This is a genomic window from Mycobacterium leprae TN, from assembly GCF_000195855.1.
GTDB classification, from domain to species: Bacteria; Actinomycetota; Actinomycetes; order Mycobacteriales; family Mycobacteriaceae; genus Mycobacterium; species Mycobacterium leprae.
This window is the reverse complement of sequence record NC_002677.1, coordinates 2479876-2537546: the sequence shown is the minus strand read 5'-3', so window position 1 is coordinate 2537546 and position 57671 is coordinate 2479876. Positions and strand designations below refer to the sequence as shown.

General features: G+C 57.0%; 43 protein-coding genes, 1 tRNA gene and 18 pseudogenes (1 of these 62 running past the window's edge). 40 read left to right on the top strand and 22 right to left on the bottom strand.

All coding sequences use genetic code 11. The annotated features are described in order from the left end of the window. Together ML_RS10905 and ML_RS10900 are read left to right on the top strand one after the other, a co-directional pair. Positions 1 to 51, top strand: partial view of an AurF N-oxygenase family protein gene (locus ML_RS10905; protein WP_010908728.1) — the end only. 975 nt of this gene lie to the left of the window's left edge; only the last 51 of its 1026 coding nucleotides appear in the window; the start codon falls outside the window, past its left edge; it ends in the stop codon at positions 49 to 51. Between the two features lie 15 nt (positions 52 to 66). Beyond that, positions 67 to 1734, top strand: a complete 1668-nt coding sequence (locus ML_RS10900; protein ID WP_010908727.1) for an FAD-dependent oxidoreductase — start codon at positions 67 to 69, stop codon at positions 1732 to 1734. A 10-nt stretch (positions 1735 to 1744) separates the two neighbouring features. On the opposite strand, the pseudogene ML_RS10895 reads toward ML_RS10900, so the two are convergent. After that, positions 1745 to 2195 (bottom strand): annotated as a pseudogene (locus tag ML_RS10895) (VOC family protein). Positions 2196 to 2530: 335 nt separating this feature from the next. Next, a pseudogene (locus ML_RS17550) lies at positions 2531 to 3649 on the bottom strand (citrate synthase 2). Positions 3650 to 3762: 113 nt separating this feature from the next. On the opposite strand from ML_RS17550, the gene pdxH reads away from it, so the two are divergent. The 9 genes and pseudogenes from pdxH (at position 3763) to ML_RS19910 (ending at position 11313) form a co-directional block, all read left to right on the top strand. Then, on the top strand, positions 3763 to 4389 hold the full coding sequence (gene pdxH / locus ML_RS10885) for a pyridoxamine 5'-phosphate oxidase (RefSeq protein ID WP_010908726.1): 627 nt from the start codon (positions 3763 to 3765) through the stop codon (positions 4387 to 4389). Positions 4390 to 4637: 248 nt separating this feature from the next. Then, positions 4638 to 5933: a citrate synthase gene (locus ML_RS10880; protein WP_010908725.1), complete on the top strand. Its 1296-nt coding sequence runs from the start codon at positions 4638 to 4640 to the stop codon at positions 5931 to 5933. A gap of 765 nt (positions 5934 to 6698) precedes the next feature. Then, a pseudogene (locus ML_RS10875) lies at positions 6699 to 6917 on the top strand (PE domain-containing protein); the annotation flags it as partial. Between the two features lie 88 nt (positions 6918 to 7005). Further along, a complete protein-coding gene (locus ML_RS19495; RefSeq protein ID WP_064430334.1) occupies positions 7006 to 7215 on the top strand; it encodes a PPE domain-containing protein in 210 nt (69 codons plus the stop codon). Positions 7216 to 7226: 11 nt separating this feature from the next. Then, complete coding sequence (locus tag ML_RS19490) at positions 7227 to 7376, top strand: PPE domain-containing protein (protein ID WP_081439371.1); 150 nt, start codon at positions 7227 to 7229, stop codon at positions 7374 to 7376. A gap of 23 nt (positions 7377 to 7399) precedes the next feature. Then, positions 7400 to 7714, top strand: coding sequence for a hypothetical protein (locus ML_RS10860; RefSeq protein ID WP_111481072.1), 315 nt, complete (start codon positions 7400 to 7402; stop codon positions 7712 to 7714). 307 nt (positions 7715 to 8021) lie between these two features. Beyond that, a complete protein-coding gene (locus tag ML_RS19485) occupies positions 8022 to 8105 on the top strand; it encodes a hypothetical protein (protein ID WP_306455869.1) in 84 nt (27 codons plus the stop codon). A 1903-nt stretch (positions 8106 to 10008) separates the two neighbouring features. Then, a pseudogene (locus ML_RS19480) lies at positions 10009 to 10149 on the top strand (hypothetical protein); the annotation flags it as partial. 783 nt (positions 10150 to 10932) lie between these two features. After that, positions 10933 to 11313 (top strand): sunset domain-containing protein, encoded by a 381-nt coding sequence (locus ML_RS19910; protein ID WP_438501727.1) that lies wholly within the window; start codon positions 10933 to 10935, stop codon positions 11311 to 11313. 24 nt (positions 11314 to 11337) lie between these two features. On the opposite strand, the gene ML_RS10855 is transcribed toward ML_RS19910, so the two are convergent. The 6 genes and pseudogenes from ML_RS10855 to ML_RS10830 all read right to left on the bottom strand — a co-directional run bounded on the left by ML_RS10855 (position 11338) and on the right by ML_RS10830 (position 18007). Continuing rightward, the gene (locus ML_RS10855; protein ID WP_010908723.1) at positions 11338 to 12678 is read right to left on the bottom strand and encodes a sensor histidine kinase; all 1341 of its coding nucleotides are present in this window, start codon (positions 12676 to 12678) and stop codon (positions 11338 to 11340) included. Between the two features lie 17 nt (positions 12679 to 12695). Further along, complete coding sequence (gene prrA / locus ML_RS10850) at positions 12696 to 13406, bottom strand: two-component system response regulator PrrA (RefSeq protein ID WP_172591973.1); 711 nt, start codon at positions 13404 to 13406, stop codon at positions 12696 to 12698. A 931-nt stretch (positions 13407 to 14337) separates the two neighbouring features. Then, positions 14338 to 14646, bottom strand: a complete 309-nt coding sequence (locus ML_RS16570; RefSeq protein ID WP_064430332.1) for a hypothetical protein — start codon at positions 14644 to 14646, stop codon at positions 14338 to 14340. Positions 14647 to 15671: 1025 nt separating this feature from the next. Next, positions 15672 to 15854, bottom strand: coding sequence for a hypothetical protein (locus ML_RS14420; RefSeq protein ID WP_172591921.1), 183 nt, complete (start codon positions 15852 to 15854; stop codon positions 15672 to 15674). Between the two features lie 505 nt (positions 15855 to 16359). Next, a pseudogene (locus ML_RS10835) lies at positions 16360 to 16566 on the bottom strand (hypothetical protein); the annotation flags it as partial. Between the two features lie 119 nt (positions 16567 to 16685). Beyond that, positions 16686 to 18007: pseudogene (locus tag ML_RS10830) on the bottom strand (carboxyl transferase domain-containing protein). 26 nt (positions 18008 to 18033) lie between these two features. Between ML_RS10830 and ML_RS10825 the strand changes: the two are divergent. From ML_RS10825 to ML_RS10795, 10 genes and pseudogenes are all read left to right on the top strand, one after another. Next, positions 18034 to 18777 (top strand): enoyl-CoA hydratase, encoded by a 744-nt coding sequence (locus tag ML_RS10825; RefSeq protein ID WP_010908720.1) that lies wholly within the window; start codon positions 18034 to 18036, stop codon positions 18775 to 18777. Positions 18778 to 18937: 160 nt separating this feature from the next. Beyond that, entirely contained in the window at positions 18938 to 19558 is a 621-nt protein-coding gene (locus tag ML_RS17545) for an MBL fold metallo-hydrolase (RefSeq protein ID WP_269147022.1), read from the top strand. Further along, positions 19521 to 19673 (top strand): MBL fold metallo-hydrolase, encoded by a 153-nt coding sequence (locus tag ML_RS17540; protein ID WP_269147021.1) that lies wholly within the window; start codon positions 19521 to 19523, stop codon positions 19671 to 19673. The genes ML_RS17545 and ML_RS17540 overlap by 38 nt, the downstream gene beginning before the upstream one ends. A 425-nt stretch (positions 19674 to 20098) precedes the next feature. After that, positions 20099 to 20299, top strand: a complete 201-nt coding sequence (locus ML_RS16565; RefSeq protein WP_231846610.1) for a hypothetical protein — start codon at positions 20099 to 20101, stop codon at positions 20297 to 20299. A 73-nt stretch (positions 20300 to 20372) separates the two neighbouring features. After that, positions 20373 to 20648, top strand: coding sequence for a hypothetical protein (locus ML_RS16560; protein WP_041323163.1), 276 nt, complete (start codon positions 20373 to 20375; stop codon positions 20646 to 20648). A gap of 251 nt (positions 20649 to 20899) precedes the next feature. Then, positions 20900 to 22237, top strand: a pseudogene (locus ML_RS10810) (P-type ATPase); the annotation flags it as partial. Between the two features lie 36 nt (positions 22238 to 22273). Beyond that, positions 22274 to 22447 (top strand): hypothetical protein, encoded by a 174-nt coding sequence (locus ML_RS19475; protein ID WP_414085496.1) that lies wholly within the window; start codon positions 22274 to 22276, stop codon positions 22445 to 22447. A gap of 517 nt (positions 22448 to 22964) precedes the next feature. Then, positions 22965 to 23135 carry an antitoxin gene (locus ML_RS10805; RefSeq protein WP_010908719.1) on the top strand — a complete coding sequence of 57 codons (171 nt, stop codon included), beginning with the start codon at positions 22965 to 22967 and terminating at the stop codon, positions 23133 to 23135. Between the two features lie 17 nt (positions 23136 to 23152). Then, positions 23153 to 23677: a type II toxin-antitoxin system Rv0910 family toxin gene (locus tag ML_RS10800; protein ID WP_197492508.1), complete on the top strand. Its 525-nt coding sequence runs from the start codon at positions 23153 to 23155 to the stop codon at positions 23675 to 23677. An 896-nt stretch (positions 23678 to 24573) separates the two neighbouring features. Beyond that, entirely contained in the window at positions 24574 to 25008 is a 435-nt protein-coding gene (locus tag ML_RS10795) for a hypothetical protein (protein WP_010908717.1), read from the top strand. A 203-nt stretch (positions 25009 to 25211) separates the two neighbouring features. Here the strand turns inward: ML_RS10795 and ML_RS10790 are convergent. The 3 genes and pseudogenes from ML_RS10790 to ML_RS10780 all read right to left on the bottom strand — a co-directional run bounded on the left by ML_RS10790 (position 25212) and on the right by ML_RS10780 (position 29562). Further along, a pseudogene (locus tag ML_RS10790) lies at positions 25212 to 26685 on the bottom strand (carotenoid oxygenase family protein). Between the two features lie 4 nt (positions 26686 to 26689). Then, positions 26690 to 27541: pseudogene (locus ML_RS16555) on the bottom strand (thiolase C-terminal domain-containing protein); the annotation flags it as partial. Between the two features lie 1658 nt (positions 27542 to 29199). Beyond that, positions 29200 to 29562, bottom strand: coding sequence for a PE domain-containing protein (locus ML_RS10780; protein ID WP_041323160.1), 363 nt, complete (start codon positions 29560 to 29562; stop codon positions 29200 to 29202). 227 nt (positions 29563 to 29789) lie between these two features. Between ML_RS10780 and ML_RS19470 the strand changes: the two are divergent. Together ML_RS19470 and ML_RS19465 are read left to right on the top strand one after the other, a co-directional pair. Further along, positions 29790 to 30049 (top strand): annotated as a pseudogene (locus ML_RS19470) (type II toxin-antitoxin system TacA family antitoxin); the annotation flags it as partial. A gap of 2 nt (positions 30050 to 30051) precedes the next feature. Next, positions 30052 to 30570 (top strand): annotated as a pseudogene (locus ML_RS19465) (GNAT family N-acetyltransferase). Positions 30571 to 30873: 303 nt separating this feature from the next. Here the strand turns inward: ML_RS19465 and ML_RS10770 are convergent. Then, positions 30874 to 30946, bottom strand: a tRNA-Arg gene (locus ML_RS10770). Between the two features lie 608 nt (positions 30947 to 31554). Here ML_RS10770 and ML_RS16545 point away from each other — a divergent pair. Further along, positions 31555 to 31722, top strand: a complete 168-nt coding sequence (locus tag ML_RS16545; RefSeq protein WP_156511848.1) for a hypothetical protein — start codon at positions 31555 to 31557, stop codon at positions 31720 to 31722. Positions 31723 to 32353: 631 nt separating this feature from the next. Next, the gene (locus ML_RS10765; RefSeq protein WP_041323158.1) at positions 32354 to 32554 is read left to right on the top strand and encodes a helix-hairpin-helix domain-containing protein; all 201 of its coding nucleotides are present in this window, start codon (positions 32354 to 32356) and stop codon (positions 32552 to 32554) included. A gap of 357 nt (positions 32555 to 32911) precedes the next feature. Here the strand turns inward: ML_RS10765 and ML_RS19460 are convergent. After that, a pseudogene (locus tag ML_RS19460) lies at positions 32912 to 34179 on the bottom strand (phosphoribosyltransferase); the annotation flags it as partial. 585 nt (positions 34180 to 34764) lie between these two features. Between ML_RS19460 and ML_RS19455 the strand changes: the two are divergent. The 4 genes and pseudogenes from ML_RS19455 (at position 34765) to ML_RS10740 (ending at position 38411) form a co-directional block, all read left to right on the top strand. After that, positions 34765 to 34848: a CapA family protein gene (locus tag ML_RS19455; protein WP_111481069.1), complete on the top strand. Its 84-nt coding sequence runs from the start codon at positions 34765 to 34767 to the stop codon at positions 34846 to 34848. 915 nt (positions 34849 to 35763) lie between these two features. Beyond that, entirely contained in the window at positions 35764 to 36111 is a 348-nt protein-coding gene (locus ML_RS19450; protein WP_064430407.1) for a hypothetical protein, read from the top strand. After that, a pseudogene (locus tag ML_RS17530) lies at positions 36060 to 36173 on the top strand (RtcB family protein); the annotation flags it as partial. The gene ML_RS19450 and the pseudogene ML_RS17530, both read left to right, overlap by 52 nt. Before the next feature lie 2007 nt (positions 36174 to 38180). After that, entirely contained in the window at positions 38181 to 38411 is a 231-nt protein-coding gene (locus tag ML_RS10740; protein WP_041323155.1) for a hypothetical protein, read from the top strand. A 58-nt stretch (positions 38412 to 38469) separates the two neighbouring features. Here the strand turns inward: ML_RS10740 and ML_RS19445 are convergent, their stop codons facing one another. Beyond that, positions 38470 to 38829, bottom strand: coding sequence for a serine hydrolase (locus ML_RS19445; RefSeq protein ID WP_162618281.1), 360 nt, complete (start codon positions 38827 to 38829; stop codon positions 38470 to 38472). A gap of 890 nt (positions 38830 to 39719) precedes the next feature. On the opposite strand from ML_RS19445, the gene ML_RS10730 reads away from it, so the two are divergent. Together ML_RS10730 and ML_RS10725 are read left to right on the top strand one after the other, a co-directional pair. Next, on the top strand, positions 39720 to 39857 hold the full coding sequence (locus ML_RS10730) for a hypothetical protein (RefSeq protein WP_156511951.1): 138 nt from the start codon (positions 39720 to 39722) through the stop codon (positions 39855 to 39857). Between the two features lie 1252 nt (positions 39858 to 41109). Further along, the gene (locus ML_RS10725) at positions 41110 to 41292 is read left to right on the top strand and encodes a ribonucleotide reductase N-terminal alpha domain-containing protein (RefSeq protein WP_049769853.1); all 183 of its coding nucleotides are present in this window, start codon (positions 41110 to 41112) and stop codon (positions 41290 to 41292) included. A 472-nt stretch (positions 41293 to 41764) separates the two neighbouring features. On the opposite strand, the gene ML_RS10720 is transcribed toward ML_RS10725, so the two are convergent. From ML_RS10720 to ML_RS10710, 3 genes and pseudogenes are all read right to left on the bottom strand, one after another. Beyond that, positions 41765 to 42991, bottom strand: coding sequence for an Nramp family divalent metal transporter (locus tag ML_RS10720; protein WP_041323149.1), 1227 nt, complete (start codon positions 42989 to 42991; stop codon positions 41765 to 41767). Between the two features lie 135 nt (positions 42992 to 43126). Beyond that, a pseudogene (locus ML_RS10715) lies at positions 43127 to 44229 on the bottom strand (diacylglycerol kinase). Between the two features lie 27 nt (positions 44230 to 44256). After that, positions 44257 to 45031: pseudogene (locus ML_RS10710) on the bottom strand (SDR family oxidoreductase); the annotation flags it as partial. A gap of 341 nt (positions 45032 to 45372) precedes the next feature. Here ML_RS10710 and pstS point away from each other — a divergent pair. The 3 genes from pstS to pstA are packed head-to-tail and all read left to right on the top strand — an operon-like array spanning position 45373 to position 48416. Further along, positions 45373 to 46482 (top strand): phosphate ABC transporter substrate-binding protein PstS, encoded by a 1110-nt coding sequence (gene pstS / locus ML_RS10705; RefSeq protein ID WP_010908715.1) that lies wholly within the window; start codon positions 45373 to 45375, stop codon positions 46480 to 46482. Between the two features lie 42 nt (positions 46483 to 46524). After that, positions 46525 to 47484: a phosphate ABC transporter permease subunit PstC gene (gene pstC / locus ML_RS10700; protein WP_010908714.1), complete on the top strand. Its 960-nt coding sequence runs from the start codon at positions 46525 to 46527 to the stop codon at positions 47482 to 47484. 17 nt (positions 47485 to 47501) lie between these two features. Further along, positions 47502 to 48416: a phosphate ABC transporter permease PstA gene (pstA, locus tag ML_RS10695; protein ID WP_010908713.1), complete on the top strand. Its 915-nt coding sequence runs from the start codon at positions 47502 to 47504 to the stop codon at positions 48414 to 48416. On the opposite strand, the gene ML_RS10690 is transcribed toward pstA, so the two are convergent. The 3 genes and pseudogenes from ML_RS10690 to ML_RS10680 form a co-directional block, all read right to left on the bottom strand. Continuing rightward, positions 48388 to 48543, bottom strand: coding sequence for a hypothetical protein (locus ML_RS10690; protein ID WP_156511952.1), 156 nt, complete (start codon positions 48541 to 48543; stop codon positions 48388 to 48390). The genes pstA and ML_RS10690 overlap by 29 nt on opposite strands. A gap of 66 nt (positions 48544 to 48609) precedes the next feature. Beyond that, positions 48610 to 49363 (bottom strand): annotated as a pseudogene (locus ML_RS10685) (Ku protein). A 289-nt stretch (positions 49364 to 49652) separates the two neighbouring features. Next, positions 49653 to 49838, bottom strand: coding sequence for a hypothetical protein (locus ML_RS10680; RefSeq protein ID WP_010908712.1), 186 nt, complete (start codon positions 49836 to 49838; stop codon positions 49653 to 49655). Positions 49839 to 50431: 593 nt separating this feature from the next. Between ML_RS10680 and ligD the strand changes: the two genes are divergently transcribed. The 6 genes and pseudogenes from ligD (at position 50432) to ML_RS10660 (ending at position 56003) form a co-directional block, all read left to right on the top strand. Further along, complete coding sequence (gene ligD / locus ML_RS19440; protein ID WP_368730486.1) at positions 50432 to 50701, top strand: non-homologous end-joining DNA ligase LigD; 270 nt, start codon at positions 50432 to 50434, stop codon at positions 50699 to 50701. Positions 50702 to 51039: 338 nt separating this feature from the next. After that, positions 51040 to 51126 (top strand): hypothetical protein, encoded by an 87-nt coding sequence (locus ML_RS19435; protein ID WP_462138026.1) that lies wholly within the window; start codon positions 51040 to 51042, stop codon positions 51124 to 51126. Positions 51127 to 51818: 692 nt separating this feature from the next. Then, positions 51819 to 52055 (top strand): hypothetical protein, encoded by a 237-nt coding sequence (locus tag ML_RS10670; protein ID WP_145985207.1) that lies wholly within the window; start codon positions 51819 to 51821, stop codon positions 52053 to 52055. A 12-nt stretch (positions 52056 to 52067) separates the two neighbouring features. After that, positions 52068 to 52199, top strand: a complete 132-nt coding sequence (locus ML_RS19430) for an ATP dependent DNA ligase (protein ID WP_368730485.1) — start codon at positions 52068 to 52070, stop codon at positions 52197 to 52199. 56 nt (positions 52200 to 52255) lie between these two features. Next, positions 52256 to 54209, top strand: a pseudogene (locus tag ML_RS18115) (fumarylacetoacetate hydrolase family protein). A gap of 558 nt (positions 54210 to 54767) precedes the next feature. Further along, positions 54768 to 56003: a cytochrome P450 gene (locus ML_RS10660; RefSeq protein ID WP_172591920.1), complete on the top strand. Its 1236-nt coding sequence runs from the start codon at positions 54768 to 54770 to the stop codon at positions 56001 to 56003. A 980-nt stretch (positions 56004 to 56983) separates the two neighbouring features. Here the strand turns inward: ML_RS10660 and ML_RS16525 are convergent. Together ML_RS16525 and ML_RS16520 are read right to left on the bottom strand one after the other, a co-directional pair. Beyond that, positions 56984 to 57283, bottom strand: a complete 300-nt coding sequence (locus tag ML_RS16525) for an RNA-dependent RNA polymerase family protein (RefSeq protein ID WP_049769633.1) — start codon at positions 57281 to 57283, stop codon at positions 56984 to 56986. Between the two features lie 7 nt (positions 57284 to 57290). Then, a pseudogene (locus tag ML_RS16520) lies at positions 57291 to 57541 on the bottom strand (RNA-dependent RNA polymerase family protein); the annotation flags it as partial. Between the last annotated feature and the right edge of the window lie 130 nt (positions 57542 to 57671).

Here is a 57671-nt window from a genome sequence, read left to right as displayed (position 1 = left end):
TATCGTGGTGAGCCGCAGCGTCAGCACCCGGCGACGACATCTGCCGCTTAAGCTTTACGAGTTTCTATGCCGTATATCATCACCCAGTCGTGCTGCAACGATGGGTCTTGTGTGTTTGCTTGCCCGGTGAATTGCATTCACCCAACACCGGACGAGCCGGGGTTCGCTACTTCGGAGATGCTTTATATCGATCCTGTAGCCTGTGTGGATTGTGGCGCCTGTGTGAGCGCCTGTCCGGTTGGTGCTATTGCATCCGACACCCGGTTGGCGCCTAAGCAGCTGCCGTTTATCGAGATCAACGCGTCGTATTACCCGGCGCGGCCCATTGACCTGAAACTTCCGCCGACCTCGAAGTTGGCTCCGGTCATCCCGGCCGCACAGGTACATGTTCGTCGTCGCCCGCTGACCGTGGCCATCGTCGGGTCCGGTCCAGCGGCAATGTATGCTGCCGATGAGCTGCTTACTCAACCTGGGGTGTGGGTTAATGTGTTCGAGAAGTTACCTACCCCTTACGGTTTGGTTCGCGCCGGGTTGGCGCCCGATCACCAGAACACGAAAAAGGTGACTGAGCTCTTCGACCGGGTCGCCGAGCATCGCCGCTTCCGTTTTTTTCTCAACGTCGAGATAGGTAGGCACTTGAGCCACGACGAATTGTTGGCCCATCACCATGCTGTGCTGTATGCGGTCGGTGCGCCTGATGATCGTCGTCTGAACATCGACGGGATGGGTATCCCGGGTACTGGAACCGCTACCGAGCTAGTAGCCTGGATCAACGCTCATCCCGACTTTGCTTATCTACCAGTCGATCTCAGTCATGAACGCGTAGTAGTCATCGGTAATGGCAATGTCGCCCTCGATGTGGCACGGTTGCTCACTGCCGATCCGGACAACTTGGCCCGGACCGATATTTCCGAGTTTGCACTGCACGTGTTGGGCGGCTCCGCGGTCCGCGAAGTGGTGGTCGCCGCCCGTCGTGGCCCCGCGCACTCGGCGTTCACCTTGCCCGAGCTGATCGGGTTGAAGGCCACGTCTGAGGTGGTACTCGACGCCGGTGACCGCAAGTTGGTGGAAGGTGATTTCGCGACCGTATCAGACAGTTTGACCAGAAAGAAACTGGAGGTCTTGAGCAGTCTTGTTGATAGTTCGAAGCCGACTTCGCGGCGGCGAATCCGGCTGGCCTATCAGCTCACGCCCAAGCGCGTGCTTGGTAACCAGCGCGCTACCGGTGTTGAGTTCTCGGTTACCGGCACCGAAGAATCACGTCGGTTCGATGCGGGCCTGGTGCTGACATCGGTTGGTTACCGCGGCAAACGGATTCGCGATCTGCCATTCGACGAGGAAGCGGCGGTAATCCCGAATGACGGTGGCCGTGTGGTCGACCCGAGTCGGGGCCGTCCGATGCCCGGCGCCTATGTGGCTGGCTGGATCAAACGTGGACCAACAGGCTTCATCGGCACTAACAAGTTGTGCTCGGTTCAAACCGTTCAGGCCGTGGTCGCCGACTTCAACGCCGGCTGGCTGACCGACCCGGTGGCTGAGCCGGCGGAGCTAGCCAAGCTGGTGCACGCCCGCCAACCCGATACTGTCGACTCCGTGGGATGGCGGGCCATCGACGCCGCCGAGATCGCGCAGGGCAGTACCGAAGGCCGGCCACGCCGCAAGTTCACCGATGTCGCCGACATGCTGGCGGTTGCAGCCGGCGCGCCGCCGCTGCGGCTGCGTGCCCTGTCGTAGTCAGCTCGAACTAACTGCCTATCTGCCCAGAGATCGCCGCTCCGATCTCATCTATGCTGGCCTTGCGGACTGGCTGTCCCGGGGGCCAGCGTTGGACCGAACAGGTCAGCGGTCACATTGTAACGGTCATCCCAGAACTGGTCCGCCAGCGACACCACCACGGTGGCACCAGTGTGCCAGCGCTCGCTGGAATTTATTGTCCACGTCGGTCATTGTTAGGTGAATAGTTACCGGTGTTCCGCCCAGTGACGTCGGAGTCATCGACTTGCTGCCACATGTTTCCGGCAAGTGGTCGTTGAGCGGCACCGCGAAGCCGTTGATGCGCACGGTGCATGGATCAGTTTGCCGTCGGGACCGGGCGCGCGCTAGTTCGACACCGGCCAAAAGCCTTGCGTAGAATTAAACGACCTGGTGACGTCGTAAACTACCAGATGTGGGGACAATTCGGGCTCGACGTTGATGTCCCTGGCGATTTTCTTGCCGTCGATTTTGCAGGCCAGTCCCGTACCAGTCTCCGCATCGGGGTCAATGTCTCTTGACCGGCGTGCGATGCACATTTATCGGGCGCTGGCCATTTATCACTGGGCACCGACCGCTATGTGGCGCAAGCACTGCAGTATTGCAGCCAGTGGTACTTTCGGTTCTTGGTGCTATCGGCGACATAGCGGTGGCTAATGGAATTGATCGTCGCACCACGAGACTGGATGAGCTCTGCAGGTTGGGATAAGTTCGGTGAGTCGGCGAAAACCGGGCATCCATTGATCGCAGATATATGACTTCGCTGAGGAATTCTATTCTAGGCTTTCGCGCAGAGAATGTGGTACCAGACGTTAACGGACTTTGGGTTACGTGCTTGGGATCCCACATAGATGGCTGAAAGGCGGACGAGTTTGCCGAGTCGTTTCTGCTCGAGAATGTGGGTGCACCAGCCCGCGGTCCGACCACAAGTGAACATCACCAGCATCATATTGGCAGGAACCCGGGCGAAGTCCAGGATCACAGCTGCCCAGAATTCGACGTTAGTCTCGATGGCACAATCCGGACAGCGCTCCCGTAGCTCCGCTAGCGCGGCTTGCTCCAGCGCGACAGCGACTTCGTGGCGCGGTATGCCCAGCTGTTCGTAGGTGGCTTGCAGTACCCGCGCCCGGGGATCCTCCGCGCTATGGATCCGGTGCCCGAACTCCATCAGCTTTTCTCCGCGCTCCAGGATCCCCTTTACCAGGCTACGTGCCTACCCGTTGCGCTCGACCTCCTCTAGCATTGGCAGCATCCGGGCCGCCGCCTCACCGTGCAGCGCGGTCCACTCATCGCACCGATTGCTCCAGACAATGCCGCTGCCGAGTCCCTGCCAGTCCAGGTGATGAACCGAGCGGTGAACGTCGAAGCGTTCATGCTGTGCTCGGCGTCTACCACCTAATAGACGTCGATGGCCTCGATATGTTTGGGGTCGGGATCGCCCTGCCAGCGAGTCATAAAACCTGCTGTGGCCGTTTGGCATTCATCAATTGTTCGTTGCGGGACTGCTAGCTGATAGATGTCGCGTACGGACTGCGCGACATAGGGCAGTGCTATTGTCGATGCCCGGGACAGCTGCTCACGAGTGGTGGCGTCGTCGATGTCCAACGGCTTTCCTCAGATGGGCGCCGGCATCATCAGGCCTGCCTGGACATCGACACGCACATAGCCAGTGTGGATTGGCAGCGGGAATGGCTCCTCCGGGGGAGGGCTGCTGCCGAATGTTCTGTCGATCAGCAACGCCTATACGTCACCGAATGTTATTCGTTGGTGCACCGGATTCTTGATGGCAATACCGCGGTAGCGCAGCGCGTCACCGTCTTTGTCCGGCTTGGTGATCTCCGGTGGTAAAGGCCACGACCAAGTCGTACAGGTTAGGCACAGAGTCTGTTGGTACCACAGGGGCATAGGCAAAATTCTCCCACCTGTCCCCGGGCCGATGTTACTGTCCAGTAACACCCTGCGGGTAGTGTTGGCGCGGTGGCAGGACCAGACGACCAGCATCTGTCGGGTATGCGGGTGGAGTACGGCTCCGTCGAGAAGGACGGCAGCCCCGATCTCGACACGGATTGGCTATATGATGGTTGGCTTACGCTGTTCTGCAAGTGGATTGACGACGCCGAGCGCGCCGGAGTTGCCGAGCCCAATGCCATGGTGCTGGCAACCGTGGCCAACGGCAGGCCGGTGAGCCGATCGGTGTTGTGTAAGGGCGCCGATGAGGCAGGAATTATTTTCTTCACCAATTATGATTCTGATAAGGGCGACGACCTGGCAGCCACGCCTTATGCTTCGGTGACTTTCCCATGGTATCAGCTGGGGCGGCAGGTGCATATTCGCGGCCCAGTGAGCACGGTCGACCCGCAGGTTAGCGAGGATTACTGGTCCAAACGGCCGCGTGGCTCGCAACTGGGGGCATGGGCGTCGCATCAGTCGCGGCCGATCGCCTCGAGGACGGCGTTACTTGATCAGCTGCTAGAAGTAACCGTGCGCTTTGCTGATTCAGAGCTCATCCCGTTGCCGCCGAATTGGGGCGGATACCTCATTGTGCCCGAGGTGGTGGAATTCTGGCAGGGCCGGGAAAACCGGGTGCACAACAGGATTCGGGTGACAGGCGGGTGTATCGAGCGTCTGCAGCCTTAACTAGGTGAGGATGTGCGTCGGGTAATGGCATCAGGAAGTGATGGGCGATGGTTAATCGCCTCGCTAGCGCCGGCATTGATTAGCTACCGGGCGCTGAGGGCCAGCTCACGCCTTGACGGATCGGGGCTTGCCTGGACGGACTGTTGTGAGGTTTCTAGACCCGACCCCGGGCAGGCGCTCTGTTGAGGTAACGACTACCTTCACAGCTATACCAACAGGAATATCAGCCAGAGCGCAAAGGGGTTTTCGTGGCCGACACCGACGACACCGTCACTCTGAAGTATCCGGGAGGCGAGATCGATCTACAGATTGTCCGTGCCACCGAAGGTAATGACGGCATTGCGATCGTCCCGGTATTGGCCAAGACCGGTTACACTACGTTTGATGTCGGCTACGGTAACACCGCATCCACCAAGAGTTCCATCACCTACATTGATGGTGACGCCGGGATTCTGCGTTACCGCGGCTATCCGATTGAGCAGCTCGCCGAGAAGTCGACCTTCATAGAGGTTTGCTATCTGCTGATCTATGGGGAGTTACCAGCCACCGATCAGCTGGCCGAATTCACCCATCGGATCCAGCGCCACACCATGTTGCACGAGGACCTTAAGCGATTCTATGATGGCTTCCCGCGCAACGCGCACCCGATGCCGGTGTTGTCCAGCGTGGTCAACGCATTGAGTGCTTACTATCAGGATGCACTGGACCCGATGGACAACGGCCAAGTAGAGCTGTCGACGATCCGACTCTTGGCCAAGCTGCCCACTATCGCTGCCTATGCATACAAGAAGTCGGTAGGCCAGCCGTTCCTTTACCCGGACAACGCGTTTTCTCTAGTAGAGAACTTCCTTCGAATGACTTTTGGTTTGCCGGCTGAGCCCTATGAGCCCGACCCTGAGGTGGTCCGGGCTCTGGACATGCTGTTTATCCTGCATGCTGACCACGAGCAAAACTGTTCGACGTCAACCGTGCGTTTGGTGGGCTCGTCGCGAGCCAACCTGTTCACCTCGATTTCGGGCGGCATTAACGCGCTGTGGGGACCGCTGCACGGCGGTGCCAACCAGGCGGTGCTTGAGATGCTCGAAGGTATCCGCGAGAGTGGCGACGACGTTGGTGGATTTGTCCAAAAAGTAAAGAATTGCCAGGCCGGTGTGAAATTGATGGGCTTTGGTCACCGCGTCTACAAGAACTACGATCCGCGGGCCCGCATCGTCAAGGAACAGGCTGACAAGATCCTGGTCAAACTTGGTGGCGATGACGATTTGCTGAACATTGCCAAGGGACTCGAGGAGGCGGCGCTAACCGATGACTATTTCATCGAGCGCAAGCTTTACCCGAACGTCGACTTCTACACCGGTCTGATCTACCGGGCCCTCGGTTTTCCGACCCGGATGTTCACCGTGTTGTTTGCTTTGGGTCGGCTGCCAGGCTGGATTGCGCACTGGCGTGAGATGCACGACGAGGGTGACAGTAAGATTGGCCGTCCGCGCCAAATATACACCGGCTACACAGAGCGTGACTACACCGCAATTGAAACACGATAGTTATAGCAGTGGTGACTGCTTAGTTCATCCCGATGGTTTGCGGTCGACGACATTACCGGAAATAATCTAGACTGGCTAACCTCGACCATCAGGATGTTCATATTGGTGGTGTGTGCGCTCAGGTTGGTCAAAGAGGTGTTCAAAGGTGTCTAGTTGGCGGTGTGGGCAGGATGAGAACAATCCGATCAGCTGAATCGGGCGTAGAAAGATCTGAATCGGGTGTCAAGGGATACCGTGTAGTGGAGCCTGACGCAAGGTGTATGCATTTATGCACGATGGTTCTGCCACCGGCCACGAGTCGGAGTGCTTGATTCAACGGTGTTGAAACTGTGTCGCCCGGCCGCATTAGATCACAGCCTTAGGCGGTCCAGGTCACTGACATCCGCTTCTGAGTGGAACGCCAGCATGTCGGCAAAGACACCAGCATCTGTTGTTAGCACTGTGTCGACGGACTGGTCGCGTTGATTGGTGCGCCATGCTCGGTAACCAGGTCTGTGTTTGGTGCTGCTGAGCAGTGAAGCCTCCCCGGGGCATGAACCATGTAGTCCGCAAACCTGCCACCCATCATAGATGTTTGCTTGTCCTGGCAGAGTGGTGTTTACGATTATCGACAGTAAGACAGTAAGTAGTGTCGGCTATGTCGACAAGGTGTTCTTTGCAATCTTATTGCGGCACCGCATGGGTAACGTGTGGAATCCGAGTGTGTGATTGGTGCGGGGGGCACCTGCCGGATAGGTGATTGAGTCCGAGGGGAAAGTGGTGGCGGTGGTGACGCTATGCGTGCTTCCGGAAGGCTTGGCGGCGGCCGGTGCCGCGGTACAAGCGCCGCCAGCTCGCCTGGTGGCTGCGCATGTTGCTGCAGCGTCGGTGGTGTCGTCGGCGGCTGATTTGGTGTCGGTGCAGACTGCGGTTCAGTTTAGCGCTTAGTGCAACGAGCATGCTGAAGGGGTCGAAGAACTTGGTTGTTCCGGGGGTAGCCTCGCTTAGGCCGATATTAGGTATTTTGCTGATTATGCTGCAGCCGCGTCGTCGTACGGGGCTTTGTGATATGAAGTGACCACGCCGCTGAGGTATGGAATTCGTTGGGTGTGAATATGCTTCCTCGGCAATAGAACTCACTGCAAACCTGGGTGTGGTGCAGGCTGGGACGTGGCAGGGCCGGAGTGCGGCGACTTGCGTGGCCGCGCACGCACCATATCTAGCCTGGCTGACTCAAACCAATGCCGACTGTGTGGGAATGGCTGCGCAGCATGAGGTTGCGGGGACGGTTTATGTTATGTAAGTGCATCGGAGATGATGTCAAGGTTGGCGGAGTTGTCCGCCAACCTTGACACTCACACGGTGTGGTTGGCGACGAATTTCTTGGGGATCAACATGATCCCTGTCATGCTCAATGAGGCTGAGTATGCGCAGATGTGGATCCATAGGATGCCACCAAAATGAGCATTTATCAGGCGGCTTCGACTATGGTGTTGGATTTGGTGCCCCACACTGTCCCGGCGATGGGGATTGCCGAAGCCAGTGCCGGCAATACTGTGCCTATCACAACCCTGCCTGCTCACGCCTCGTCTTCCGAGATTGCATTCTTTATGAGTTGCGTACGGTGCTCATGGAAGCGTATTTACGCGTTGATTCGCCTTATTGCGCTTTTTGGTGTCGATTGGCTCACCACGCTTCTCTGGTATCTTATTGATTGGCTCGAGGCGTTGCTACGATTGCTGTTCGGACTTTTGAAGCTGCTGGCTGAGGCGAATGTGTTTCTTCCGGCCAGGTCGCTTTAGTATTTGAACTCTTTGGGCTTGTCCATACCCGAAAGTGGGTGTCACGCCGCTCGCGCTGTCGCTGGGAATTGGTGGGTATCCGAATAGCGCTTCTTATGGTACGAGAGGAGCGTGTTTAGAAAATGTTCGGCTGTAAAGAGCCACAACGTGACGAATCTGGGGTTTCGTGCGCTCACAGACTGCGTCGCCCTTGACTCGGCTGGTGGCGGTGTGTGAGGCGTCGCCGGTGTTGGTTTCTGATTGGAATGCTGTCCTGTTGGGGTTTGCTGGGACCGCGGGTGACGAGACGGTCGCGTGACCTACGGGGTTGACAGTGTTGGACGGTGGTGTGTTTGGTGGTGCTCCGCAGGTGACGATGCTGCCGGCTATCTGGGAGCCAGAGTGTGACTGACCGGGGCGAGCTGGGTGTTCCTGGTGGCCAGCACAGCCATGGCAGTGTTATGGCCGGCCGATGTCTGAAACTGCCCCGCCGTAGCGGGCGCTCGAGCTGCACAGCATGATCCGCCTCGTGGGCCGTGGCGACTGTTCATGGCCGTGCCGAGGTGTTTAGCGGGTCGTCGTCTTTGGTGAACGGCTAGTGCAACGCACCGTGGAGGATGTTTCTTACAGTTATCTGCAGTGTGCGTTGCAAAATCAGGGTGGTCGTTGTCTCGATGCACGGCTGGCCGTGTGCGTAGGTTATCGGTATCTCCTGAATGGGTTTGTCCAGAAAGAGATTCAGAGACGCCTGTACTAGCTCGGTCAGTTGGTCGTGTATGGAATCCGGTCCTGCGGTGGCAGAACATCGAGTGCGGTGTGTGTAAGCTGGACGCTGCCATTGTGTGCACGTCCGTGTAAACCGGCCGACAGGATGCGCGGATGGGTCAACGACTGGCAGTAGGCCTCGCACGGCAATAGATCCAGTAGCTGCCCGTCAGCTGCACGCGAAAAAGCCGTATCCAGTTGGCTCCACATTTAGTAAAGGTGGAACACGTTGGCGAACGCCTGCTCTGATGTGACGCTGTTGTCGCGCAAGCGAGGCAGTCGGTGCAGCAACATCTTTACCTTGACCTGTGTGAACTGGGTTAGTGGTGACGGGTCGGCCAGGACCGGCCGAGGTTACGCCGGTCAGAACGGACCGGCCGCGGACTAGGTTCTCTTCATCGCAGGTGCGGTAGTGCATTTCTGCCATTCGGGTTCACGGCGTAAACGTCTGCGCTGATGGCTATCACCCCGCGGGCCAGGACGTTGTCCACCATGTCGGGCAATGGCGTCTCTGATCGGTGTATCGGAGACCATTGCCTGCCACATGGCCGCCGCATCGGGTCCACCGGCTGCCGCAGCGTGTTGGCAGGCCTGCTAGTGGGTGCGCAGGGGTTCGAGCAGGGTCGGCTTCAGTCGTTTCGGTCACCAGTCGGTAGCTTCGGTAGAATTCGGCGAATCCGCTCCCATCGTCGGCTGCGCCGATCGCAGCGAATGTGTTAGCGGTATGCTTGGACCGGCAAGCCAGAGCGTCTGGCTGTAGCCGGTTGCTGGGTATACCGACGAATAGCGTCGCAGGACCCAGTGCACTTGGGTGCCCGGCTTGTCGACGGTGCGTGACAGCAGCCAGCTGACCAAATCGACACTTGGATCTCGACACCGTCGAAAGCCTGGGTTGGCACTGCAGCTTCGCCAAGGCTGCCTCAGCCGTTCCAGCAACCGCAGGCCCGCACGGGCCCAAGTAGGCCGGTGCGGGGGTCGCCCGCCAACGACGATGACATCGAAATCCGTCGTGTCGAAGTCCCACGTTAGTTATTCGGGGCTTATTTTTTAGCCGGTCCCTAACCGGTATGGCTCACGACTTGTCCGGCTGGACGCATAATCATCCCGCGCGGGTCGCCGCGAGTTTCGCCAAATGCCCGATGTGGCGCGGTCTTTTTCCTCCTTTTTCCATCGTTTATTAGTGTGCCCGGTCTAGGCAGTGTCCTCGTGCCGACTTGGTAGGTGACATATCGCTTACAGTGCGGACGAGTAACGTCAAACAATTTAGCGGAGAATGCGATGGTGGATGATCAGTGGAATGTCGGCACAACTGCCGCCATCACCGACTCCTGGTGGAATTGTACGATTCGATCGGCGCTCGCCCATTCTTCCGTGGTTGACCGGCGTGGTGGTTATTCTTTTGCTAATAGGGTCAGTCGATTGTGGTGCCTTCGATTATCCCCGGTCTGTACCTGGGCCAATCGGCACGCTGCTTTCACTTGCGCCGTTGAACAGTTCTGGCGTTTCCAAGTTTCTCCTTGGCACAGCTTTCAATGTGACGCAATGCCAACAATATTACGTTCAGCTGTGATTTTTTCGACGACTCTACCAAAGCGGAGCTACTGGACGCGTTTAAGGGCTCTCTCGTCCCAGATATCAGCGTCGTCGACCAAAGTCAGATCAACCTTAATATTGACACACTTGATTTCTAAAACACGGGGCTTCTTTTTAAATTGAGCGCGTCCCTGATCGATTTCTTTTCATGGTCAACGGTAACATTGTTGCTTTGGTGGTAACATCGGTATCGATGGACCAGAAAAATACCCTCGACCGTGCCACAGTGCACATCTGGTACGGTCTGAATATCGTTGATTAATTCAGATTAAGGGGCAGATTTCTCCGGCTGGAACCTCCCGACTTTGCCCCGTCTGGACTCCCTTCGGTTGATCTGTGTGCCGATTTGCGGCCTGCCATTAACGCAGTGACGGGTGAGCCGATTCTCTTTGGGAACGACACATTTAGCTTGACCTCGAGTCACGACCATATCCTGACTCGGGTTGCTAGCAAACTTAAGCCATGTCTCAATGCGCATGTGATGCTCAATGGTTACACTTGACAATTCAGGCATCGATATTTCTTTGAGTGCCCAGTGGTCCGGTACAGTCGCCGACTTCCTAGTTGTCCAGGTATGGTCTACGACCATCTAGCTATTATAGAGTAAAGGGTTGGTCAACCCGATCGCCAGCAACGACACGCCCGACGGCCGCGTCAAGAATCGCCGCGTCGAAATCGTGGTCAACTAAGGGGAATCCGACATGGATTTGGTGGTCTATTGGTTGTCGTACCTGCTTGCTTTCGTCGCGGGATCGGTGGTTTATCACCTTGTAGATCAAACGAGCGACAACAAGGAAACACAGCTCCTGCAGGATTGTCTGGCTCGAATGAGATGGGCGTACAGTGTTGATTGACCACGGATCGGTGCAGGACTAGTCGCGTTGTCCTTTGTCATTAGACTGGTATTGACCTTGGCGCTGATGGTTCGTCGCGTCAAGCATCAAGTGTCGGTCCCGATGTCGACGGGTGAATTGGGTGCGCTGAGTTTGGTTCACCAACGACGAGTATTCCGGTTGCAGAAGAGTTGCCGACGAAGATTGCCATGGCGCCATATGTGCCTTTTGGCCCGGGCTCCACTTGTGCCCGTGACGACGGCAGCGGGCCGGCGAGATGAATTGGTAAAGAGTCGATCGTATATCAGATTCTACTACATGCTCGACGACCGCACATATGATTCGGCCGTCGCCCAGATAGGGTTCGAGGATACGGAATACGCGAAAAGGGCCTACTTCACGCCGTGGCGCAAGAGTTCACGGAAATAAAGGCATTCAGCGAGGTTCTTTCGGTTAGCTGGGCGCGGATATACGCAGCAGCAGCCGCGCGCCGCCCAGCGGGCTAGTTTCCAATGAAGCCGTCCCGCCGTGTAGCTGGGCCTGCTGGGCCACCAGCGCCAGCCCCAGACCCGATCCCGAGTGGGAGGCCGTCGATCCTCGAGAAAACCGTTCAAACACCACTTGGCGCTCATCTTCGGGCACTCCACTGCCGTTGTCGTCGACGGCAATTTCTACCCCGGCCCGCGAACTGACCGCGGACAGCTGGACTCGGGTGGCGCCGCCATGTTTCACGGCATTGGCGACCGCGTTGTCGACGGCAAGTCGTAACCCGGCTGGCAACCCCACAATGATGCAGGTCGGCGACGGCACCAGCGAGACTTTGAGCTCAGGGTAGCTCCGAGTCGCGTCGTGGGCGGCACGGTCGAGCAACTCAGTGATGTCGACTGGCACGTGATCGTCCGACGTCGACAGTTCTCCCTGGGCCAACCGCTCCAGCGCGCTGAGGGTGGCCTCTATCCGCGACTGGGTGCGGATCACGTCGCCCAGGACTTCTTTGCGTTGGTCGTCGGCCAAGTCCAGGGTGGCAAGCACTTCGAGATTAGTGCGCATCGCAGTCAATGGTGTGCGTAGTTCATGGGAGGACACTGCAGCGAAATCGCGGGCCGAGGCCAGCGCCTCCTTGGTCCGGTTCTGTTCATTCCAGATACGCTGCAGCATTCCTCTCATCGCCTCGGCGATCTCAACGGCTTCGGTGGCGCCGTGCACCTCCACCCGTGGTGCCTCACCGCCGGCATCGACTGATCGGGTCTGCTGAGCAAGCTGTTTGAACGGGCGCACTGCGAATGCGGCCAGCAGCCAGGCGAAAACGGCCGCCGCAGCGATGGCGAATCCACAGATCAGTAGCACTCGGCGGTGCAAGTTGTTGGTCTCGGCGACGGTGGCGTCGTACGTCGCGCCGACAGCAATTGATGTCGGCTCCGGTGCTGGGATCTCCACCGTCCGTACTCGGTAGCGTACCCCGCGGAGGTAGGTATCAGCGTAGTCGTTTGTCAGTTTGGGCAGCGTGATGTCGAAATTCGACTTGACCAAGTTGCCGCGGCGCACGGTGATGATGGCGTCCTGGTCGTTAGGCGAGCGCGGAATTTCGTCAAGGCCGCGCGGCACGAACGGGATCGCGAAACCGGCTGCCTCATCCAGTTTGCGGTCCAGCCGCTCTTTGCGGTCGTTGGTGATCCCGACCCAGACGACTGTGCCGACGATGAGAACCGGAATCGCTGCACCGATGGCCGTAGCGACCACCACCCGGGTTCGCAACGACGGCGTACGGGCGAAGATTCGCGACAGGATATTCATGGCCTGCTTCGATCCGGTTACTGCATGCGCAGTACGAACCCAACTCCTCGAACGGTGTGCAGTAGCCTGGGCCCGCTGTTGGCCTCCAACTTGCGGCGCAGGTACCCGATGAACACGTCGACGACATTCGTGTCGGCGGCGAAATCATAGCCCCACACCAGCTCCAGCAGCTGGGCGCGTGACAAGACGGTGGTCTTGTGCTCAGCCAGCACTGCCAGCAGATCGAACTCTCGCTTGGTCAGGTCGACATCGACGCCATTGACTCGGGCCCGCCGACCGGGGATGTCTACCTCCAGCGGGCCCACGGCTATGGTTTCCGAGGAAGACGTTGCGGTAGCGCCGCGGCGGCGCAGCAGCGCTTTCACTCGTGCCACCAGCTCGGCCAGCACGAACGGTTTGACCAGGTAATCATCGGCGCCGGCCTCCAGGCCCGCCACTCGATCGTCGACCGAACTGCGTGCGGACAGCACGCAGACTGGGACGTCGTTGTCCATGGCTCTTAATGCCGTGACGACGCTTACACCGTCCAGTACCGGCATATTGATGTCGAGCACGATTGCATCCGGCCGGGTCTCGGTGGCGTTGCGCAACGCCTCGGCACCGTCGATAGCAGTCGATACCTCGAATCCGGATAGCCGTAGGCCTCGCTCCAGCGAGGCAAGCACATCGGAATCGTCGTCGACGACCAACACTCGAGGTGAGCTTACACCAGTGTCCATGCGGCCTATTTTGCCGGATCTTTTTCGACGGCGGTGGGAGTACCAGTCGCCGGGTCACGGGGGAGTGCTCCACTGCACGGCTGCTCCAAGCATTGTCTGCTTTTCGACAAGGCGTCCTTTCGGTTAAATGGTTACTGTTTGGGAACTGATCGTGTAATCGTTGAAATCAGTTGATAAACAACGATATTTTGTGTATTAATCACCGCCGATGTTGCGGGATTTGAACTTTAGTGCGCAATCTTGCGTACCTGGATCGGGAAACGGATTCAGCTAGGGCGTGGTGCTGGTGTTTGGACGTGTCGGCGCAGTTTGTCGAAGACATGCTGCTAGGTCGGAGGGAGTCGATGTCGGTGCGTCCGGAGAAGATGCAGCCGCTTTTGAACGTGCTTTCCAGTGTGTTGCAGTCGTGCATTCCACCGTCGCTGAATCCGGCGACCTCCTAGGCGGCGTACAGGCCGGGGTTGATTTTACCTTCGGTTACCTAGCTAGCGGTAGGCGAGGTAGATTTGGATGTTGCCCAAAATTTTTTGTGTCAGGATGTGCAATGTCACCCCCAATCAACGGTCCCGTGTTAGGCGCGAGAGTGCGGTGCGGGGTGGCGGCCCGGCTGAGCCGTTTGGCCAACGAGCGTTGCGGATGTCCTGGACTTGGGAGTCTTTGTTGAACGGGTTGGCCATCTGTAGGTTCCGGGATTAGTTCTGCGCGCGGATCACGGCCGTTTCCAAGAGGGGTTCGTCGGTGATGGTATTGATGCGCGGCGAGTTCTTCGAGGCTTTTGGCTGCTACGAAGTTGGCACCATAGATTTTGAACGCTTCGACTGGGCTCGGCTTCTGCTTATTGAAGATCCGTTCTCACAGAACTGTTTTGCGGCTCTTAGGGGTGATGTCCGGGTTTTGCTTTGAGCCGAATAGCGCGACTTTTTCTGGATGATCTTCTGGATCAGGATGAACCAGAATTGTTCGTAATGTGCGATATCGGTGGTGGTGCGGTAAATACTGTACGGTGCCCAGGGTGTCGTAACCAGGCAGGTAGAGGTGCGGGAAGCAGCCGGTCCAGTGTGTCGAACCACATCGACGATGGACCGGAAAGGATTCGGATGGCGTGGTTAAACATCTGGTCGCGGTTGATCAGCCGCACGCCGTTGTCAGCGGTGATAGCGAGCACCCGGCCGTCCACGTAGGACGGCACGCCGGTGATCATGGGCGCCGGTGCGGTGCCTATCCGCTGCGGCCAGTAGCTACGCACCATGTCGTGGTTGCTGCCAGTCCCTCCTATGGAGATGATTACCGTTTGTGCCGAGAGCTTGTACCTTGCGGTTGGATGGGGCGCCATGCACCGAGCTGTAGGGCGCCAGCACTATGCCCTTTGACCCTGGTGGCAGCGTCGTTGGTGAAGACCAGTTCGTCGACGTGGTGGCGATGATAGGATGTCACCAGCTTGCGCGCCGCCCCCTTGGCGGGCCGAATGCATGAACTGCTCCACGACTCCGGTGGCCGGTTTTCCAGGTCATCTGCAAGCGGGGCACCGAGTTGTAGTGCCCGCTGACGAGTATATCCCGACGCTCACACCACCCCACGATGGGCATGAACTGAATGCCCTGTTCAGTTAGGTAGTTGCGCTTCTCTGTGGTGACGAACTCTAACGTAGCACCGAGCTCACTTCACTACACAAAATTCTTCCAAAAATCTTCATAGTTGAGCCAGTCGAATGCTGCACTTCCCCGAACGGTCGTTCCAGGCCAGTGTGTTAAGTAATGGAGTCTTGGATCCCTAAACGCCGCTGTTCGGGACTTTCGACCAGAAAATTCTCACCGAACGACCCGAAGGCTTGACCGCCCAGGTGGCTTAGCTCTCATGGTCTATCAGTGCGCCCTTATTGCCCCGAGCAGTCAGTTCGTGGGTCGCCGACCAGTCCGGCTAAACCGCCGCCTATGGCGATCACATCAGCGTCCATGCAATGGTCTCCCTACGGATTGGTACAGATGCCGCCCTGAGCGCCAAGCGGATACATCATTGAATCTGATCTTCCTATGTATTGGAGTGTTATAGAGTTATAGACAGGTAGCATCCACAATTGCCGACGTCGCCAAGCCGATGCAGGTGTCAAGCCGTGACGCAGAAGCTCGCATCCGGTTTATCGAGGCTACGTTTCAGGTGTTCGACGACAAGGGATTTGGGTATGTACGCATAGAATGATGTGTGTACGGTGGCCGGCTACACCCACGAGGTGTTTTACTCGCTGTTCGATCGCCTCGAGGAATTGTTCTTCGCGCTTTACGACCAGCACGCGACCATAATCACCGAACAGCTCAGCCCGCTATCGCGGGCGCCGGCGAATCCGCCGATCTGGTCGAGCTCGTGGACAGGGTTGCGGCCACCCTGTTGCTCGATCCCGACTGGCTGCTCGTCAAAACCGACTTCCTGATGCACGCCGGGTGCCACCCTGACCTCATCCAATGCTTGGTTGCTCAGCGCGCTAAGCTGCGAGTAGCTATCGAAGACCGTTTCAGCAGCGCTATTGAGTTACCCAATGCAATCGGGACAATGGGCAACGCTGCTTGCGTTGTCGTCGCTGCGTACGACGGGGTGAGCATTCAACCTGCTCGATAGCGACCCAAGCCGCCGCTCGTAGATGGGCCAGTCAACTTCTCAACCTTGTGCTGGTCCGCTGACTACCTGGCCGGATCACCGGTAGGCCAGAGTGTGCTGGTTGGCGCTGCGGCGGCCGCCCCTGGTTGAGATGATCCGCGACGGTAGAGTGTTTGGCGTACCCAACGAAAATATCCTCGGTGATCGCTCGGACAACGATCCACTCCAGCTGTGTGCTGCTTGCGTAGCCGCCACTGGTTCCGAAATGTGCTTGCGTCGGCTGGTGCGGTGATGGTTCCCGTCATATTCGACGGTGACCGTTCGCGCAAGCGTCATCACCGAAGGTCAGCCGACGCAAGTAAGCTTGTCATTCATCGATGCGCTGATTTCGGGTGATCATGTCGGCCGGTAAGTTTTGGTTACGCCAGATTAGCTCGACTGGTTCGTCGTTGTCGATGAAATCCGAGTCATGCAGCGCTGCTGCGGCCAGCCCGGCAATGACGCCGGGTCGGACTGACCACAGCCACCCGGCTTCAGCCTGTCTTCGCAGTCGATAGCAGCTCAGCGTTCCGCGCCACAAGGTTTCGCCGCCCACCAAGCGTCATCCATGGGCAAAGTTGCCATGACCGACTGGACACGTTCACCCAGATATAAACTACAGTCATGCGTTGCGGCGAGTTGTGTGCGTAGGTAGTTGGTTTAAGTGTCGTGGGGCAGCCCGATGCGGCGGTAACGCTGTAACCGCGTCGCAAGACGTTGGGAATCGGGTACTTCGCGTAGCGCGTGTAGCTCGGTGGCGATAGCACTGCACAGTCGTTGGCAAAACTCGACCGGCTCGTCGGCAGCGGTGGTGTGCTCGGGCACGATCACATCGACGATTCCGGACTTCATCAGGTCAGGACGACCGGAAGCCCTGGGCCGCTGCAAATTCGGCGGCATGAGCGGTATCATGGAAAACAATCGCGCTGGCGCCCTCCGGCGGGAGTGGCGCCAGTACCCGGTCGGCGGGCACCATGGCCAGTGTCGGTCCGCCACTGCCCTGACCCAGTAGGACCGACACTGTTGGTGTGTCCAGCGTGACGAGCTCAGCCAGACACTGGGCGATTACCGCCGTCCTTCCGTTGCTGACCGATTACCACTGCGGTCTGGCCGGCCAATCGGGCCAGTGCCAGCAAGGTGGTCGCTGCCTCGCCGTGACCGGGTCCGGACAGCAGCACTCGGTCGGTGGCGCCGTGCCGCAGTACTTGTGCGACACTTGGCCGTTCAGGCCGTCGCGACCCCATAACCGAGTTCCAAGCTGGCACATCCGGTATCGGTTCGGGTCGTTGTGGCGTCGGTATTAGTTTGGGAACATCGGCGATCATCGTCAGCGCACGATTCAACGTCAGTTGCAGTCCGTCCAGCGTGACGATAGCGTCGATTACCCCATGCCGTTGCAGATTCTCCGCTGTCTGGATGTCGGACGGGAAAGGTTCGCCATACAGCAACTCATACACCCGAGGCCCAAGGAAGCCGATTAGAACACCCGGCTCGGCGACGGTTACATGGCCCAGCGAGCCCCACGACGCGAAGACCCCGCCGGTGGTCGGATTACGCAAGTACCCTAAGTAGGGCAGACCCGCCCGTTTGGAGAGTTTGACGGCCGCAGCGATCTTCACCATCTGCAGGAACGCGACGGTGCCTTCCTGCATACGGGTGCCATCGGAACTTGGCGAGACCAGCAGCGGCAGCCGCTCAGCTGTCGCCCGCTGCACGGCGGCGGTGATTCGCTCCGCGGCTGCCACCCCGATACGGCCACCGAGGAAGCTGAATTTGCAGACAATTATCGCTACCCGTCGCCCGAATACGCACCCCTGGCTGGTCAGCACCGATTCGTCTAAGCCACTGGCGGCTTGGGCGTCAGTCAGCTCCCGCGCGTGGGATTTGGTTATCGGCAGCGCTAGCGGTTCGCGGTCTCAGCTAACGAATGAACCAACGTCTAGCACTGCCTCGCGGAGTTGATCGGTCGTAGTACGACTCATCCGACGAGGCTCTATAGGCTGGCTTAATGATAGGTATTACTCAGGCCGAAGGCGTTATGACTATCGAGCTGCAGCGTCCCGAGCGCCGCAATGCCCTGAATTCGCAACTTATCGAGAAGCTGCGGGAGGCTGTGCAGAAAGCTAGTAGCGCCGACAGTGAGGTGTCTACCCGTGTGATTGTGTTGACTGGCCAGGGCACGGTGTTCTGTGCCGGCGCGGATCTGAGCGGAGATGCGTTTGCCGCTGACTACCCTGACCGGCTGATCGAGTTACACAGGGTCATGGATGCTGTTCCGATGCCGGTAATTGGCGCTATTAACGGGCCCGCCATCGGTGCTGGTCTACAGTTGGCCATGCAATGTGATCTGCGGGTTGTTGCACCGGATGCGTATTTTCAGTTTCCTACCTCGAAATATGGTTTGGCCCTTGACAACTGGAGTATTCGCCGACTGTCTTCGTTGGTTGGTCACGGCCGGGCCCGCGCGATGCTGCTGACGGCGGAGAAGTTGACCGCCGACATCGCGCTGCAGACCGGGATGGCCAATCGCATCGGTGCACTGGCCGACGCCCAGGCCTGGGCCGCCGAGGTCACCGGCCTAGCACCACTGGCGATCCAGCACGCCAAGCGGGTACTCAACGACGACGGCTCTATCGAAGAGGCGTGGCCGGAGCACAAGAAGCTCTTTGACAAGGCCTGGACCAGCCAGGATGTCATCGAAGCGCAGGTCGCCCGGGTGGAGAAACGGCCACCTAAGTTTCAGGGGGCATGACATTCATGCATGCTGCGCAGAGCGCTGTGATTGGCTGCTGGTATGTCCGCCCTGATGGTTTGCTGTTGTAAGCACTGCACGGCGTGCAGGCAGTCTTTCAGTGCCGACCTAGCTTCGATCCAGGCGATGGCGAAGGTCTCCGGACTACCGAGATGGCGTCTTGATCGACCTCGAATCCGCCTCGGTGTTCGACATGGACCACAAGCAACTGCAGCTAATCCCATGGGAGTTTATCGGTGGATTAGGCGTGAGCCGGTCGGCGGCGCCGATCCCATCGGCTGCACCGAATATTTTCAAGACTGCACCCGGCCGTCGCTCGGTAAGCTGGCTCGGTCACTCCACGATTCTGCTGGAGATCGACGGCTACTTTGTGCTAACCGATCCGGTGTGGAGTGACCGATGCTCGCCCTCGGACGTGGTCCGATCGCACCGGCTGCACCCGTCGCTGATACAACTGGAAGTACTGTCTACCGTTGACGTGGTGATCATAAGCTACGACCACTACGGCCCATCTCGATATCGACATTGTTGTCGGGTTTGCTCGCACTCATCGGGCCCCGTTTTTGTGCCGATTGGTGTCGGTGCCCACCTTCGCCCGTGGAGCATACCTGGTCATCGCATCGTTGAACTTGACTGGGATCAGAGTGCTCGGGTCGACGAGCTCACCCTGATCTGCGTGCCGGCACGGCACTTCTCGGGGACGCTTCCTGAACCGAAACACCACGCTGTGAGCGTCGTGGGGGTTGATCGGTCCAAGTCGTCGCGCATGTTTTGGCGGTGACACCGGCTACGCCAAGAGCTTCGCTCAGGTCGGCGTTGACCACGGACCGTTCGACCTGACGTTGATGCCCATCGGGGCCTACCACCCGGCGTGGGTGGATATTCTATTAACATGAATCCCGCGTAAGCGGTCCGGGCGCATCTGGACGTCACGAACTCGCGGTCAGGGCTGCTGGTGCCGATGGGTCACCTTCCGGCTGGCGCTTCACCCGTGGGTTGTACTTGTCCAACAGCTGCTCGCTGCCGCCGAAGCTGCATAGATCCAGGTCGCAACACTCACCCCCGATCAGCGTTTCGATCCAGCAGCGCCGTTGAGATTCAATCCTTGGTGGCGGCTATAGATTCGGCTAGCAAATCCGGTTGGGTCTCGCCGCTGGAGGACCTTCTCCTCGGTCTTTTCCGGTAGACTCGGGCGCTTCGGGTTCCCACGCTAGAGTCTGCGGGCATGACGAAGCGCGCGGTAATGGCCGCTATTGTGATGGTCTTGTTGGCGTTAAGCGGATGTCATTTTGTCTAACCACTGTCGAACCCGCCGTACACTTTGTTTGATCCTTCTCCCAATGAGGTGTCAGGTTTGCAGATTCTGACCTGCCGCCTCGACGTCGCCTTATCCAAGGTCGACGGTTTGGTCAGCGACCTGATGAAAAGCAGCGGCATACCGGGCATGGCAATGGTCATCGTTAACAGTGGAAAGGAATTGTACGCTAATCTTTTCGGCGCCAAGGGCATAAGCATAGGGTGATGGTCAAGACAACAAGATTGACGCGGAGACGTCTTTCAACTGGCTTCGATTCTGGGAAGCGACGAACTTTGCGGTGCTACTACCTGAGGAGATCGGCATCATCATGCTGACCAACGTCGCGCCGTACGGCACGTCGGAAACACTGACCGCAGAATTCATATATCTGTTATATTGCAATCAGATTCGCCAGAACTGGGCGGTCCTGTCCAACCATGAGGTCGGCTCGATGAACAACCCGGAGGGGATGATGTTTCGGCCAACAGCTCCCAGTCAGCTCTGCTCCGGCCAGACCGCTGAGCGATTACCTCGGCGTGTACGCCAGTGGCTACTGGGGTCCGGCCATTCGTGACCAAGCGGTACAGCGTGCCACAGCTGGCGATAGGGCCAGAAAGCTGGTTTAACACACTGGGACGGCGATATCTTACATATTCCCGTTGACGAACGAAATTTTCTATTCCGGAATGATTTCCAAGACGGTTTTCTCCAGGTTCTTGGAGCCATGCTGCGCCTTGAGTACCATGACGTAGAAAAACTGGGCACATGCATACGATGACCTTATCGTCGCCAGGTGGCTTGACCGATGCTGAGGTGGCGTGAAGCATTGCCGAGGGCAAGAGCAACGCCTTGTGCGACGCTCCGTATGAAACATAACGGACACCCTGCGGGTCAACGTATTTACCCGGATCGATGTGATCCTGGGCGTGTTGCTGATGATCGCTTTGGCGACGGTCGGCGATCAACGGGTTGTTTGGTTTGCTCAGTAACATCGGCATGATCCAATAAGGGTCGGGCCAAGCAGACGCTGGACCAGTTGGCGATCGTTGGGTAGGAGAAATTTTTGGTGCGCAGGTAATCAAACACTCGAATTCTTCTGTCCGGCGCGGCGGAGCTGATTCCCAAGGGTATCGGTGATGCGGTGATGTCGGGTAGTTTTGTCGTGCCCGGTACCGGTTCCTATTGCGCCACCATGGTGGGCCTGCAAGCCTATGCCGTCCAACTGGCAGGGGAGGACAGAAAGTGCACCCTGGTGAAATTCGAACTGCACAAAGCTATTAGCCGGTTCCTGCAGTTCATCACTTAACTGTTGGTGCCGGCGTGTCTGCTAACTATCTACACACAGTTGTTCACCGCACTTGCAGGGTGGTGGTTGTCTGTGTTGCGGATGGTGGGTGCGCTGGTCCCGATGGTATTAGCAGAACTGGTATTGATCACGTCGATTGCTTTCGCGGTCTGCTGCATCAGGCTGGATCAACGTCAATGCTTGGTGCAAGAGTTGCCAGCTATCGAAGGGTTAGCCCGGGTCGATGTGATCTGTGTGTACAAGAACGACACCTTGACTGAAACCGGCATGCGTGTCTGCTTTGTTGAGGATCTGACTGTCCAAAGGTCCTAACGAGAAGGTGGTCCGGAGGTGTTGTCCTTGCTGGTAATTGCCGGTGCCCGCCCCAATGCCAGCTACGTGATTGTCGATCATCCTAACGAACCGGGCCGTGTCGCCCCGGTCGCGCTGGTGGTGCTGGAGCAAGGTGCGACAAGATTCCTGAGAGACTATGAAATATTCTCTTGTCCAGTATGTTTTGGTGTAGGAAATTTTAGAAGATAACGCTGTATCTGTCGGTGTCATCGCCAGTAAGCTCAGGCTGCATGGCGATACGATGGACTTTCTTAACCTACCTCCGGGATAAGCCGAACTGGCTGACGCGCTGGAGAAGCAGAACCATGTTCGGTCGTGTGCGATCCGAGCAAAAACGCGTCGCCGTGCGTGCCCTGCCATCGCCCGGTCATACCATCGTGATGGCTAACGAAGGTTTCAACGACGTGTTGACGCTTAAGGATGCCGATATCGGCGTCAAGATGGGTGCGGGCAGCTCCGTATCCTGCACGGTGGCTCAGATGGTGTTGCTGGATAACATTTTTGCCAAGCTGCTTTACGTTGTTTGCTAGTGCCTCCGGATAAGCGGGAACATCGAGCGGGTGGTCGATCTGGTTTTGGCTAAGACGGTGTATTTGATTCTGCTGGTTGCCACCGAATGTTTGCTTTTTAAACTATTCAACATCGACTTGCTGCTGTATCCGTTTCGGCCAATCCACGCCACCATCGTGGTGTGGTTCACGATCGGAATACGTCATTCATTCGTTGGCACCTAACAACGAGTGCGCTTACCATGGCTTCGCCCGCCGGGTGCGGAAGTCAGTGCTGCCGTCCGGTCTAGTCGGTCGGCGACGCGATTTTTGTCTCCCATTTGTTGGCCTAATACGGGCGTTGTTAACAGGATCAAGTGTCGACAGCGGCGCTGTTCACGTTGTTGGTGACTGCGCTATGGGTATTTGCTGTGATGTCACTGCATGCCGGCGGTGGTGGTTGGTGTTGGTCATTGGCTCGGGTTTGGTCTATGTGGCGATCTTCAGGGTGCCGCTGACTCAGAAAAGTTCTTCCTGGGCCCGTCGAATCTCGTGGTTGATATCAACCGTACTGGGCATCGGCTGTCTCGGCTCCATAGTGATCGAGGCAATATGGCGATTTGGGACAGGAAGCTTGGTGTACAACCGTGGTTGTTAAGGTAACCCGGCAGGGGCTAGCTAGGCTGATAACAATCTGGCAAGTAGGATGCCATCAGCACTAAGAGTCCCGGGGAATTGATGGGGAAGGACATAGGTATGTAGAGTGCTGGACAAAGCAAAGGACATACTGGTGCAGAATGCTGACAAAGTCGAAACGGTGCTCGATAAGGCCGGCGAGTTCGTCGACGAAAAGGCGAAAGGCAAGTACACTGACACTATCTATCAGGTAGCTGAAGAGACCAAGAAGGCCGCTAGCTTTGACACTTTTGGGTGACCAGCAGAATTAAGCGCATGGCGAAACTCACCGGATCTATCGACGTACCACTGCCACCGAATGAGGCCTGGATGTGTGCCTCCGATCTGGCCCGCTTCGGTGAATGGCTAACGATTCACCGGGCGTGGCGCAGCAAGTTGCCTGAAGTGGTGGAGAAGGGCACGGTCATCGAGTCCTATGTCGAGGTCAAGGGCATGCCCAACCGGATCAGATGGACGGTTGTGCGTTACAAAGCGCCTGAGGCCATGACGCTCAACGGCGACGGTGTTGGCGGTGTCAAGGTCAAGCTGATTGCTAAGGTTTCGCCTAAGGACGACGGCTCTGTCGTCAGCTTTGATGTGCATCTGGGTGGCTCCGCGCTGTTTGGACCGATAGGGATGATCGTCGCCGTTGCGCTGCGAACTGATATCCGCGAATCGTTACAGAACTTTGTCACGGCGTTCTCGCGACCGGAACCTGGCCTGATTAGGAGTCGGGCGCTCGTCGTTGACCAGCATAGTAGGGCCGTCGTCGAACAGCGGTCAGCATCGGCCGGGCTGTGACTTTCTGGTTTGGTGCGAGTCGATCGTTCAACCCTCATTGTCAGAGACATACACCACGAGCAAGTCATCATGCCCAGCCGTAACAGTGTACTGCTGGGCGCCCCCCTGTTGGTCGATTTGATGTCGTCGGATGTTGAACGCGCCCATGATTCTACGGCACGGTACTTAGCTGTAAGTTTGAGTCTGACGGACCGTAGTAAGGTGGATACATCAATTGTCCCAAAGGACGGTCACCGGGTCGCTGTCCTTATGGCCAACCGGTCTGAGATGCAGTCTCCTGACAACTGGGCCACCTGACTTCCGCACCAGCGATATCAACGCAATCGTGTTCGCGGTCCCTGCGGCGAATGGCCCGATAGGTATGGTCACGATGGAAATACCCGCTAAGGGCTTCATGGCGACTGACTGGTCGGGAGCGTCGTTTGGTTTGTGAAAGCCACTTCGAACACCGTGGCGTCGAGGTAATCGGCGAAACTGCCGTGTTCGTCTGGCACCAATGTTCCACATGCGATTACTTAGCCGCTTTCGGGTTCTTTCGCGAGCTCTTCGGCTGACGGGCCTAGCAGAATTCTGACAAAGAAGAATTCCGTTCCACCAAGGAATTTTTTCGGTTAGTAACAACTTCTCAGCGTGATGGACAGCGCTGCTTTTGTGCTGGGTGGTATTTCGTCGAATTGGGCTATTTTTGCTGCTGGGGGTATTGATAAAACGTTGTAGGTGAGCATAAAACATAGCAGCGTCGTTTTGCGTGCGGCTGAGGACATCCCCTACGGTCAGTTTGCTGAGGTGACCGATCCGACATGGTGTGGTTCTAGGCTTGTCTTTGCTGCAGAAGTAGTTACACACGCCGCACACCGACCGCAAGACTGGCCGGACACTCTACTAGGGTCGCAACCATGATCCACCGACTGCGCCTTGGTTGGCTGGTAGCGTTTTTTGCCACGATCGTCTTGATCAGCGTCTGGATACCGTGGCTTACGACGAAGGTAAACGACGAAGGCTGGGCCAACGCTATTGGCGGCACACACGGCAATCTGGAACTTCCGTCCGGCTTTGGTGCGGGCCAGCTCATCGTGTTACTGTCGTCGACGCTGCTGGTGGCCGGGGCGATGATGGGTCGCGGACTATCGGTCAAGGTTGCTTCGATTGCTGCGCTGATCATTTCATTGCTCATCGTGGTGATTGTGGTGTGGTATTACCAGCTCAATGTCAATCCGCCGGTGGTCGCCGAATGCGGGTTATATCTCGGTGCAGCAGGAGCGGTATGCGCTATGGTGTGCTCGGTGTGGGCAGTAATCGCGGCAGTGGCCGCCGGTCGGTCCAGTCTGTGAAGTCTCAGGACGACCGTATGGTAAAGTGTGAAGCCTCAACAGTTCACAGTAAGACTGCACTGTATCTTTGAAATTTGACGAGCGGCGAGTAAAACGGAATGGTGTCGACCGACGCCAACTCCCTGGGTCAATGTGTTGTCCGGCGCCCTTTCTGGTTGTCCACTGTTACTCCGACTTCCTGATCCTGTACATTTGCAGGCCGCTCATAGTCCGATTGCGCTTGCAGCGGAGTCTGCGGCATTCCGTCGCAACAATTTGGCTCCGGGCATTCAGGTGGAACGCGCGCTGCTGGAAATACGTTTCGGCAGTTGAAGTTTACTCACCTGGACGTGTCGGTGATCCTGGCTGCTTCGAAGCCCATATAATTAAGACTTATCGGCATTCATGTCGGTGGTAGGGGTTACCAGTTAGCCGTCATCTTCACCGGTACTACCCGACCGCGGAGCCAGCGCCCTCTCACTTCCGTAGATGCCATCGCCGAATGAGTAGCGCTCCTGGTGTTTGGTCAGCAGAACGTGTTTAGCCAATACGTCTAAGAAGAACTAGCCCGATTGGCCGGTGGCGGCATAGGTATAGGAGTAGTGATACTTGCTGGAGGCATAGTCAGCATTGATCATCCCGAACTCGGTGATAGATTCCGGCAGTTACTCTTCTGTTACAGCACCGGTGACTAGGGTGAATCGCCAGCTGTGCAGCCGGGCTTGGTCAGTGGCGCCGCGTGCAAAGGGTGTGGCTAGTCTTCGAAGAATCTATCGCGCATGATCTCGTCACCCTTTTCGTAGGCGTTGAGAAAATGCGGTAAGAATATAAGTTCCGCCTCGAATCACCGGATGTCGCCGGTGCTTGAAACACCGCGAAGCGAGACAGCATGTCACGATAGAATCGTGGTAGCACACATTGTTCTTGAGCAGTCTTGGACTTCAGAACAATGGGCAATTATTGAGGATCGTGTAGTTTTCGGTGAACGCCATGCCATGTGGCAAACGCGAACCAAGCAGCGGAATGTCGACTGTTGTGTGTCAGTTCGTTGCTTGTTTGGTTGAGGCCATAGCGGATGTGTACGGGTCCTGCTTGTGTATTAAAGAACAGCAGTTCTCCGGTCCTGTTGTCCAGTTTGAGATGTGCGCCACGCTCCAGTCAACTGTAAACGGCCGTCCCCGATCTCCTTGCCTCGCGTATTGGCGGGATAGGGTTCTATGTGGTACAGATCGCTGCAATGGTAGAAACTGGTCAGCGCGATGCCTCGATGGACGGTGACGTCGGTGTTCAACCCGTCCTTCATCTGGTTGCGGATCCCCAGCCCTGTTCACGCTTGGTCAATTATTGCACCGGTTCTGCCCAACCGGGCCACAGCGGCTCGCCTGCGATGTTCTCGGACAAAAATCCGTCTGTGCGTATAAAGCTGTTGCGAAAAAAGGCTTTTCCATCGCGGAAGCCGACCATGTGCAGCATGCCGTCTTCATCGAACGGGTGATACACTGTGAACTCCGGGTGCAGTGGTTTTTAGTGTTGCGTCGGTAGGTACGCTTTTAGGTAGCTGGGTATTTCTCCCGCTAAAGCGTTGAGGTCGTTGGCGTCCCATTCGATCGTCTGCGGTCGCCACGGGACAATCCGGCGCGAGTGGCTGTCGTCTTCGGACAGGGTAGACAGGAACTTGCTGACAATTTCGACATCCATGTCGTGATCCCTCTATAGTGCTGACAACGAAACTGACTGTGCTGACAGTGTTGCTGCTAAAATTCAACGTAGCGAACCTTTTTGCATTCGATACCTGGTAGTCACCGGACGAATTACTGACCTGCTCGTCGCGTCCAGTAGCATCCGCACGCCAGATTCCTCCACCGGATGACTGTCTCTGGGATTGATCAGCAACCGGTCGCCTATCTCGATCTCACTGTTTTTGATACCCTTCCACGACTCGCCGAGGCCGATCAGCCCTATGTGGTTGATGGCCAGGTATTCGCTAGGGGTAAAGTAGTCAAGTCGTGCACCTAGAAAGCGTCGATGTCGTTCCGGCTCACCTGTGTGCGGTGTAGTGTATCCAGTGCCGCAGCCCGCATATGTGGCAGCACGTACGGGTAGTTAGGAGCGCGGCAGTGCTTTTCCCGCAAGCCCAGCCCGACGGGGCGATATCCCCAGCCATGGATGCGACCGACTGGGGGTGCACCAGGATGATCTCGCAGATATGTGTCGCTGACGAGAACTAATTCGGCTCCGCCGTCGGTCATCTGGCTACAGTCGAACCGTTGCAGTCAACCGTCGATGACCGGGTTGGCGGTGTCGTCGATCTGAGTCAAGTCGGGATCGTTCAACCGTGGATCTGAGCGTTGGGGGTGCGGCGAGCGTTGGCGAAGTTGAGCTGCGCAATGGCGCGCAGATGGGAGTTGTTTAGCCCGTACCTAAGGTCGTATTCGTCGGCCACCGGTGCGACCATCTATGGTCACCGATAGCGCGCTTCGGCCCCTCGGGACTGGGTCCATGCTGCGGCGCCGAGATGCTATTCTACGGCGTTACTGGGAACTGTTTTCTCCAGCTAGCTCCCGGTTTTCTCTGCTGGAGTTGCGAGCGAAATCAGTTTGGTAGACGCCGAGAATCGGCATATCAGTCGAGCCGTCTATACGCTGCACGCTACTCTTCTATTCGACCCAATCTGAGACTTTAGCGGGTGCGTACGGCCGGATGTCGCACCCAACTTGGTTGCTGCGTTGCAGTTGGTAGTGGGAGACAAGTCTGAATGTCTAACCTGGCGGTGGTCAAATTGGGCAGGGGCAGCCCAAGGAACTGTCAGATATCAGCCGAAACACTGTCGCGCGTAACCCGGTGCCGAAATGTCAATTAGCCGAGGTAGCACACCCGACAATACGCTCAGAGGGGACTCTGGTCAGCCCGCTGACGTCACGGCAATGGCGGGGAACTTCTGTCCAGTTTGCCACGAATTTCATTCATCAACAAGCTATTTGCAGACTGGTCGTGATATCCGAGCTTCGGCAATGACGGGAGTAGTACCATTACAATTGTCTCCTTGCACCGGAGCATGGCGCTAAACTTGTTGTAGATGCCATCCGCGACTTAACTAACCCTGCGGTGCTAAACGGAGGCGCAGCACCAGCAAAACTGAACACCATGTGCCGGGGCACCTGTCAATGATTTCATCTAGTTGGTGGTCAGGTTCGGCTAGATGCGGGGAATGTCCTGGACGGTCGCAGCCACTATACGTCGTGCGGGTTATGGGGAATTTCGGCCGTGTTTTCCATCGTCATCCTGTAAGGATCTGCCTTTTCTCGGCTGGCCAGATAGGCCTATAGGTCCATTAGGTAGGAGCCCCAATGGCCGCCTGGTTTGTCGCCATCCAGCTTTGCGGCACCAGACGATCAGCCGACTGAAGCTGCCTGGCCCAAACCGGCGGTCACCGGACTGTCTAGGCCCGTACAGTTGGGTAACATCCCAAAAGTCAGCGGCAGCCCTCATGTGACAGGCGCTGGTCAGGTACTCGGCCTCTAACCACGCCGCTTGGGTGCCGTAATTGTCCAGGTCACCAAACTGGTAGTTGGTCGCCGTGTCCGATTGTTTTTCACATGGAAAAGCACGGCTGCCCGACACTTGTGGTGAGGTTCCGCTCTATGCTAATGGCAGTTGTTGGCGTTACGAACCGGTTCGTCACACACCTCATATCGGGCGATCCCGATAGCCTGAATGTCTGAGTCATCGGCGCCATCGAGGTTGCCGTTATTGTCATGCGATATTGCGAAGGCCTCTGGACCAACCCGGTTTAGTCGGTGATCTCTGGTGGTTCCTGTTACGGAGTCAACTCTGACAACGCATCCACCACCTTAGCTGCATCGGTATCCGTCCTCTGGGCATCCTGGCCTCAGAAGTTCTGACATTGCTTTGAGTAGACTGTGATCGCCGCAGCTTTCTCCCCGCACTTATTGAAGTGTCATAGGCATCCACGATGCGGAAGGTCTCTCCGACGGTTTGCTCGATCTACTGCGAGGGCAGTGCGCCACCCCTGGTGCGGAGCAGTCGCCTGGGTCATCGGTAACACTGACGGACCTAACCACTCCGTGTTCAACCTAGTGAGCATGTCCCCGAAGCACTCAGATGTTTGACGAATTTCATCAATCAGTTTCCTGCCTCTTGGCGGCGGCATACCTCGAGTTAGATCCTGCTATACCAAAGATGTTGACGAAGTTAGTCCCTGGTAGTGCTTTGGAGATGTATTTCTTTGTTCGTTGTTCCTTTCGGATAGTAACGATTGTTGCTGGTGTTGAGGTCTGCTGTGCTGGTATCAGCTTCGCTGGGGTCAGCCGCAGGTTTTGCTGGTGTCGCCTTGGTGGCCCAATGCTCAGACGCATTCGTCGATAAGGCCGCAGAAAAATGGTCAAGAATCGCTGCGGCTATAGTGATGTTCTCCTGATATTTCTGCGTGTACATCGTCAGATACCCTGCCGCCGTCTTCGACACCGCGCAGACAGCCAAGAGCAAAATGCCGCTTGTCGTCGCGGTCGCCTCGTTATGGATCCCTACTGCACAACGATGTCCAAGGGTCTGCACCCTTCGGCCGCTGTCGTTAACACCGTGGTGACTGTGATTACAAACGACACGTCAACGCCTACTCAAAGAACACCGGCAATTGCCAGGGGATGGTCAAGTAACCGTTTGCTAGCGCTATCGACACCACTGGAATTTGTTGATGTCAAGCAGGAACCATTGTACAGGCCACCGGTGTTGACTTGTACGCTTGTCTTAGGTGCTCAATAGAGAAGGTCTTACCAAGGCCTGAGCGTCTTGCAGCGCTTCTGAACTCTAAGCAGGACGCGGTGATTCGTTGTGCCGCTGAGGTTGAGGGGATTGACTTCACCAATTTCACAATTACCTTGGTGTTGGCGCACGCGCGCGACGTTGTTATAGGCCGACCGCCGACTCTTCGTGCTCCCCGACGCCGTGTGGACTGAGTTCCTGGCCGTGTTGGACCGATTCGTCTTACACAAGCCTCGGTTAGAGAAGCGATTTTGCCGAATGGTCCATTTTCGACACCTAGGTGTGAGCGGCTATAGTGTGCCGCGACTGATCAACGGCGCCGATGACGTCGCGAACTTTAGTAGTGGGAAGCCCAATCTGGGACGGTTACTTGCGCAATCGGGGGTTTGCCAACCATGTCCCAGGTCGGGTTGCGCTGTTTCGTGATGTGCCGCAACGGTCGGATGGTCGGCTTCTATGCTTAGTGTCAGGGTCTGGTGCGTGTGCTAATGCTCCGGGAAGGATGTATAGCGATATGCTTGAACCGGTTCCGGTGATCCTGCTGTCGAGGTTGGCAGTTGATCGTAAACAAATAACAGGGCGGGGTCCTGGGTAGCCATCTGGCTGCGTGATGCGATCGGTCGCTGTGTCCCAGGCCACGGACTCAATCGGGGGGATGTGGGCGATTCTTGTGTGTGTGTGCTACACGATGAGGTCCACGCGTTCTACGCCTACTTCGAGTTCGAGGCCTCTCCGACCGATCTGTTGTACCTGATGCTGTTGATGAAAGACGCGCGCTCGTCGGCTAAGGACTTTCGATGAAAACGTGGCAGGGCTACGGCGACGGGTGTGGGTTGGCTTTGGTAGCGGCTGGCGTTTGGGCATAAATCACCACTGTGTTCGATGGCGTGCTCGACTTTCTAGGTGCGACTCAGCGGCGACCAGATCTGGACGATTTTGCTTCTCGACTCGAGCTTATGGCGCGATTGACTATCGGTGTCAGGCTGGGTAACCTGGCACCGAACTATAACCGGCTACTGCACGATCAGAACAGAGCAAGCCGAATCCAGTAGATGGGTGTCTGAAAATAGCGTTCATCTACGTGAATCCTGCGTGCCGGACAAGTGCCCCCGACAGGATTCGAACCTGTGACACCGGCTTTAGGAGAGCCGTGCTCTATCCCCTGAGCTACGAGGGCCAGGGATGTTCTGATTACGTGGCTAAAACTCTAGCCGATTGGAGGTTGTGGACGGTCTTCAGTGGTGTTCTTGGCGTCCTGGCGCCGTTCCTCGCGATCGGCCCCTGTTAGTTCGTCGGTGTGTGGCAGGTGTGAGTGTAGTGTGCACGCTTATAGCTCCGCGACGCTTTGCGCGTGCGTGGTATGTGCTTAGCATGGTGGCCAGTGTAAGGAGGCTCGCTCTTCGGTTGTTGTCGACGGTGTTAGGTACGCCGATATTGCGTTGTGGACAAAGGAGAGTCGGCTGGCTAACTGCGTTGCAGGCGATCGTCCGTTCAACGTAGGAGGTGCGATCGGATCGAGCGTGTTGTTGACGCTTTCACTTTCTTCGCCCTATCGGCATTGCTGTGCGAATAGGTCTTGGTGCCTGGGCGGAGTTATAGATGCGTTTCGCGGTGTCGCGGATTTGTCGTTAGCAGATGCGTCCATCGTGGTTCCACCAGTTTGCGGACCGCGCCGCAGGCGCAGTTAGAGCCGATCAGAGGTCACGGGCTTGCGGGTGCTGTCGTGTAAGGGTGAGAGCACAGTCAGACCGAAAGTCATGGCGTGGTCGATGTGGTCGCCGCGGAATGCGTTGCAGTAGCCAGCGCTCACTGGACACCGTGTCGACGTCGAGGACGACCCTGTTGTTGTGGGTGGTGGAAAGCATGCTGCAATGTGGTGTAGTAACGGAATTCTATGTCGCTGTCGGGAATCGGGGGTCCTTGGTGCGCGGCGGCGTGGTGGTGCGCCAGTAGGCGAAGACTCACACAGCACGGGATACCGTGCTATGTGAGTCGAGTACCGCCGACGCAGGTAAGCAAAGACTGCGTTGCGGTCCAAGGAGATTTCGATACACGCTTACCTGTTGTGGTCATGATTGCTGTTTGAGCTCGTTGTCGAGTTGTTAGGCTTTGTGTGTCGCACTGACTCGTGGGTTGGATATCGATCGTGATCTTTTGCCAGTACCTCGTACTGTGAAGTGAATATCTTTGCTGCTGAATCCCTTTGGCTTACAGACCGTTAGCAGGTCATAGGTAGAGTCATCTGCTACTCGTTTTCTTCATCGTGGCCTCCAATTTGGATCCACATTTTTCATAATGAAGGTAATCCTTAGCATCGGTCGATCGGGATTCTTGAAGCTACCGCTGCGACGCCGAGATTGCCGAAGTCAGAGGTTCTCCCCATCGGGGTCACAAGTCCAACAGTAAGGTTTTTCGCCGCTGGTGAGCATATATAGCGGGATCCATTCTGTATCTGTTTCCATGACTACAAAGGACGCTGCTGTGTAATTGTGCCCGCAACTTCTGGTGAACAGGCGCGCTAGTTCGGGTCACGCGGGTATGCTTCATGCGTTCGAATTAAACTGCGGCCGTTGCTCTGCATGATTTGGCCGATCTGATTGCCATCTCTGGCGGCGATCCATACCGGGTGCGCTGGTATGGAAAGGCCGCCCGTTCGGTCGCCGGTTACCGGCTTGATCTGGACATTTCGGAGCGGAAGGGTTTGATGGCGATTTTGGCGCTCGGCGCGCACACCTCTGACAAGCTGTTAGAGTCTGTGGCAGACGGGCCGTATCGTCACCTTTGAGGCACTCCACATCTAGCTGCCCGCATGTCTGCGCGCTCTAATGGGAATTCCCGGGCTCGGACCGGTGGCCGTGATGGTGAGGCCGGGTAGAGAAGAAGCCATGGCCGCCGACCCACAGTGCGGATGTTGCAAGTGGCCCCTCGGTCCGGGATGGCTCTACCTGGTTATGCATAGTTGCGGCCATGCCGAGACGGTCGACGACGACACGGTATTTATCACGTGTCCAACGAATGCCCACGCCTCGATCCGCAGCACACTACGATGCCCTGATGGCTGCTCTGCCAACGCTTTGCGTGGGTTTGTTCTAGGAATTTGCGGTGCGCCACCCGGCTCAGGTGATCAGTGAACCGGTCGCGGGGCAAACACCGCGACCCACTCGAGGGTGCCTGGTTCTTCGAAGAGGTGGGTGGAGCTGGGAAACCACGACGATTTCGTGCGTGCCAGGTATCACCGACCCCGCCCGACGATTCAGACTTCACCATATCAGCTCACAACCTAGCAGCGTGGGTGAGCGAACCTTGGTCAAGACCTAGCCTAGCCAGGTCAGGTCACCCGCCGCGCTACACCACCGCCGCTACCCTCACGGCGGGGATCGGCCACGACGGCCAGCGCAGCACCTGCCCCGGTGCTCGCACCGAAGTAGCCGAACCAGAAGTGTCGCGGTATCGGGCTGTCTAGCCAGCCGGTGATATCTACTCAACCGTCGCTCCAGTAATTCGACATCAAAGACGTTGGCGCGGTCGCGCTCCTCGTCAGGGGTGAGCAGATCGAACAGCAGGGTGGCAAACCTGCTGTATTCAAGACCTCGGATACTTATAGTGGTTGCGGGAGCTGCTGCCATTGCCGTGGGCGAAAACTACGTAACTGATCGGATACTCCGGAATTGTCAGATATCCGGCCACCAACTACCGGTCCGGCGCTCACCAAACCTCCTCGTCACGTATCTGTGGGTCGCCGAGTGTGGCGGTGGTCGCAGACTCGCCAAAGCCTTCCCGAGCGCGATCGAGCAGCGCGATCACCTCAGCGTCGGACGTCTGGGTGAAATTGCAATATCCCTGGCCCACGGCGCAGAAGAACGCAGGTGTGTGTAGGCAGACCACCTCGTCGGCGTATCCGGCGAATCGTGCGAAGATATCGCGTCCGCCGATAGGAACTGCCAGCACCACCTTGCTGACGCCCTGGGCGCGGGCCACCTGGCAGGAGGCCTTGGCGGTCGCGCCGGTTGCGATGCCGTCGTCGACGATCACCGCGATCCGCCCCCCGATCGGGGCGCGGTCGTGCCTGCGGTGGAACCGTTCCGAACGACGCATTAGTTCCGCACGTTGCTCCGTTTCGATGGCGGCCATCTCGTCCTGTGACAGGTCGGCTTCGGCCACCACGGAGTCGTTGGTCACCCGCACACCGCCCTCACCGATGGCGCCGAAAGCCAATTCGGGCTGAAATGGTACCCCCAGCTTGCGCACTACCAGGACGTCCAGCGGCGCCCGCAGCGCCTTGGCGACCTCGAAAGCCACTGGTACCCCGCCCCGGGGCAGGCCTAGCACAACCATGTCCTTGCCGCGCAACGACTCCAAGCGTTCGGCAAGGTGCCGTCCAGCGTCGACACGATCGTCGAACAACCTCATACTGTTGCGCAATGAAGCCAGCCGCCAAGCCAACGGACGCCCGCTATCGTTGCTACCGGTCCGTTCTGTCATTCCTTGTAGTGTGGGTGTGACGGGTCCGCCCTCCGAAGGCCCGTAAGGCCACTGCGGTGGGGACCAAAGCTTCCTAACCGGCAGTCGCCGACTCTACTAACGTCGACGGGATGGAAACCGGGTCAATTGTCGAGGAGCTTCGGATAACCCTAAAAGATGCGGTTACGGTGCTACTGGGCGGTGATGTGATGCTTGGGCGAAATGTTTGATCATATCCTACCATATTCTGGCAAAACGGAGTTACGTGAGCTGCATCATGCGTTTTGCTTGAGGATACGTTCGGTTGGTCGAGCACGTGAACCGGTCGATTCCGTGCCCGGTGGATTGGCATTAACCCTGGGGCGAGATGCTGGGGCTCCTCGATGCGGCTGCCCCCGATGCGCGGCAGGGTCAACCTGGAGACAACGATCACCGCTGGCGGTGAATTTGTAGAGTACGAAAAGGTCTGTTCGAGTACAAAAAGTCCTGTTATCGAATGCACGCGGATAACTTGACTGGCGGCGTTACGGCCGAATGTGTGTCCTAGCCAACAACCACATTCTGGACTTCGGCTACCAGGGGTTGACTGACACTGTAGTGACTTTCACCACGGTGTAGATCCAGGGTGTCAGGGCGGTAGCTGACCTGCCCGCCGCATGCTCCCCTGCTATGGTCAGCGCTCACGGTAAACGACATGTACTCGTCGGCTCAGTGGCGATGAAGTCAGCTGGCGTTCCGGACTCTATGAGCTACACGCTACGACTGGCCCGTGGTGTGGTTGATCCGCGATTTGTCGTTGCGGGATGTTGCCGCAAAAGTGCTGACGCATAAACGAGACAGCGATGTCAACACAGCTTCGGTGCTTTAGGGATCCGATTTTAGGCCATGAGGTGCGAGCACCGGGGCAGGTGCTGCGCTGGCCGTCGTGGCCGATCCCCGCCGTGAGGGTAGCGGCGGTGGTGTAGCGCGGCGGGTGACCTGACCTGGCTAGGCTAGGTCTTGACCAAGGTTCGCTCACCCACGCTGCTAGGTTGTGAGCTGATATGGTGAAGTCTGAATCGTCGGGCGGGGTCGGTGATACCTGGCACGCACGAAATCGTCGTGGTTTCCCAGCTCCACCCACCTCTTCGAAGAACCAGGCACCCTCGAGTGGGTCGCGGTGTTTGCCCCGCGACCGGTTCACTGATCACCTGAGCCGGGTGGCGCACCGCAAATTCCTAGAACAAACCCACGCAAAGCGTTGGCAGAGCAGCCATCAGGGCATCGTAGTGTGCTGCGGATCGAGGCGTGGGCATTCGTTGGACACGTGATGGCTGTATCAGGGAGGCTGTGCTCGTCACGGTAGAAAGTTTCCTGGATTCCTCGTAGATTAAGCCGCGCCATACCCGCCTAAGCCGGCTGACTACCGACCGGGACGACGATCTGCTGGCAGCGGTGCTGGATGAGGTAATTTACTTTGCTGGATAGTAAGCGTGAGGTGCCGGTTGATGTCAATCCGAACGGTGCAGACAGCGCCGTCGACGCTAACTTTTGATGGTTGATGCAACGACACTGCATCAGATCTGTTCTTTGCTGAAGATGTTGTCGGTCAACGATGTTCGCTTCTCGTACGCCGAGCATGGCCTGCGGTGTGTGGTGACATTGGATGTGTTGAGTGAGGGGATCATTCGTATGCAAATCGTCGAGGAGACTCTAGACCGGTTCCGGATCGAACAAGCTGTCCGGGTGCCTGGGATCAGGTTACTGTTGTCCGAGGGCCGATATGGTGCTGGTTCAGGTGGCCACTGTGGGGACCCACGCTGCCCAGGATTGTTCGGGCGTCGTATGCGATGCCGGACGTGCATTGGGGCTATGGGTTTTCGACTGGCGGTGTGGCCGTAACCGATATCGACGCCGTCGGAGTTGTCTCCCCCGGTGGGGTTGGCTTTGACATCTCTTGCTGGGTAAGGCGTTTAGTCAGTAGCCTGGATCGCCAGCGGCTGCCACCAAAGATCCGCGTGATGATTGGACCACCTCGACACCGCGCCTCGATGTCGCGATACCGTGCGGTTTGGGCACCAATGGCGTGTGGCTGTTGTCCAACTGCGCTGTGCTGGAGGATATTTTCATCGACGGCGCCAAGTTTGTGGTGCAACAGGGACACGGTGTTGCGCGTGACTTGTAGCGTTGCGAGGACGGCGACGTGCTCATGGGGACCGACGCGGCGGCGGTTAGTTAGCGAGTGATCGAACGAAGGCTTGAGCAGATTGGCTACCTGAATTCGGGCAGCTGTATCTTGGAAGTGCAGGACGTGGAAAGCGTGTTACGACACCACCACACAGATAGGTCTCCCCTCAGGCACCGCGTGCGGCATGATCCGTACCTGCTCACGCGGCTCGGGCCACCAGATCTGTACCGATAACGTACACCAGATGGCAAACTGCCTTGGACAGTTGCAGTATTCAAGTACAAGACCCTCAGTTGGCGTGCGTGTCCGTCCGCTCACCCAAAGGCCAAGTTTGTCTGCCTGGCCGCGGTGGCCAACTACGGACGCGCCAACCGTCAGCTGTTCACCGAAGCGACTCGTCGGGTGTTCGACAAGCAAACCACGACCTTGCTGGACTTGTTTTATAATGCATCGTACAGCCGAGCCAAACTGCGAAGAGCACCCCGTCGACGGCCAGATACACACCCTATGCGTGCATCGCAAGGGTGTTGCCGGCTCGCTACCGGCTGTAACATCCCGATGTGCCGGCTGAACTGGCCGTGGTCGGCTAAATCGGTGCTTATCCCCGGACCGATGGACACCGTCTCGTAAGGGCTGGCCGGTGCACCGTACAATCCCGCTTTCTTTTCACCGCACGCAGCGCCGGCAGAGTGCAAAGCCGCCACTGAATCGGCCGTAACACCAACGCCGAGGTGTTGAGCAGAAGCCTCGGGGAGGATGGCATACTCGTGCGTGGCAAGTTCCGCAGGGAAGACCCTAGGACTATAAGGGCATCGACGCTGTCATCGAAACCAGCCACCTCGCCGGGCTAGCTCGCAGGGTCGTCCGCTTTATTTCCTGGGTATGGTGAAAGGGCTGATCCCCCTGCTCGCAGGCCGATAGATCCAAAGCTGTGGCATCAAAGGGTGAAAGGAGCTGCACGGTGCAGCCCGCCACACTGGGGTTAGGGAGCGCGGAACATACTTTCCGGGCTGTGGGCATTCGTCGTGTACGTGGCTAAAAACTACTGCGCCGTTCAGTTAAAGCCATCCCGGGCCGATGCCTGGCTCCCGGGGTGCAACCGCCGTCTTCCTCGGCTTTGGTTATCTGGGCCCTGTACCTCCGCATTTTCCACCCGTAGTTTGAGCTGCTATTGACCAAAAAATCGCCGTAGGTACGTCCAAGCCGCAGCAAGTGCCAGAAACGGCACCGTCATGGGGGCTATCCCGGCCGTGACCCTCTATGGATGATCCTATGTTTTAGTGGTATCCTATGAGGTGGGAGTGGCTTGTTCATAGTCGCCCTTTTGGGCTACGGCGGTGTAGCAGTGTGCCAAGCCCGGTGAAGGTAGCATGGTCGAAGATCATAGGGGTTGGTGGCCGGTCCGGCAAAGCCGAATGCGATTCGGCTTTGCCGGACCGGTTCATCCTATTTGGCCCGCCTATGCTGGGTGTGATCGAATCCGGGCAATGCTCCATGGATATGGGCACCGCGTGATATCTCACGTGGCAGGCCAGCGGTAGGAAAAAGTTGTGGTCGGGTTGCAGGCTGGGCCTGCCGGTTAAGCCGGCCACCCGCCCGGGTGACAATTAAGACAGTATATTTTTATTGTATTCCGTCGAGCTATCCCCTGTTGGTGATCACACCATAGACGCGTGCCAGCGCACATATGGTGCACACCTCATTAGCTGCTGATCTTGCACGTATTGTGCCATAATATCTTCTTGGACAAAGCGTGCATGGTGGAAAGTACCTATCCCCGGAAGTGGCCGAGAACGAGAAGACGGCGATTTTCGGTGCCACGAAGTTCAACAGTGGGTTTGTTTTGGTGTTCTGCGGGGTGATGATCTGTGCTGTGTGGGTCGGCGCGTCGGCTGGTGGCCGGCCCAGATGCAGTCTGTTGGTGTTCAGTGACTGGGTCAGCTCCACTCGGATCAGCTCGCGCCTTTCCTTGCTCTTGACTGCGCGCACCAACTCGAAAATCAACCATCCTTAGGTCAAGGCATGGTAGGGTTGTCTTATCCAGCGGCCGTTCTGGCGTCGCTGCCGCCAGTTCAGCCTTTCATAAGGTGGTGGTACATCAAGTTGGTGGTATTTCCCCCGCCCAAGTGGGACAGCCCGGTCCGGCGCCGTATCCTGTAGCCAATGGGTGCTGGCTGATTTGCCGTTCGCGCCGAACACGGGCCACTATTCGGCGACCGGTATATCGTAGGCAAGTACATCCTTCGGTCGACAAGCCGATGGATGACTAGGGATGCCAAGCCCTTGGTTACGGAAATCACCATCGTGCCCATGTCAGTCGACCACGGCATGCTGCCACGACTATTGGCCCATCTGGTCCACCCGTCAACAACCGGTGTGCCGTCCAGGTATAACGACAGCTCGCTACCGTTGAGTTGACGTTCCGGAAACAAGCTGGCGAAACTGCGGATAGAGCAAGCGAATCGCCGTCAGTCGCCCTGTGGACACCGCCAGGCAGCCAATTATCGTAGTGGCAAGCAGCCTGTGCTTGTTACCTTGTTATGGAGTTCAGAATTGAAATTGACTATTAAGCAAGGCAGACGAGTGCCGGACGGCCTGGGCGTCGGCGTTCGTAAGTGTCCCTTCTCGAAGGGGTTAGAAGTCACTATCGCACACAGCCACAGCCCGAGCATGATCGCGTCGTTTGGGTGCGTAGACGACTTACAAGCGATGCCAGCGCACAACAGCGCCATATAGAGTGACAACATTCGTTGAACCACAACGCAATCACATCGGTAAGCTTGATCGGTGATCCACGATATGATGATGCTGGCCGCGCTTAACAGTGTCGGTACCGGTCCGCATCGGGGCCGGTACCGACACTGTGACGCTGGTCGAGCAACTTGACTATGTTGGAATCGGTGTCGTTGTGATCCTATGCTGATTTCCTCAGCAGCGTCTTTTAGGACTTCAGCTCGGTTTAGTGGTGCACCATCAGCACCGAACACAAGTCAACAACTGATATGGTTGCGGCGGTACAAGGTCGCATTGGCGAAGCGATTTGGCCGCTACCGATGCAGCCCAATTGAACGGGTTCTGTCCTGGCCCTGAGTACCAAGATCGGGGTGAGGTACAGGTTTGTATTCGAGGAACTTGTTTTTAATGCTGAAGTCGCTATCAAGTGAACTATTCAGTGCTGATAGCAGTCCATTCGCCATCTGCTGTCTTTGTTGCCGTCGGTCCTGGCACGTCGCCTGCGCGCCTTAATTCGAGTGACCCCACGCATAGCATCTCTGCCGCAGACGATTCGTTAATTGACGCTAGCCACGGTAGCGCTCCGACAATGTCGGTTTCGATCTTGACTGGCTTGTCCGCCGCGGCGGCTACAGGCGTCACCGCGGCGGTGGTTCAGCCTTGCGATCTGCAGCCTGAAATGCTCGCTCGAGTGGATAGCCGCGATGTCGGCGGCTGCTACATCTAAGGAAAAACCACATCTCGGGTGATTGCTTCGTCAGCAGCCCAATAGGATGTGGTGTTAACCACGTTTGAGCCATCGATGCCGCAGCTAACCTACAGCGCATACGTTAGGGTGGGTCATGTCCGTCTTTCCGTGGCCGCAGATATCAGCGAATAAATTTTCGCGGGCGTTGAGCTCACCGGCTAAAATGCTGTGCGGGGATGTGGAAAGCTTCGCTGATTGGCTGATGCCGATGCTGCGGCCAGATGATAAACTGAGTATGTCCGGGCACATTAGCGTGTCTCGCGATGGTGTACCCCATCCGGCTCGTGGAAAAGATACGTGGTTTGGGGAATGTTGCCTGGGGCCTAGGAACATGCCGCACCGTCCAGGGTAGCGTCGTGATCAGCGATCGTTCGTAGCGCGATCGAGCTCAAAGATCAACCCCCATCGTGTACTCTCAGCCGAGACAGCGACGGATCTTTGGTCATCTAAGGTGGTTACTGTTATACCCTTTCCGCTGACGGGTCGAACGCATGAACAATGGAATTCCCGAAGATAAGGATGAATCGCCTGGAGGTAAAGGGCGGTGACTGGTTGGTGATCAAGGGCACCACAATCGATCAACCAGACCACCGGGGACTGATTACCGGCGGTTCACTTCCCAGATGGGTATTACCGTATGTCTCGTATGTCTAGCCACCGACCATGAGGGGATCGTTGTTCCTAGCGTCGACGCGGTCGTCGTCACGGTTGCGGAGCAGAAGGACACCGACGAGCGTGCCCAACATCGGTTTCGATGCTGTGCAGCCAGCCCTCTCCCACGATAAGAGCAAGTAGGCGTTTTCGGAGCCGATGAAATCGGTGTGGCTGGTGCCGGTCCGGTGCCGCGATCGGGTACTCCCTCGCTGCAACGTCAGACGGATTGAGGCAACGGTCGCGCGCCAGCAGCTAGGTGGGTTATGACGGCCTCTACATGCCGGCCACGCTAGTCCGGGCTGTTGCTTATGCGCTGGAGTCCTCAATTTTACTCATTAAACGTATTCAGGATTTTGTTGAGGTGTGGGTTCGGCGAATCCAACCTGGACTACATCGTTCGGGTCTAGATCATCTATCAGTAGCGGCGCAGCGAGTTGCGCATGGCAAAAGCCCTGTTCGGGGTGTGTGACGAGCTGAAACTGGGCCTGTATGCAGTGGTGGTACCGTAGAAACGATTATCTCCTGTGCGACGAGCACGTTAGGTCGACCGAGTCGATTGGTAGAGATAATGGACTAAGTGGCGTCCTTCGCCACGGGTGCCAAGGATGGGGACCAGAGTGTCACCTCGGTGTGGTGGGCAGAGCGCTTCTCGGCGCTGCTGCGCGATCTTGAATTTCTGCCGAACTCGCCCATGCTGATGAACGCGGGCACCAACATCGGCCTGCTCTCTGTATGTTTGGCTCTGCCTGTGGAAAATTAGCTGCACTCGATCTTCATGATTCTTGGACATGCTGTCGGGATCCAACGCACTTGCGGGGGCGTTGGTTACACTTTTGTTTACCTGTGACCCGTCGAGGATCGAGTGTCCCACTACAGCCGGCACCGCGAGGGTGCCGAATTCTTTACCTTTAACTGTTTAACATGGCGGCATATGTGGTTTCGATCGGTGGTCGTTGCCACGGTGCATGCATGGCGGTCCTCGACGTAATCACATTCGGATATTTATTACTTCGTTACCATCAAAATGTAAAGACACAGTGAGCTTTCTTTTTCAACCTGTCGGTCAGAGTCACCGACGCGTTCCTGCGCTCCGTCGAATGCAACGGCACACATTGCCTGGTCAACTCCTGAACCGGTAAGGTTTAGCGCGTCTACCTGCTGTCGAGCTGTTCGGTGTCATCTTCCTTACGCACAGGTTCGGCCATATGCGAGATACGTATGCCGGCCGGCATTTAACTGGTCACGGTCAGGTAGATCAGCACCACGTTAAGCAGACTAACCAATATCGCGACGGCCCAGCCGAGAACAGTTGTGGCGGGATGGTTGGTATCGTTACCCATCAGTCCGCGGTTGTTGGTCAGTTTGACCAGTGGAAGCACCGCGAACGGTATACCGAAGGACAGTACTATCTGGGATAGCACCAATGCGCGAGTGGGGTCGAAACCGAGCGCCAGGATCGCGATCGCGGGGCACAATGTGATCAAGCGCCGTATCAGCATGGGAATGGACCGCTGTAGCAATCCTTGCATGATCAAGGCACCGGCATAGGCGCCCACCGATGCGGATGCCAAACTGGAGGCGAGTAACCCGATCGCAAACAGCATCGCGATCGTCGCTCCCAAGGTGTCCTGTATGGCGGTGTAAGTGCCCTCGATGTAAGCGGTTACCTGATGATGCTGCAGGTTGATCGCGGCCACTAGTAGCATCGCCGTATTCACGATTCCGGCGATCGTCATCGCCAGGATGACGTCCAAGCGGGTGACGCGGAGTAGTCGACGCCGGCTACGGCCCGCGTGGGGGTGTCCGTGCCGGTCCAGGGCAAGACCGGAATGCAGGTACACCGCGTGCGGCATCACGGTGGCGCCTATGATAGCGGCGGCCAGCAGTACGCTTTCGGTTCCCTGGAAGCGCGGCAGTAGGCCGTTTACCATGTCTTCGGGTGAGGGCGTCGCGACGAAGAAACTGGACGTGAAGCCGACGACAATGACAAACAGCAGTCCAGTGATGACGCGCTCGAACAAGAGTTGGCCTCGACGGTCCTTCACCATCAGTAGCAGCAACGACACCGTCCCAGTGATCACCCCGCCGAGCAGCAATGATACTCTAAACAAGATGTGGAAGGCGATGGCCCCGCCTACGATTTCAGCAACATCGGTTGCCATCGCTACCAGTTCGGCCTGCAACCAAAAGCCCAGTCGGAACGGATGACTCATTTGCTTGCTGATTGCCTGGGGAAGTGACTGTCCGGTCACTAGCCCAAGCTTCGCTGACAGGTACTGCACCAGGCCGGCCAGCACATTGGCCACGACGACCACCCACAGTTGCAGATAGCCGAATTGTGCGCCGGAGCTGACGTTGGCTGCCACATTTCCGGGATCGACGTAGGCGATCGCGGCGACGAAAGCTGGTCCGAGCAAATACCAGCTCGTTTTAAGCTCGGCCTGGGTGCTCTCTGCCAACGCTTTACCCCTCGATCCATTACCCTCCGATAGGCAAGTGAGGTTAACGAACAATTCTTGCTATGGTGAGGGCCGGGTTAGCGGTAGTCGGGATTGGCCCTGGGCACCTACCGAGGGTCTGTCTGGACAGGTTGGTCACCACGTTGCCCGGGGGAGGTAGCTCCCCCAATCGGTGCTTAGCGGCAGGTCCAGGGATCGTCCACGATACTTCGGCGGGGTGGCCACCACCGCAGGGGTCGCGTTGAAGGCCCGCGTCGCGGTGGTCACCAGTCCGGTGCGGTTGTGATAGCCCTGGGCCCTGGCTGCGCAGGCAGATGTTCATTGCGTAGGATGGTCTTATAGGCGGCTTCGATGCGGTATGAACCGTCAAGCTGAGCGGGTTCCAGTCAATCGGGATACAGGTCTTCGCGTATAACTGGGTGGCGTGTTCTTAAGACTCACCGTTGACCATCTTTAGCACTTCGAATCGTACTGTTGTAGCGTTGTCCTGGGGAATGTGGCTTGACGCGATGTCGATGGCTTCGGGTGCCGTTTCCCGGACGTGCTTTTCGGTGAGTTCGTCGAACGAAATAATGCTGGCCCGCAGCACGTTGTCGGGCTACCGATCCCCATACCAAGCCCAGTGCACTAGGTTCCAACATTATCGGGATCTCGTCGAGTGGCTTACCAAACCCCATCACGTCGAACATGACGATGGTGCTGTCGTAGGTGGCGTAGTCCCCCATAGTCTATGGTCTTCATACAACGCACCTGCTGCTGGATGCTCTGGTTCTGGTAGGTGCCGGGCAATGCCAGCGGCAACAGGTCGTTTGCGAAGCCCGGATCGATACCGTGTGACGTACAGGCTCGGATTACCTTGTTATGTGCACGCAATGTCTTCTAAGGATCCGATGAGATCGGGGATTACTTGCCACGGATACTGCAGGAAGACAAGGATCGCTGCCGACAATGTTGACTCTTGCGGCCAGTACACGACGATAGTCCGCCAAAGCTTCCGGGTAGCCGATTATCGGCCATAGCGCCGTAGACGGCGCATCGTGGCCCGGTGGCGGGCATCGCGTCCAGGTCAGTGCTGGCTCGCACGTTCATCGCGTCGGCAAGCTATGCCGCGTCCTTACTTGTATTGGCTTCCGATGACACCTAGACGTCGGTTAGCTCGGTTTTCGCTTGGGGATAAGTGCTCTGAGCGTATGGACGCCGACGTCACCGGTGCCCAATTGGATGACGGGTATGAACATGGTTGGCTCCCTCATGGTGGGGAGGCACAGGTCCGGGATGGCTAGGTCAAGATTCGAGCAAGTGAAGTTACCATCGACTTCCAGATCATGCCAGTTAAATAGATGCTGGCAGGAGACGTCAAATACACTGTCGCAGTCGCGATGTCGCAGGGATTGCCGGGGCGGCGCATCGGTGTCACCTGCTCCATCGGGGCCCGTAGCTCGACGTTGGCGGCAACTAAATCCAATGCGGAGGTGCGGATGGACCTAGGTGCGATGGCGTTGACCCGGAATAGGTCCAGTGCCGGCTTAGTCGCGTGTATTGCGACGATGTGGCTTTGGTGGTGCCGTAGGCGGCAGAAACCACGTGTCCGTCCAATCGGACCATCGTGGAGCTGATGTTGATCACGCTGCAGCAATCGGGGTGCTCGAACATCAACGGCACCGCTGCGACGGTCAACGCGTGGGTGGTGCCGACATTGAACGTGCATGCGTTTTTCAGGTTCTTAGTTGAGATGTTCGGCATGGTCCCGTCCGACGTTGTTGACGGCAATGTCTAGTCTCTCGAACGCCTCGGCGGCCTAAACCGGCCAGGTGTGTGGTGATGTTGGGATATGCCAGGTCGCCGGCGCCGGTGTGTAGAGCGCCGGCCGGCGGACCGGACTTGTTCGGCGACAGCGTCTAGTGCGGATTGCGTTCGCGACGCGATTACGACATCGGTGTCGGTTTCGGCGAAAGCTACCACGATGGCTGCATCGAGGTCGCGGTCGTCACCGGTTATGACGGCGACTTTGTCGTCGCGACGGAAACTGCCAAGGATCATTGCGGTCCTTCTCATGCAACTGTCAGCCGACAGGGCATGTCAACCGACAGGGCAGAGAACCTCACCGTTTCGGTCAGTGGAATAGGTACTAGTTTGTCGTATGGGCGTGCCAATGCAATGCTCCGCCTTGATGACCGCCCGCCCCAGCGAAAAGTTTATCGAAATTATGTTCGAGTAGAGTGTGTGGGCCCGGGGAGTTCTGCTGTCTATCAGCAACGGCCAGTCAAAATGTTCCGCAGGTAAACCTTGTTAATGTAGCCTCATGACTCCGGATAAGACGGCTAGTTGGAGCGCCGGCTCTACTGGGGGCAGTCAGATTTACGCTACCGTGAGGAGCTAGATTGAAGCTCAACCAGTTTGGTGCCGCGATTGGGCTCCTGGCTACTGGTGCGCTGTTGTCGGGCTGCGGCAGCGACAACAACGCAGCTGTAGGAAGTGCACGGACAGGCCCATCGTCAGGCCAGGTGAGCTGCGGTGGGAAGCCGACACTGAAAGCTAGCGGGTCGACAGCCCAGGCCAACGCGATGACCCGCTTTGTTAATGCGTTCGAACGGTCATGTCCAGGACAGACGTTGAACTATACGGCTAATGGTTCCGGTGCGGGGGTTAGCGAATTCAACGGTAATCAAACAGATTTCGGTGGCTCAGACTCACCGTTGAGTAGGAAGGAGTATGCCGCAGCAGAGCAACGTTGTGGCTCGCAGGCGTGGAATTTACCGGTGGTCTTCGGCCCCATCGCGATCACTTACAACGTGAACGGCCTGAGTTCACTGAACCTGGACGGTCCGACAACCGCGAAGATCTTCAATGGTTCCATCGCCAGTTGGAACGATCCCGCGATCCAAGCGCTGAACACTGGCGTCGCCCTTCCGGCTGAGCCGATTCATGTCGTGTTCCGCAACGACGAGTCCGGTACCACGGATAATTTCCAGAGGTACCTTGACGTCGCATCAAACGGTGAGTGGGGCAAAGGTATCGGCAAGACCTTTAAAGGCGGTGTTGGTGAGGGTGCCAAGGGCAATGACGGTACGTCGGCGGCCGTCAAGTCCACTGAAGGGTCGATCACCTACAACGAATGGTCGTTCGCTTCGGCGCGGAAGCTGAACACGGCCAAGATCGCCACGTCGGCCGATCCAGAACCCATTGCGATCAGCGTCGACTCGGTCGGCAAGACAATTTCTGGGGCTACGATCATTGGAGAGGGTAACGATTTAGTGCTTGACACGGTCTCGTTTTACAAGCCGGCTCAGCCCGGCTCCTACCCAATCGTGCTGGCGACCTACGAGATTGTCTGCTCGAAGTATCCCGATGCCCAGGTCGGTAGGGCTGTGAAGGCATTCCTGCAGAGCACCATCGGTGGAGGCCAGAATGGCCTAGGGGACAACGGATATGTACCTATTCCGGATTCTTTCAAATCCAGATTGTCGACTGCGGCTAATGCCATCGCTTGATATGACATCGTCACGGCGACAAATTCGTTAGTACCTGCGACTGTGATAAAGCCCACGCCAGCAGCAGTCGGTTCATATGTAACCCGGCGGTGCGATCGGCTGTTCAAATCGGCCGCTGCCGCGGCTGGTTCGACGGTCGTCGCCGCGATCCTGCTGATCGCGATATTCCTGTTGCTTCGTGCTGTGCCCTCGTTGCGCGCGAACCATGCAAATTTTTTCACCAGCGCAAAATTCGACACCACCGGTGATAAGAATCTCGCGTTTGGTATCCGCGACCTTTTCATGGTGACGGTGCTGAGTTCGATATGTGCCCTGGTGTTGGCTGTGCCGGTGGCTATCGGAATCGCGGTATTCCTTACCCAATATGTTCCGGCACGGCTGTCGCGTCTGTTCAGTGCGATGGTTGATCTGCTGGCTGCGGTGCCATCGATTATCTTCGGGTTGTGGGGGGTATTCGTGTTGGCGCCGAAGCTTCAGCCGATAGCGGTGTTTCTCAACCACAACCTGGGATGGCTGTTTCTGTTCAAACAGGGCAATGTGTCGTTGGCTGGCGGCGGCACCATTTTCACCAGCGGCATCGTCCTAGCGGTGATGATCCTGCCAATTGTCACCTCGGTGTCGCGCGAAGTGTTTCGCCACACCCCACTCATTCAGATCGAAGCAGCTCAGGCGCTGGGCGCGACCAAGTGGGAAGTGGTACAGATGACCGTACTGCCGTTCGGCCGTAGCGGCGTTGCCGCGGCGGCAATGCTCGGTTTGGGCCGTGCTTTAGGAGAAACCCTGGCGGTTCTGATAATCCTGCGTTCGGCCGCTCGCTCGGGCAATTGGTCGCTTTTTGACGGTGGTTACACGTTCGCTTCTAAGATTGCCTCCGCGGCATCAGAATTTAGCCAACCGCTGCCGACCGGAGCATATATCGCAGCAGGATTTGCACTGTTCTTCCTGACGTTCGTCGTCAACGCGGTCGCTCGCGCAATCTCCGGCGGAAGGGTGAACGGATAAGCTGCGGTGAGCTCTCGATGAATCTTGATACCCTCGACCGACCGGTCAAAGCGGTAGTGTTGCGCCCCATCAGCGTGCGACGCCGCATCAAAAACAACGTTGCGACAATGTTTTTCTTCACCTCGTTTCTCATTGCGCTGGTTCCGCTAGTTTGGCTGTTGTCAGTCGTGGTCGCGCGAGGTTTCTACGCTGTAACTCGGTTCGACTGGTGGACCCACTCGCTACGCGGTGTGATGCCAGAAGAGTTTGCCGGCGGAGTATACCACGCGCTGTATGGGTCGTTGGTGCAGGCTGTGGTGGCCGCCATCATGGCCGTGCCGCTGGGATCGATGACAGCCGTATATCTGGTGGAATACGGTTCTGGCCCGTTCGTACGGGTGACCACGTTCATGGTTGACGTGCTCGCCGGAGTGCCCTCGATCGTAGCGGCGTTGTTTATCTTCTGCCTGTGGATCGCCACCCTGGGATTCCAACAATCTGCCTTCGCTGTGTCGTTGGCGTTGGTTTTGTTGATGTTGCCAGTGGTGGTGCGGTCTACCGAGGAAATACTGAGGTTGGTTCCTGACGAACTGCGAGAAGCCTGCTACGCGTTGGGTATTCCGAAATGGAAGACAATTGTGCGCATTGTCTTTCCAATCGCGACGCCGGGCATCATCTCCGGTGTCTTGTTGTCCATTGCGCGCGTCATCGGCGAAACTGCGCCGGTGCTCGTCCTGGTTGGGTACAGCCGTTCCATCAACTTCGACATTTTTGACGGCAACATGGCCTCGTTGCCGCTGCTGATCTACACCGAACTGACCAATCCCGAATACGCGGGTTTTCTGCGGGTTTGGGGCGCGGCACTGACTCTGATCATCTTGGTTGCCGGGATCAATCTCTTCGGCGCGGCGTTCCGCTTCCTGGCTACCCGGCGGTGCAGCGGGTGCCGGTGACACCGGGCGCGTTAGGTCTCCTGGTCTCCTCGCTCGGCAACCGTGCTGATGCGATCCCGAAAGCCACCATATAAGCGAAGTCCTTGCTGGTGATCAGGATGATTTCGCCGTAATTATGGATGGACACGATACGCGTCTGGGTAGACCGCCCCGCTGTATCGTCCTCAAGACTTCAGGAATTCAGAGCTGCAGGTCAGGATTTTGACGCCGCCTTCGAACCGATTTTCTCGGCAGCAGTTTTCTGCGCCGGGGATTTCAGGTGACCGGAGCACTCCTTCATGCTGGCCTCCAGTTTTGTGGGCAGGTCAGCCACATCCTCGGTATCGTCAAATTTTCCGGCTGTTACTCAGCGGTAAATACTTATTTATATTCAATTTTCGCTTCAATTAGTTACTGAATCTGTGCCTGGTAGGTGTCGCGGTAGCGCATTTAGTCTGGCTACAACAAGGTGTGCACCACTATAACTTCGCGCTTGCCGAAGTCCCTGACGCGCAGCGTCGCCGATCTATTCTTGTTATGCAGCGCGAAATTCACGATTGCCATCTGGTTGGTTTCGGCGAATGTCTTAGCTAGCAGCACCTATGATTTCCACGGCTTCGAATCCTGTTACAAGAAGTAGTGGCGGTCGAACACTATGGTGTCGACGTGGCGGACCGGGACGAACTCCAGGACCTTGATCTCGCGGCTGCCCTCCTAGGGCAGTGTGGCGATGTCGTAATCGGTGATCACCACCAATTGGCCTTCGTCGAATTCGTGGGCCTGGGTGAGATCACAGTATTCGACGACTTATCCACATTACATCGCATACTCGTTTGTATCGGATCCTCCCATTAGCGTTGGCGTGCACCTCGTGGAACTTGATATCGTGGTCCTGGATTAGCTTGTACGCTTTGACCCGGATGTTTACCCGCCACAGAAGCAATCGAACCCTTCCAGATGAAGTGCATACAGTCAGTATGTCCACACTCTAGGTCGCACAACAGCACGCCAGGCGGCAAAGTACGATATAGTGCGTTTTGTCGGTGGGTAATCCACTAATCCCTAGATACTACATATGAGTTGCTGTTGGGTAAAACATATTGGGGATAGAGTGTTTTAGGTATCCATAGCCGCTCGGTCGGCTAGGTCAGTACCGGTGTAGGCGATAGTCAGCCTCGACGACAGGTCAGCTGCGTCCAGCGCGACAGACAGCGCGTCGAGCCGGATTCGCTGAAGATTGGCTCGCCGATCAGCGCTTCATAAGCCATATCCCCATAACCCGTCGAGCAGTCTGACCATGAACTCATCACTGGTGCAGACGGTGTCCACGACCCGGAAGTTCCTGATGTCCACCCGGGCCTTGCCGGCCAGGCATAACGCCAACGCGCCTTGCTCGCCGCAACGATCGCCGGTCCAGATGTCAACCAGGTCAGGGCGGTTCATTCCAGTGCGTGGTTGGGATCGATCTAGCGTAGGTTTTCGTCGATGACTTTGACGATATCGTTGCACTCAACGAGATATGTTCGATACGCTCGCGGTCCAGATCCTGGTCCACGATTAGTGACGGACGTACATTGGAGTCGAAACTGACTGTGGTGCCGGCACTCGGTAGGCATCGAGCAGAGTCGTGACCGCCAAGCAGCCCGGCTCGCGCACGGCGGCGATACATACCGGTGTGTACAAACAGTGGCGGCAAGACCGGAGGCGTCCCGGAGTGAGCTTCCCATGGTCAGGTCGAACGTCTAGGTAGCTGACTCGTCATAGGCAATTGTGGCCATTGCGGTTAGCGTCCTAGTGACGCTGGACTGGCTGTAGCGTGCCAGCGTGACCCACCGGTCGGGAATCACGACCTATCCGGTTAATCGACAGTCCCACCGGGCTAGCTTGGATCGCACAGCAGGCCGCGCTGGAGGTACATGTGCCGCAGTAGCTGTTCGTCGGAGATCCTGGCAGGCTACAACTTAGCCTGGTGGCACGATTGGTGTTCGACCTGGATCCGGTGACGGTATGACAATGCCTTAGCTGGCCGAAAGTGACTGCGCAATCTGGGATCTGATCTCCGATATCGGGCTGACTATTTTCCCGCTGACCAGCGATCGCAAAGGGGTTGCACCTCATACACGCCACTTGACCATCAAGTGAGTAGTCGAGGAGCTGTGTTGTTTGCTAAAAACATTTCTCAGCAACTGGAAAACGTCATTCCTACCTTGGTGACGTCGATCATGACACGAAGGTTGTTGATGGAGAAGGTTTTTGTGGACTGGAGCCAAAACCGAGGTTCGAAGAGCACTATTGTGCCTTACTAGCTGTGCAACTGAGAGCCCTCGAAGGTGATGGCGTTACGCAGCTGGGAATAACTTGACGATCCCGCACTATGAAAGCTGTCTCTAAGACAAGGTACTTTGCCGAATCGCTCCTTACGGTGAACTGTTGGCGAGGATGGACGCCCCGGAGCCCTGAGCTACCAGCTCGGATCGGTTGACGAAATACCATAGCATGTGTGACACATCGAAGATTCCTGATCCGATAATTTCAACAAAACCAGCGAAAAAAAATAATTGGTAAAGGCAATACGTTTGTCATCCAGGAGCATAACGGACTATAGTCGTACTAAGACTTCCGGCTGGAGCGAGATGGCGTATTGGTGTCGTGTGCAGTGCTGAAAAATCTGTCGCACACCACATCGGTGAACCACCTGGCGGTACACACTGAGGATCATCCTTTGGACTAAGCCATGTTCGGTAGTGAGATCACCGAAAGGTAAATATGGCACTGACCAGATAATCCTCTGGGAGAGGGAATCTACGACACCGGGAAGTTCCGCGACTTCCCTGAAAAACGTTGGAGCTCATCGTAATCTTGCACGAGATCCGGATAATCAGGATTTATGGACTGATGCTAACTAACAGTTACCGGTGTCTGGTGCACAGTAGGATGAAGGACTAAAAAGTCTTTATGTTCGACGAACGACATCGTCCCTCTGTGCTCGCTAAGCACGGTTTGGTGGTGATACTGAAGGGGGGTTAGTGGGCTTTCCAAGACAAATGAGACGGCTACCGACTCCTGATCGAAGCTGACTACTGATCGTCACTCTTGTTGTTCAGCAAAGGATGTGACGTTACCGAAGAATATTTCCATTGCGCTCACTGGTAGCCGATTTCATATAACACCATGTGGTTCTAGACGGCTAGTCCGGTGTGCCCAGTTTCAACGAGATGCACAGCCGCAACTGCGCCACCAGTATCGTGTTTTGGATGTTCGACTTGCTCTAGCTAGACGGCAGCTTGTTACTGCGAGTGCGCTATCTTGACCAGCGCAAAATATTGAAATCTTTCCTACTGCAAGCAATTCCATAGTACTTGAGCTGCTACCCGGAGATGGCACCGAGGCGCTCGAGTACTACCGCAAGTACGCTTGGAAAGCTTGCTTACCAAGCAGCGTGATTCCAACTATCAGCAGGGTCAGCGTTCTGCGTCGTGGGCTAAAGACAAACACTGGAAAACCCAGGAAGTCGTCATAGGTGGCTGGCGTGCCGGGAAAAGCGGACGTAGCTGTGGCATCGGTGCGTTGCTGATGGGTATCCCCACCGCCGGTGGGCTGCATTTTGCCGAGTGGGTTGGTGCCTGCTTCGCCGAGTGTGACCTGGCCAACCTCAAGTAGACTTTCGTCCTTTTGCGCAGCGACCAATCTCCGTTTGGTGACTTGGTTCCGACACGCGACGCTAAAGGTGTGATTTTTGTTAAGCCGGTTTTGGTCGGCGAGGTGCGCTATAGCGAATGGACCGCGGATAACCTGTTGCGCTAAACGAGTTGGTGTGGGCTGCGGGCCAGACAAAGAAACCAAGTGAGTGTGGTGCGGGAATGCAATGGGTGACGTGTCGTGGTGACAGCGAACGCACCGGAGTGCTCGCCGGGTATGTGATCTACGTGATGTCGCCGGACGTGACGCTACTTTATCTGGTAGCCAGTGGCGTTGACTGGCTGCGAGCAGCTGGCGAAGATATGCAACGTTCGCCATTGGGCGGTAGTACAACTCGTCGACGTGCGGTTGATGGCCCCGATCTCGCTCCCACTGTTGATTCCGTGACTCGTTGTGTTTTGTACCATATGTGCAATTGCCAAGCTGAGCTGGGCTTCTGATGGGGTGCTTAGCGATACCTGGTATCGTATTGGATTTTATTTCGCTTGCTCAGCAACTATTTTGGTTCGATACGACGAAGTGTCGGCGGTTACCGGAAGTGCTTGGTAGAAATTCGAATTGGAAATTTCTGCGGTCATCGGATCCATCGGTAAAAACCTCGGCGACCTGACTGTTGAGGAAACCGAACAGGCCATCGTTGGTTACAACCATACTTCAATAATTGGTCCGTACGCGACTTGCAACAGATGGAAAGTCGTCTAGGGATCGGGCAGGGCAAAAGCAGTGTAGTAACACTGGGCCCCTACTTGGTTAGGCCCGATGAGCTCGAGCTGTACAGCCGTGACGGCAAGCTCGACTTATGGGGTGCGCTCTCTGGTTAACGACACCGTGATGAGACCAGGTTTGACCGCCCAGATGGATTGGGACTTTCGGCGAAGTTATCTTTCACGTCTCACGTGGGGTGACACTGCGGCCGGGTGAGGTTATTGGCTTCGGTGCGCTACTCACCTGCACATTCGTCGAACACCTGAGCCTGACGGTGCGGGAGTCGTTCCCGGGATGGCTGCACGACTGTGACTTCGTCATATTCCAGGTGCAAGGGCTGGTCTGGATTCGACAGACTCTCCGCGTGAGCGCCTCCTGCCACATCCGTTAGAGGCTCAGCCCAATACCGGTGCCACGGTCGCTTCCGGTCGGGTCAACCGAGCACCCCGCAGATACTCTACAACAAACATCCGTGGGCTGAACGAAGTCGCCAACTTGAGTGTGGGCGTGGACGCTGTCGGACGGGGGTATAGTTGGAGCAGTGCGGGGCTGATAGCCGCTACGGCGCGTTACTGCTTGTCGATACCTGGATTGACCTGGAGTTACCCTGGGAGATGCTCACCGCGATGAAGTCCATCATCTTGTCTTTGCCCTGCGCTGATGCGTTGATCATCCACGCCAACGGTGACTACATGCACGGCAATCAACTGCTGGACCCGATCGGTGCTAAATCATCGCCGCCAAGGACACTGCTGACGAGATCGCACACGACGGGGCGCTCCAGATGTTAGCCATGATGCAAACTGGCGGTCTCGGCCCGATCGCAATGCCGTACAAGTTGAGACCGTCTCGGGCACTTAGACTTCAACCGCATCAAGGTCTGCAACGCAGATCAGATGTTCGAATACAACTTCATCGTTGAAGTTAGCGACCGGCAGGTCAATCTGCTGAACTTGGGTCCAGCCTATACCGCTACGGACTCCGTGGCGTACGTGCCTGACACTGGCGTATTGTTGACAATGGGATCTCCTGTCCATTGGGTGCACCCAGGTCGTGTGGGTCGGGCCGATCGCCAGCCAGGTCGCCGCGTGCTAAGCAGTGCTAACATTCGACGCGCTGGTGGTGGTACCTGGCCACTGTCCAGTCACCGATTCGGGCGGGACTTGTGCTCCGGGCTATACTTGTTTACGTCGCCGAACAAGCCGAAGCCTCCTAGTGCTCAGGGGTTTGTCGTGGGTTGAGGCCGTTGAGACCCCCGACTTAGGCGAGTACGCGACCAGGCTGGACGCCGAACGAGTGGTTGTCAATGTTTATCAGCGTTACCGTCAACTCGACCTTGATACCCAGCAGTTACAAATACTGGCCCTGCTGGTGATGCAGGCCGAATGGTTGGCTAAACGCTGCTTTTGATCGCGAAAGTTCAACTGCAAAAGCGGTTAAGCGCGGATGGCTTGCACGAAGCTGATTGGCTGATTGTGTTGGCCGGGTCCTGTCGGTCAGTGGCTTGAAGTTAGGACAGGCCTGCAGCTGTGCAGAGGTTAGGTGAGCTTGGACTGTGCCGCCGTCCGTCCATACGTTTGCAGGCATGTGGCCATGTCTGTCGTATTCATTCGGGTAGGTCAAGCCGACGATGTCCATGTCGAGTCCGTGTCGCCGCCAGTCCTCGGTCATGGTCTGGGCTTGCTGCTGTGCGTGTCCCCATGATTGTGCTGGAGTCGACGGCGAGCCGGCCGCTAACGGCGTTGAGGGCCCTTAAGGGGTGGTCCCCACCATACCATTCGATGCCGCAAATATACGCTGCAGAGCAACACCGTTGAGCAGGGCTCTGAATCTGGCCCAAGACTGACGTCGTGGCTCGTAGCGATAAATAATTACGTGTTCGGCTAGCCACCTTCAATCATGCGGACGTGCGTACCAACTCGTACATGCGTGTATGCATTTATCGAGTACCTGAGTCATAATCGACCGATGGGAACGAACCCGCCATCGCTTGTTGAGGCACAAATGCTGTTGCTACGCTTGATTGACCCGGGCACCCGGGCGGATCCGTTTCCGGTTTATCGCGCGTTAATTGACTACGGGCCGATGCAGCTACCGGGTATGCCGTTGACAGTGTTCTCGTCGTTTTCTGACTGCGACGAGGCATTGCGCCATCCGTTGTCGGCCAGCGATCGGCTCAAGGCGACACTAGCGCAGCAGGCCATTGCTGCTGGTGCAGAACCGCGACCGTTCTATGCCTCGTCGTTTATGTTTCTCGATCCACCAGATCATACCCGGTTACGCAAGCTTGTCAGCAAGGCGTTCGCACCGAAAGTCGTTCAGGCGCTGGAAGGTGATATTGCTGCGCTGGTGGATTCCCTGCTGGATAAGGGTGCCGCGGCTGGCCAGTTTGACGTCATTGCTGACCTAGCCTTTCCGCTTGCGGTGGCTGTGATTTGTCGGCTGCTGGGTGTGCCGTACGAAGACGCGCCGGAGTTCGGTCGCGTCTCAGCACTATTGGTGCAGTCAGTCGACCCGTTCATTACCATTACCGGTGAACCGCCGGAGGCCACTGAAGAGCGGCTGCGGGCTGGTGTGTGGTTGCGGGATTACTTGGAGCAGCTAGTTAAATGTCGACGCGGTACACCCGGTGAGGATCTGATATCCAGGCTGATTGAGTTGGACGAGTCGGGTGATCAGCTGACCGAGGAAGAGATCATCGCAACGTGCGGTCTGTTGCTCGTTGCTGGTCATGAGACCACGGTGAATCTGATTGCCAATGCGGTCCTGGCGATGTTACGCAACCCGTCGCAGTGGAAAGCGCTAAGTAGCAACCCGCAGCGCGCGCCGCTGGTGGTTGAGGAGACGCTTCGTTATGATCCAGCAATCCATCTAATCGGTCGGGTAGCTGCTAAGGACATGACGATCGGTCAGACAACTTTAACCGAGGGTGATACAATGGTTTTGTTGCTTGCCGCCGCCAATCGCGATCCAGCGGTTTACTCACGCCCCGATGAATTTGACCCCGACCGTCCCAGCTCACGACATTTGGCATTTGCCGTCGGCTCACATTTTTGCCTAGGAGCGGCATTGGCTCGGTTGGAAGCGACTGTCACATTATCTGCGATCAGTGCGCGTTTCCCACAGGTACAGCTGGCCGGTGAATTGGTCTATAAGCCAAATGTGGCAATGCGCGGAATGTCGGCACTGCCCGTACAGGTCTGATGTGTTCGCTAGTGTTGTGTGTTGGTGATTGTTTTAACGTTTGATTTTGTTGAGGGGGTGTCTGCGGTCTGGGTTCAGGTGAACGGTGTGGTGTGTTCGTTGTAGGTGGGGATCGCGGTTTCGAGGTTGTTGATATCGGTGAACGTGTTGTGGCGGGTGATGGTGGTGAAGAAGATTTTGGTTATGTGTCAGCTATGAGCAGCTTGTCGGTGTGAAGTGCAGTGTGGCTTGCTGGTTATCCTGTAGCCAGGATCGGCTGCTGGGGGTTTGTGGGTTGGCGTAGTTGTCGCAGATTGGGGCATGCCTGTATGTGTGGGTGTGTTTTGGTGGCGAGTTTGAAGGTAGTGGCAGAATCGGTTTGGGTGTGATCCAGCTGCTTGGGTCTGGGGCTTCATTGTCGACGCTAGAGCATAATCGCGGCCGCGGGTTGAGTAGGCCTGGGGCGCGGTGTGGGTGTATTACTTTCGGTCCGTTTCCCAGACTGGTCGCCGATCCTGGTGTGCGCGTCTTTGCGCACCGGGCTTTTCATGGTCACTACCGTTAGGCGGTGGGAATACTGGTCCAAGGGTTGGGTATTGTGGTGATTTGGTAGCGGTACCGGGTGACCGGTATCGAGGTCGGGTTCAATAGGGTGGTCTCTTCTGCGTCAATCGGTTTTCACCGTTTTTCGGAGGTGGTGAACTGCCGGCGAATGTCTTTCCATCTCCGGCGATACAGTGCTCGAAACCACCGATGGTTGATCTGTGCCAGCACGGCCCCCGGATTGCGCTGTGATTTCCTGTTTGCCAGGGCACGGATCTTGGCTTTGACCGACCGTCGTGCCCGGTCGGCGATACAAGTCCTAGACATGCCCACGTGGTCGTTGCCTTCTTGGGTGTCCACCCGGTGTGGAAGCCGCGAAAGTCCATACCAGTTACCGAAGTGCGCGGTCTTTGTCTTTGCAGTCGACAGCTGCAGACCTAGAGGCGTAAGCATCGAGTTTATTTCGTTTTGCAGGCCTCTGGCGTGTCTGGTCGCCATGTGCTGAGTACAACGCAGTCGTCCGCTACGCGGGACGACTGCGTTGTACTCAGCAGGCCTGTGACGCGGCGCCGACTAGGCAGGTAAGCAGTGGACATCGAGCCGCACGGTTTCCATGGCTGCATCCGATACTCATCGAGCCCAGGCAAGGCGATGTTGGTCAGCACCGGCGACAAGATATTGCCCTGAGACGTTCCGGTGTGAGTGTTCTGGTGCTCACCAGACTCGGTGAGCACACCGGCCTTAGAAAACGCCTTCACCAGGACCAAGTACGCGTTTATCCTTGACTGGCAATAGCATCCGCTCCAACAGAGCAGAATGTGAGATAGAGTCACAGCGCACCTCAATGTCTGCATACAGCACCCACCGATAGCTTGTAGTGCTGTATTGGTGAATTTCGGCGATCGTGTCCCTGAGATCGCCGCTTGGGGGCGGAATCCAGGGGAGATCGGCTCGAAAGCGGCCTCGACGACAGGCTCCAACACCAGCTTCAACGCAGCCTGAACGACTCGATCCGCAGATTGTCCAACAACCCGCTACCTCGACGATTTCCTCAACATGGGCTCCGGTCCGGGCGTCCACACCAGCAGTATTCGCCCCATAGTTGCCCGTGACCCAGTCAAACGCCACCAACAATGTTCGCCGGGT

Bases quoted from the DNA above. Each gene is read 5' to 3' on its own strand.
- ML_RS19455 (WP_111481069.1), top strand. From the start codon at position 34,765: ATGTGTGTCCTAGCCAACAACCACATTCTGGACTTCGGCTACCAGGGG.
- ML_RS19490 (WP_081439371.1), top strand. From the start codon at position 7,227: ATGATGTCAAGGTTGGCGGAGTTGTCCGCCAACCTTGACACTCACACG.
- ML_RS19450 (WP_064430407.1), top strand. From the start codon at position 35,764: ATGGTTGATGCAACGACACTGCATCAGATCTGTTCTTTGCTGAAGATG.
- ML_RS10660 (WP_172591920.1), top strand. From the start codon at position 54,768: ATGGGAACGAACCCGCCATCGCTTGTTGAGGCACAAATGCTGTTGCTA.
- ML_RS10860 (WP_111481072.1), top strand. From the start codon at position 7,400: ATGGTGTTGGATTTGGTGCCCCACACTGTCCCGGCGATGGGGATTGCC.
- ML_RS10855 (WP_010908723.1), bottom strand. From the start codon at position 12,678: ATGAATATCCTGTCGCGAATCTTCGCCCGTACGCCGTCGTTGCGAACC.
- pdxH (WP_010908726.1), top strand. From the start codon at position 3,763: ATGCGGGTGGAGTACGGCTCCGTCGAGAAGGACGGCAGCCCCGATCTC.
- ML_RS16545 (WP_156511848.1), top strand. From the start codon at position 31,555: ATGCGTTGCAGTAGCCAGCGCTCACTGGACACCGTGTCGACGTCGAGG.
- ML_RS19495 (WP_064430334.1), top strand. From the start codon at position 7,006: ATGGAATTCGTTGGGTGTGAATATGCTTCCTCGGCAATAGAACTCACT.
- ML_RS16570 (WP_064430332.1), bottom strand. From the start codon at position 14,646: ATGGTGCGTAGCTACTGGCCGCAGCGGATAGGCACCGCACCGGCGCCC.
- ML_RS10900 (WP_010908727.1), top strand. From the start codon at position 67: ATGCCGTATATCATCACCCAGTCGTGCTGCAACGATGGGTCTTGTGTG.
- ML_RS10730 (WP_156511951.1), top strand. From the start codon at position 39,720: ATGTCGGTTTCGATCTTGACTGGCTTGTCCGCCGCGGCGGCTACAGGC.
- ML_RS10795 (WP_010908717.1), top strand. From the start codon at position 24,574: ATGATCCACCGACTGCGCCTTGGTTGGCTGGTAGCGTTTTTTGCCACG.
- pstA (WP_010908713.1), top strand. From the start codon at position 47,502: ATGAATCTTGATACCCTCGACCGACCGGTCAAAGCGGTAGTGTTGCGC.
- ML_RS10800 (WP_197492508.1), top strand. From the start codon at position 23,153: ATGGCGAAACTCACCGGATCTATCGACGTACCACTGCCACCGAATGAG.
- ML_RS10680 (WP_010908712.1), bottom strand. From the start codon at position 49,838: ATGAACCGCCCTGACCTGGTTGACATCTGGACCGGCGATCGTTGCGGC.
- ML_RS10825 (WP_010908720.1), top strand. From the start codon at position 18,034: ATGATAGGTATTACTCAGGCCGAAGGCGTTATGACTATCGAGCTGCAG.